At 65.6% G+C, this 43,130-nt stretch carries 43 protein-coding genes, 2 tRNA genes and 1 pseudogene; 33 read left to right on the top strand and 13 right to left on the bottom strand.

Features of this window, described 5'->3' with window-relative positions:
• Both JMJ54_RS18140 and JMJ54_RS18145 read right to left on the bottom strand, forming a co-directional pair.
• On the bottom strand, nucleotides 1-684 hold a 684-nt coding region (locus JMJ54_RS18140; RefSeq protein WP_239000194.1), incomplete at its 3' end, for a carbohydrate-binding protein.
• A 95-nt stretch (nucleotides 685-779) separates the two neighbouring features.
• Nucleotides 780-1,508 carry a pseudouridine synthase gene (locus JMJ54_RS18145; protein ID WP_203539949.1) on the bottom strand — a complete coding sequence of 243 codons (729 nt, stop codon included), beginning with the start codon at nucleotides 1,506-1,508 and terminating at the stop codon, nucleotides 780-782.
• Nucleotides 1,509-1,563: 55 nt separating this feature from the next.
• Between JMJ54_RS18145 and rlmH the strand changes: the two genes are divergently transcribed.
• Entirely contained in the window at nucleotides 1,564-2,034 is a 471-nt protein-coding gene (rlmH, locus tag JMJ54_RS18150) for a 23S rRNA (pseudouridine(1915)-N(3))-methyltransferase RlmH (RefSeq protein ID WP_203539950.1), read from the top strand.
• Between the two features lie 256 nt (nucleotides 2,035-2,290).
• Here rlmH and JMJ54_RS18155 read toward each other — a convergent pair whose 3' ends face one another.
• The gene (locus JMJ54_RS18155; RefSeq protein WP_203539951.1) at nucleotides 2,291-2,665 is read right to left on the bottom strand and encodes a hypothetical protein; all 375 of its coding nucleotides are present in this window, start codon (nucleotides 2,663-2,665) and stop codon (nucleotides 2,291-2,293) included.
• Between the two features lie 286 nt (nucleotides 2,666-2,951).
• Between JMJ54_RS18155 and JMJ54_RS18160 the strand changes: the two genes are divergently transcribed.
• On the top strand, nucleotides 2,952-3,542 hold the full coding sequence (locus JMJ54_RS18160) for a Maf family protein (protein ID WP_203539952.1): 591 nt from the start codon (nucleotides 2,952-2,954) through the stop codon (nucleotides 3,540-3,542).
• A gap of 94 nt (nucleotides 3,543-3,636) precedes the next feature.
• On the opposite strand, the gene JMJ54_RS18165 is transcribed toward JMJ54_RS18160, so the two are convergent.
• Both JMJ54_RS18165 and pncB read right to left on the bottom strand, forming a co-directional pair.
• Nucleotides 3,637-4,401 (bottom strand): pseudouridine synthase, encoded by a 765-nt coding sequence (locus tag JMJ54_RS18165; RefSeq protein ID WP_203539953.1) that lies wholly within the window; start codon nucleotides 4,399-4,401, stop codon nucleotides 3,637-3,639.
• Nucleotides 4,402-4,441: 40 nt separating this feature from the next.
• Nucleotides 4,442-5,641, bottom strand: coding sequence for a nicotinate phosphoribosyltransferase (pncB, locus tag JMJ54_RS18170; RefSeq protein WP_203539954.1), 1,200 nt, complete (start codon nucleotides 5,639-5,641; stop codon nucleotides 4,442-4,444).
• 13 nt (nucleotides 5,642-5,654) lie between these two features.
• On the opposite strand from pncB, the gene JMJ54_RS18175 reads away from it, so the two are divergent.
• From JMJ54_RS18175 to msrA, 12 genes and pseudogenes are all read left to right on the top strand, one after another.
• Nucleotides 5,655-5,882, top strand: coding sequence for a hypothetical protein (locus JMJ54_RS18175; RefSeq protein WP_203539955.1), 228 nt, complete (start codon nucleotides 5,655-5,657; stop codon nucleotides 5,880-5,882).
• A gap of 37 nt (nucleotides 5,883-5,919) precedes the next feature.
• Nucleotides 5,920-8,247: an extracellular solute-binding protein gene (locus tag JMJ54_RS18180; protein WP_203539956.1), complete on the top strand. Its 2,328-nt coding sequence runs from the start codon at nucleotides 5,920-5,922 to the stop codon at nucleotides 8,245-8,247.
• Nucleotides 8,248-8,394: 147 nt separating this feature from the next.
• Nucleotides 8,395-9,237 (top strand): methylated-DNA--[protein]-cysteine S-methyltransferase, encoded by an 843-nt coding sequence (locus JMJ54_RS18185; RefSeq protein ID WP_203539957.1) that lies wholly within the window; start codon nucleotides 8,395-8,397, stop codon nucleotides 9,235-9,237.
• A gap of 152 nt (nucleotides 9,238-9,389) precedes the next feature.
• Nucleotides 9,390-10,091, top strand: coding sequence for an ABC transporter ATP-binding protein (locus JMJ54_RS18190; RefSeq protein WP_203539958.1), 702 nt, complete (start codon nucleotides 9,390-9,392; stop codon nucleotides 10,089-10,091).
• Nucleotides 10,088-10,477 carry a DUF2306 domain-containing protein gene (locus JMJ54_RS18195; RefSeq protein ID WP_203539959.1) on the top strand — a complete coding sequence of 130 codons (390 nt, stop codon included), beginning with the start codon at nucleotides 10,088-10,090 and terminating at the stop codon, nucleotides 10,475-10,477. Before JMJ54_RS18190 ends, JMJ54_RS18195 begins: the two co-directional genes overlap by 4 nt.
• An 18-nt stretch (nucleotides 10,478-10,495) precedes the next feature.
• Nucleotides 10,496-11,890, top strand: a complete 1,395-nt coding sequence (locus JMJ54_RS18200; protein ID WP_203539960.1) for an ABC transporter permease — start codon at nucleotides 10,496-10,498, stop codon at nucleotides 11,888-11,890.
• 144 nt (nucleotides 11,891-12,034) lie between these two features.
• On the top strand, nucleotides 12,035-12,799 hold the full coding sequence (locus JMJ54_RS18205; protein ID WP_203539961.1) for an outer membrane lipoprotein-sorting protein: 765 nt from the start codon (nucleotides 12,035-12,037) through the stop codon (nucleotides 12,797-12,799).
• Nucleotides 12,796-14,040: a hypothetical protein gene (locus JMJ54_RS18210; RefSeq protein ID WP_203539962.1), complete on the top strand. Its 1,245-nt coding sequence runs from the start codon at nucleotides 12,796-12,798 to the stop codon at nucleotides 14,038-14,040. Before JMJ54_RS18205 ends, JMJ54_RS18210 begins: the two co-directional genes overlap by 4 nt.
• A gap of 24 nt (nucleotides 14,041-14,064) precedes the next feature.
• Entirely contained in the window at nucleotides 14,065-15,123 is a 1,059-nt protein-coding gene (locus tag JMJ54_RS18215) for a sensor histidine kinase (protein ID WP_203539963.1), read from the top strand.
• Nucleotides 15,120-15,854 (top strand): LytR/AlgR family response regulator transcription factor, encoded by a 735-nt coding sequence (locus JMJ54_RS18220; protein WP_203539964.1) that lies wholly within the window; start codon nucleotides 15,120-15,122, stop codon nucleotides 15,852-15,854. The genes JMJ54_RS18215 and JMJ54_RS18220 overlap by 4 nt, the downstream gene beginning before the upstream one ends.
• Before the next feature lie 86 nt (nucleotides 15,855-15,940).
• Nucleotides 15,941-16,384: pseudogene (gene msrB, locus JMJ54_RS18225) on the top strand (peptide-methionine (R)-S-oxide reductase MsrB); the annotation flags it as partial.
• Entirely contained in the window at nucleotides 16,384-16,881 is a 498-nt protein-coding gene (gene msrA, locus JMJ54_RS18230) for a peptide-methionine (S)-S-oxide reductase MsrA (RefSeq protein ID WP_203539966.1), read from the top strand. The pseudogene msrB and the gene msrA, both read left to right, overlap by 1 nt.
• A 99-nt stretch (nucleotides 16,882-16,980) precedes the next feature.
• On the opposite strand, the gene JMJ54_RS18235 is transcribed toward msrA, so the two are convergent.
• The 3 genes from JMJ54_RS18235 to JMJ54_RS18245 form a co-directional block, all read right to left on the bottom strand.
• Nucleotides 16,981-17,056, bottom strand: a tRNA-Met gene (locus tag JMJ54_RS18235).
• Nucleotides 17,057-17,195: 139 nt separating this feature from the next.
• The gene (locus JMJ54_RS18240) at nucleotides 17,196-18,680 is read right to left on the bottom strand and encodes an aldehyde dehydrogenase family protein (RefSeq protein WP_203539967.1); all 1,485 of its coding nucleotides are present in this window, start codon (nucleotides 18,678-18,680) and stop codon (nucleotides 17,196-17,198) included.
• Nucleotides 18,681-18,705: 25 nt separating this feature from the next.
• A complete protein-coding gene (locus tag JMJ54_RS18245; protein WP_203539968.1) occupies nucleotides 18,706-19,251 on the bottom strand; it encodes a cupin domain-containing protein in 546 nt (181 codons plus the stop codon).
• Nucleotides 19,252-19,548: 297 nt separating this feature from the next.
• Between JMJ54_RS18245 and JMJ54_RS18250 the strand changes: the two genes are divergently transcribed.
• The 5 genes from JMJ54_RS18250 to JMJ54_RS18270 are packed head-to-tail and all read left to right on the top strand — an operon-like array spanning nucleotide 19,549 to nucleotide 25,744.
• Nucleotides 19,549-20,319, top strand: coding sequence for a gamma-glutamyl-gamma-aminobutyrate hydrolase family protein (locus JMJ54_RS18250; RefSeq protein ID WP_203539987.1), 771 nt, complete (start codon nucleotides 19,549-19,551; stop codon nucleotides 20,317-20,319).
• A complete protein-coding gene (locus JMJ54_RS18255; protein ID WP_203539969.1) occupies nucleotides 20,316-21,644 on the top strand; it encodes a glutamine synthetase family protein in 1,329 nt (442 codons plus the stop codon). Before JMJ54_RS18250 ends, JMJ54_RS18255 begins: the two co-directional genes overlap by 4 nt.
• Before the next feature lie 12 nt (nucleotides 21,645-21,656).
• Nucleotides 21,657-22,934, top strand: a complete 1,278-nt coding sequence (gene gabT / locus JMJ54_RS18260; RefSeq protein WP_203539970.1) for a 4-aminobutyrate--2-oxoglutarate transaminase — start codon at nucleotides 21,657-21,659, stop codon at nucleotides 22,932-22,934.
• A gap of 43 nt (nucleotides 22,935-22,977) precedes the next feature.
• Entirely contained in the window at nucleotides 22,978-24,438 is a 1,461-nt protein-coding gene (locus JMJ54_RS18265; protein WP_239000195.1) for a succinate-semialdehyde dehydrogenase, read from the top strand.
• Nucleotides 24,439-24,454: 16 nt separating this feature from the next.
• Nucleotides 24,455-25,744 carry an NAD(P)/FAD-dependent oxidoreductase gene (locus JMJ54_RS18270; protein WP_203539971.1) on the top strand — a complete coding sequence of 430 codons (1,290 nt, stop codon included), beginning with the start codon at nucleotides 24,455-24,457 and terminating at the stop codon, nucleotides 25,742-25,744.
• 110 nt (nucleotides 25,745-25,854) lie between these two features.
• On the opposite strand, the gene JMJ54_RS18275 is transcribed toward JMJ54_RS18270, so the two are convergent.
• The gene (locus JMJ54_RS18275; RefSeq protein WP_203539972.1) at nucleotides 25,855-26,622 is read right to left on the bottom strand and encodes a DUF2189 domain-containing protein; all 768 of its coding nucleotides are present in this window, start codon (nucleotides 26,620-26,622) and stop codon (nucleotides 25,855-25,857) included.
• 225 nt (nucleotides 26,623-26,847) lie between these two features.
• Between JMJ54_RS18275 and coxB the strand changes: the two genes are divergently transcribed.
• From coxB to JMJ54_RS18300, 6 genes are read left to right on the top strand one after another with little or no spacing between them, the layout of a single operon-like run.
• The gene (gene coxB / locus JMJ54_RS18280) at nucleotides 26,848-27,948 is read left to right on the top strand and encodes a cytochrome c oxidase subunit II (RefSeq protein WP_239000196.1); all 1,101 of its coding nucleotides are present in this window, start codon (nucleotides 26,848-26,850) and stop codon (nucleotides 27,946-27,948) included.
• 28 nt (nucleotides 27,949-27,976) lie between these two features.
• Complete coding sequence (ctaD, locus tag JMJ54_RS18285; protein ID WP_203539973.1) at nucleotides 27,977-29,620, top strand: cytochrome c oxidase subunit I; 1,644 nt, start codon at nucleotides 27,977-27,979, stop codon at nucleotides 29,618-29,620.
• Nucleotides 29,613-29,714, top strand: coding sequence for a cytochrome oxidase small assembly protein (locus JMJ54_RS19315; RefSeq protein WP_239000197.1), 102 nt, complete (start codon nucleotides 29,613-29,615; stop codon nucleotides 29,712-29,714). The genes ctaD and JMJ54_RS19315 overlap by 8 nt, the downstream gene beginning before the upstream one ends.
• Entirely contained in the window at nucleotides 29,711-30,214 is a 504-nt protein-coding gene (locus tag JMJ54_RS18290) for a cytochrome c oxidase assembly protein (protein WP_203539974.1), read from the top strand. Before JMJ54_RS19315 ends, JMJ54_RS18290 begins: the two co-directional genes overlap by 4 nt.
• Nucleotides 30,211-30,396 (top strand): DUF2970 domain-containing protein, encoded by a 186-nt coding sequence (locus tag JMJ54_RS18295; RefSeq protein ID WP_203539975.1) that lies wholly within the window; start codon nucleotides 30,211-30,213, stop codon nucleotides 30,394-30,396. Before JMJ54_RS18290 ends, JMJ54_RS18295 begins: the two co-directional genes overlap by 4 nt.
• Nucleotides 30,393-31,262, top strand: coding sequence for a cytochrome c oxidase subunit 3 (locus JMJ54_RS18300; RefSeq protein WP_203539976.1), 870 nt, complete (start codon nucleotides 30,393-30,395; stop codon nucleotides 31,260-31,262). The genes JMJ54_RS18295 and JMJ54_RS18300 overlap by 4 nt, the downstream gene beginning before the upstream one ends.
• 4 nt (nucleotides 31,263-31,266) lie before the next feature.
• Here JMJ54_RS18300 and JMJ54_RS18305 read toward each other — a convergent pair whose 3' ends face one another.
• The gene (locus JMJ54_RS18305; RefSeq protein ID WP_203539977.1) at nucleotides 31,267-31,464 is read right to left on the bottom strand and encodes a DUF2909 domain-containing protein; all 198 of its coding nucleotides are present in this window, start codon (nucleotides 31,462-31,464) and stop codon (nucleotides 31,267-31,269) included.
• A gap of 22 nt (nucleotides 31,465-31,486) precedes the next feature.
• On the opposite strand from JMJ54_RS18305, the gene JMJ54_RS18310 reads away from it, so the two are divergent.
• The 4 genes from JMJ54_RS18310 to cyoE are packed head-to-tail and all read left to right on the top strand — an operon-like array spanning nucleotide 31,487 to nucleotide 34,521.
• Complete coding sequence (locus tag JMJ54_RS18310; RefSeq protein ID WP_203539978.1) at nucleotides 31,487-32,149, top strand: SURF1 family protein; 663 nt, start codon at nucleotides 31,487-31,489, stop codon at nucleotides 32,147-32,149.
• Nucleotides 32,146-32,658: a hypothetical protein gene (locus tag JMJ54_RS18315; RefSeq protein WP_203539979.1), complete on the top strand. Its 513-nt coding sequence runs from the start codon at nucleotides 32,146-32,148 to the stop codon at nucleotides 32,656-32,658. Before JMJ54_RS18310 ends, JMJ54_RS18315 begins: the two co-directional genes overlap by 4 nt.
• Nucleotides 32,643-33,659, top strand: coding sequence for a COX15/CtaA family protein (locus tag JMJ54_RS18320; protein ID WP_203539980.1), 1,017 nt, complete (start codon nucleotides 32,643-32,645; stop codon nucleotides 33,657-33,659). Before JMJ54_RS18315 ends, JMJ54_RS18320 begins: the two co-directional genes overlap by 16 nt.
• Entirely contained in the window at nucleotides 33,622-34,521 is a 900-nt protein-coding gene (cyoE, locus tag JMJ54_RS18325) for a heme o synthase (RefSeq protein WP_203539981.1), read from the top strand. The genes JMJ54_RS18320 and cyoE overlap by 38 nt, the downstream gene beginning before the upstream one ends.
• Nucleotides 34,522-34,578: 57 nt before the next feature.
• On the opposite strand, the gene JMJ54_RS18330 is transcribed toward cyoE, so the two are convergent.
• Together JMJ54_RS18330 and JMJ54_RS18335 are read right to left on the bottom strand one after the other, a co-directional pair.
• Nucleotides 34,579-35,403, bottom strand: a complete 825-nt coding sequence (locus tag JMJ54_RS18330) for an undecaprenyl-diphosphate phosphatase (RefSeq protein WP_203539982.1) — start codon at nucleotides 35,401-35,403, stop codon at nucleotides 34,579-34,581.
• Nucleotides 35,404-35,696: 293 nt separating this feature from the next.
• A complete protein-coding gene (locus JMJ54_RS18335; RefSeq protein WP_203539983.1) occupies nucleotides 35,697-36,143 on the bottom strand; it encodes a DciA family protein in 447 nt (148 codons plus the stop codon).
• 27 nt (nucleotides 36,144-36,170) lie between these two features.
• Between JMJ54_RS18335 and JMJ54_RS18340 the strand changes: the two genes are divergently transcribed.
• The 3 genes from JMJ54_RS18340 (at nucleotide 36,171) to JMJ54_RS18350 (ending at nucleotide 40,080) form a co-directional block, all read left to right on the top strand.
• A complete protein-coding gene (locus JMJ54_RS18340) occupies nucleotides 36,171-37,055 on the top strand; it encodes a M23 family metallopeptidase (RefSeq protein WP_203539984.1) in 885 nt (294 codons plus the stop codon).
• Nucleotides 37,056-37,204: 149 nt separating this feature from the next.
• Nucleotides 37,205-39,946 carry a preprotein translocase subunit SecA gene (secA, locus tag JMJ54_RS18345; protein ID WP_203539985.1) on the top strand — a complete coding sequence of 914 codons (2,742 nt, stop codon included), beginning with the start codon at nucleotides 37,205-37,207 and terminating at the stop codon, nucleotides 39,944-39,946.
• 58 nt (nucleotides 39,947-40,004) lie between these two features.
• Nucleotides 40,005-40,080: transfer RNA gene (locus tag JMJ54_RS18350), tRNA-Ala, on the top strand.
• A gap of 51 nt (nucleotides 40,081-40,131) precedes the next feature.
• On the opposite strand, the gene JMJ54_RS18355 is transcribed toward JMJ54_RS18350, so the two are convergent.
• Nucleotides 40,132-42,294, bottom strand: coding sequence for a cellulose biosynthesis cyclic di-GMP-binding regulatory protein BcsB (locus JMJ54_RS18355; RefSeq protein ID WP_203539986.1), 2,163 nt, complete (start codon nucleotides 42,292-42,294; stop codon nucleotides 40,132-40,134).
• Nucleotides 42,295-42,658: 364 nt separating this feature from the next.
• Here JMJ54_RS18355 and JMJ54_RS18360 point away from each other — a divergent pair.
• Nucleotides 42,659-43,130, top strand: a 472-nt coding sequence (locus tag JMJ54_RS18360; RefSeq protein WP_239000198.1) for a pyruvate kinase, incomplete at its 3' end; no start/stop codon positions are given.

A 43,130-nucleotide genomic window follows, 5' to 3' on the forward strand; every position in this document is an offset into this window, starting at 1 on the left:
GGTCGGAACCGGGGTAGGTGCCGGGGTCGGGGCAGGCGTCGGTGTCGGAACCGGGGTAGGTGCCGGAGTCGGGGCAGGCGTCGGCGTCGGAACCGGGGTAGGTGCCGGAGTCGGAGCAGGCGTCGGTGCAGGAGTCGGAGTCGGCGTCACGCCGCCTTGCAGTTCCCACGGGCCGTACTGGTCGGCACCCGGAATGTTGTTCTGCGTCCACCACTTGGCCTTGTAGGTCTTGCCGCTGTAACTCACGCACTGACCGGCGGTGTAGACCGCCGTGCTCGACCACGCCGCGCAGCCGCTCGGCGTCGGTGCCGGCGTAGGAGCCGGGGTGGGCGCTGGCGTCGGTACAGGTGTGGGAACGGGCGTCGGCGCAGGAGTCGGCGCAGGAGTCGGCGCCGGCGTTGGTGCCGGTGTCGGCGCTGGCGTGGGGGCTGGCGTGGGGGCCGGCGTCGGTGCCGGGGTCGGGGTGCCGCTGGCGACCTTTGCCCACAGCGTCGGGGTCGAAGCCGGGTTCCAGTTGGCGCCGACGTAGGCGGTGTGGGTCACCAGCGCCTGGTAATCGCTACCGCTGTAAGACACGAACGTGCCGGCGGTGTAAGTCTGGCCTTCCTGCCACGCCGGGTAGGCGGCGTACGCCTGCGCCGTGACGGCGACCGCGAGCGCGGCCGCAATGCGGTGATATTGCATCGTCTCCATCCTCTTATGGGGCGCCGCTCGGACGGCGGCATGCCCGCGAGAATATGACGCGGAATGCAACGGGACGCTCGTCGCTGACAACCGGCCTAGCCGGACCAGATTGTCCGTAAGTTGCCCAGCGATGCTTGTGCAGTGCGGCATTCGTCACTGACGAACAGGCTGCCGGCGCAGGGCGGGCACAGGTAGGCGTGTGCACCGTCATCCCAGTCGAAGCCGAGCAGCGTGGCGTGCAGGTAACCGCGGTCAGCCTCGCTACCGCCATAGCGGGCGTCGCCGAGAATCGGTGCCGAAATGCTCTTCATCGCCACCCGCAACTGGTGGGTCCGGCCGGTGTACGGCTTGAGGGCATACAGCCGCAGCCCCGGCGAGACACTGGCGCTGACGAATCGCGTCCTCGCGAACAACGCGTCCTCGCGGGTCAGCCGCCAGTTGCCGCCACGGCCGGCCGCCATGCCGCCCTTGATCTCGCCCTGCTTCTTGGCCGGTTTGCGGTCGGACAGCGCCAGATACACCTTGTCCATCTCGCGCGCGGCAAAGCGCTCGCCGAACGCGCCGGCCGCATCGCTTGAAGTCGCCAGCACGATCAGCCCCGAGGTGATCGCGTCGAGCCGGTGCACCGGCCACAGTGCCGCGCCGTACAGATCACGAACGCGCTCGACCAGACCGGGAACGTCACCATCGCGGTGAAAGTGCAGACCGGGCGGCTTGTAGGCCACGACGAAATCCGCCACCACATGCAGCACGGCCGGTTGCCACGGGTCGGCCGGGGCAAGCCCGGCGGGCGCCGCCGGAAAGTCGGAAACCTGATTGGGCACCAAGGGGGAACTCGCAACGCGTAAAATCGGCCCATTTTACCGGCGGAACACAGCCATGAAGCTCATCATCATTGCCGTCGGCCACAAGATGCCCGGCTGGATCGAAGACGGATTCGGCGAATACCAGAAACGGCTGCCGCGCGAGTTCGCCCTGCAGCTGATCGAACTCAAGCCCGACAAGCGCGCCGGCAGCAAGACGCCGCAGCAGGTCATGGCCGAAGAGGCCGAGCGCATCCTCGCCGCGATTCCGCAGGGCGCGCGCGTGCTGGCGATGGACGAGCGCGGCGCCAACTGGACGACGATGGCGCTGGCCGAGAAGATGAAGGCCTGGCACGTCGACGGCCGCGATACGGTGTTCATCATCGGCGGCACCGACGGCCTCGACCCCAGCGTCAAGCAGCGCGCCGACCAGCTGCTGCAGCTCTCGGCCATGACGCTGCCGCACGGCATGGTGCGGGTGCTGCTGGCCGAACAGCTGTACCGGGCGTACTCGATCCTGCACAACCACCCCTACCACCGCGAGTGAGCCTGGACGGGTACGCAACTTGTTAGGCAACGCCAAGCGCACGTCGCCCGGCCGCTTTACGCTGCACGGCTGCCCGCGCTCGGCGTTGAAATCGGTTTTCCGGAAGGAAAATGGCAGTAATTCGACAGGGACTGCAGCAATCCGTTTCAATTGCGTAGCAATATGCCGACAGCAATACCGTATCGGTCGAATCAATGCGGCGGGCCGAATGAAATTCGCCCCACCGCCACCGTCATTGCATACCTCGCAATACAGGTCACTCCAGATAATCAATCAGGATTTTCGAGATTTTCCCGTCCAGCCCATTGACGTATTTGGTCGTAACAACGACATTGCCATTGTCGTAATTGGCGCTGCTATTAAAGCTGGGCACGATGACCGCGCCGGAGATGGGGCCCTTGATCAGGATCTTGGACCAGTCGTCGCCCTCGCTGGCCGACGGGCTGTCGTAGACCTTGATCAGAGTCATGCCGGGAATGCCTTCGAGCTTCAGCGAACGTGCTTCGTCATTGCTGAAGCCATGATCGCCGCTCTTGCAATCGATGTTGTAATTTGCGCCGCCATTCAGCGTATTACCCACCTGATCCTGAGTCGCGCCATTGCCTTCCCAAAAGGTGATTTTTCCTGCCATGACCATCTCCTATCAAACCGATTAACAATTGACTGAAAAAGTGGATTACCGGGTAATCCGATATCGATCCCCAGCAAAAATACTCTAGTACACGACCTTGGAAATTCTATCGGTATTGCACAAGAAAATTCTTACGCAATTTTCATGAATGAAACAGATATTCGCCCGACAGCCCCACCAATACTTTCAATGTTTTTTTAAAGTCAAAATCGATATAATTGCCTGCAAATCAGTTTCAGCCGACCGTGAGCCACGCCCCACGGCAGCACCCCCTCACAGGACCAGCATGACCGACCTCTACCTCGCTTCCGGCAGCCCGCGCCGCCGCGAACTCCTCGGCCACACCGGCGTCACGTTCGAGCGCATCAGCGCCGAGATCGACGAAACTCCGCTCGACAACGAACCCCCGCACGATTACGTCCGGCGCCTTGCTGCCGCCAAGGCCGAGGCCGGCTGGGCGGTGATGCTGGCGCAAGGGCTGGCGCCACGGCCGGTGCTCGCGGCCGACACCACGGTCGCACTCGGCAACGTCATCCTCGGCAAGCCGGCGGATGCGGTCGACGCGACGCGGATGCTGAAGCTGCTGTCGGGGACCACGCACGACGTGCTGACCGGCGTCGGCCTGCGTACCAGCGCCGGCGTCGACGTGGTGGTGTCGGCCAGCCGGGTGACCTTCATGGCGCTGAGCGATGCGCAAATCGCCCGGTATGTGGAAAGCGGCGAGCCGATGGACAAGGCCGGCGCCTACGGCATCCAGGGTCTGGGCGGGCTGTTCGTCGCCGATCTGGCCGGCAGCTTCACCGGTGTCGTCGGTCTGCCGCTGCATGACACGGCGCTGCTGCTGGGCCGCCATGGCCTTGGCCATCTGGCCGGCTGAGCCCCCGTCCACGCGGCGCGGACGAAAAAAGGGCGACCCGGTAGGTCGCCCGCAACTCTGCTCAACACAACGTCCCGCTGTGTATCGTCGACGCTTAACGCGCCGGCCGACTCTTGGTTGACACGGTCAGTGCCGCGACTTCGGCGGCACTCAGCATCCGCCACTGACCCTTGGCGGTGTCGCCCAGCTGCAGTGCGCCGATCGCGACGCGCATCAGCCGCAGCGTACCGACGCCGTGCGCTTCGAGCAGCCGGCGGATATGCCGGTTGCGCCCCTCGTCGAGCACGACCTCGAGCCAGGCGTGCTTCTCGCCGGCACGCAATACCTCGACGCGCTTGGCGAGCAGCTTCTCGCCCTTGTCGACGATGCCGGCGCGCATCGCAGCCAGCAGCGCGTCATCGGGCAGCCGGTCGATCTGCACGTGGTAGGTCTTGTCGAGGTGCGACGCCGGATCGGTCAGCCCGGCGGCCCAGCCGGTGTCGTTGCTGAACAGCAGCAGGCCCTCGCTGGCCTTGTCGAGCCGGCCGACCGGGCCGAGCCACGGCAGCGCCGCCCCGTCGAAACACTGGTAGACCGTGTCGCGACCCGCTTCGTCCGCCGCCGTGGTGACGAGGCCGCGCGGCTTGTTCAGCATCAGGTAGACGTGCTGGGTGGCAGCGACCTTCCGGCCGTCGACGCGCAACTCGTCGTCGGCGCGCACGCGCCGTTCCGGATCGGTAACGATCTTGCGGTTGACCGACACCCGCTTCTCGAGCACCAGCGCCTCGGCCTGACTGCGCGAACAGTAGCCAAGCTTGGAGAGCGTGCGGGCAAGGCCGAAGGTCGGCGTGGAAGGCGGCGGTTTGACGGGTCTTGGCATCGGAATTCGGTCAGCGGAGGAACTGGAGCAATAGGCCGGCTCAGCGCTGCAGGCTGAACACGTCGCCCAGATAGTTGAGGAAATTCACGTCCTCGCACATGCCCTTGCCCGGGGTGTCGCTGACCTTGGCGACCGGCTGGCCGTTGCAGTACAGCAGCTTGATGACGATCTGCAGCGGCGTCTGGCCGCAATCGTTGGACAGGTCGGTGCCGATGCCGAAGCTCGTCAGCGCGCGATCGGCAAAGTGCCGGTACAACGCAAAAGCGCGCGGCAGGTCGAGGCCGTCGCTGAACACCAGCTGCTTGGTCCACGGATCGATCTTCATCGCCCGGTAGTGGGCGATCGCCTTCTCGCCCCACGCATAGGGATCGCCCGAGTCGTGACGCAAACCGTCGAACAGCTTGCAGAAGTACAGGTCGAAATCGCGCAGGAAGGCGTCGGTGCCGACGACATCGGTCAGCGCGATGCCGAGGTCGCCGCGATACTCGTGCACCCAGTGTTCGAGCGCATTGCGCTGGAAATCGCGCAAACGCGAACCGAAGGACTGGAAGGCCTGCAGGTATTCGTGCGCCATCGTGCCGATCGGCGTCAGCCCGTAGCGCATCGCCAGCAGCACATTGCTGGTGCCGCGGAAATACGGCTGCGCCTCGCGCGCCAGCGTCGCGACGACTTCCTCGTGCCATGCACGCGAAAAGCGCCGGCGGGTGCCGAAATCGTAAAAGACGAAAGCGGAACGCTGCACCGGCTCGGCGGCGAAGTCGCGCAGCAAGGCGATCTTGGCAGCCAGCCGTTCACGACCGACCGCGAGCGCTGCCGCCTGATCGACGTGGCGGAAATACACCTCGTTGACGATGGCCAGGCAGTAGATCTCGAACAGCATGCAGTGGAGCATCGGCCCCTTGATCTGGATGCGCAGGCCGTCCGGATCGTCGTCGGGGACCGACACCGACACGAACTTGCGCTGCAGCTGGAACAGCCGCAGGAAGTCGATGAAGTCGGACTTGATGAAGCGCAGGCCGCCGAGAAAGGCAAGCTCGTCCTCGGCAAAGCGCAGCGTGCACAGCTGGTCGAGCTGGGCATCGATCTCGGCGATGAAGCGCGACAGCGGCACGTCGGGGAGGTTGCGGCACTTGAATCCGTACTCGGCACGGGCCTCCGGCTGATGGTGGAGGATCTCCTGCATCATGGTGAACTTGTACAGATCGGTATCGAGCAGCGAGACAATCACCGGCGCGGTCATCGGACATCCTGGTTTGGGCCAGCAGGAATTTTATGCCGCCGGGCGCATTACGGCCATGGTCGCGGTGGTGCATGGCCTTGGCTTTGCTGGCTTTATTTCAAGCGTCTTACGAAAAATGCACCATTTCGGCGCTTTTATGCTGCTTGAGTTAGATCAAGGTCACATTCTCGCAACATTGCTTACATCCTTGAGCGCCACGGCAAAACACAGGGTTAGAATGAATCGCATAAGTAAAGATTGATATTCGTCCGGTCCGGGACGAATGGGAGGAAACAACCATGTCGATGTGCCAACGCATTGCCGGCATCGCCAGCGCCATCGGGGTCGCCGGTTTCGGCGCCCTGCTCGGCTATCAGAGTATTGCCGGCGGCGCCCAGCCCGACGGCGTCGCGTGGACGATCGCCGTCGTCGCGCTGGCGCTGCTTGGCGGCAGCACCTTCTGGCTGGCGCGGCGCATGCTCAATCCGATCGCAGGCCTGCGCGACGCGCTCGATGCGCTGAACCGCGACGGCGACCTGTCGGTCCGTGCGCCGGAAGGCGCCGGCGACGCGGGCGAGATTGCCGCAGCGTTCAACCAGTTCGTCACCCGGCAGCAGCACGCGCTGCGTGAAGCCCAGCGCGAAATGGAAGCGCTGGCGATCAGCCTGCACGAGCTGACCGCGCTGACCGGCCAGATGGCCAAGGACACCCGGACGCAATCCGACTTCGCCGCCGCGTCGGCGGCGACGGTCGAAGAGATCACCGTCAGCATCAACCACATTGCCGAGCACGCCAACGATGTCGACACCACCGTGGCCGACACCAGCCGCCAATCGGCCGACAGTGCCCAGGCGGTCGAGCGCGTCACAGAGGAAGTCGGCCACGTGGCCACGGCCATGACCTCGCTCGGCGCGACGATGAACGGCCTGTCGAAGAGTTCGCAGGAAATCGGCAGCATCATCGGCGTGATCCGCGACATCGCCGACCAGACCAACCTGCTGGCGCTGAACGCGGCGATCGAAGCCGCCCGCGCCGGTGAAGCCGGCCGCGGCTTTGCCGTGGTCGCCGACGAAGTGCGCAAGCTCGCCGAGCGCACCGGCCAGGCCACCGTCGAGATCGCCAAGCGCATCGAAACCGTCGGCAAGGAAACCCAGAGCGCCGTCGACAACATGGCCTACACCTCGCAGCGCGTCGGCCAGAGTGTCGAGCGCGCCGGCGAGGCCCGCACGCACATGCTGCAGATCGCCGAACAGATGAACCACGTCGTCGACGTGGTACGCGAAATCGCCGACGCGACGCGCGAACAGTCGTCGGCCACGACGACGATGGCGCAGTCGGCCGAGCAGATCAACAGCATGGCGCAGGCCACCGACTCGGCGCTGCACAACGCCAGCCAGTCGCTGACCGCGCTCGACGAACGTGCGGCCAAGGTGCTCGAGATCGTCGGCCGCTTCCAGCTGGCCGACATCGAAGTCCAGCACGGCTGGATGGCATCGAGCGAAGCCCGCGCGGTGTCCGAAATCAAGGCGCTGCTCAACGCACAGGGCCACCACTGGAAGGACGCCAGCGGCGGCGCCAACCCGACCGAAACGCTGCAGCGCCGCATCAGCCAGGGCGACGCGCCGACCGCGGCGGCCATCGGTGGCGTGAAGATCCAGAACTGGGCGCGCGACGGCGTCTGCGCCGACCTGACCGGCGTCGCCCGCGACGAACGCTGGTCCAGCTCGCTGCCGGCGGTGTTCGACGCAATGATCCAGCACGACGGCCGCTACGTCGCCGTGCCGCTCGGCGTCGCCCGCACCAACATGCTCTGGGTCAACGCCGGCATCGTCAAACGCCTCGGCCTGACCGCGCCGCGCACGTGGAACGACTTCTTCGCGATGGCCGACAAGCTCAAGGCCGCCGGCATCCCGGCACTGGCGCACTCGGAACAGAGCTGGCAGGTCGGCACCGTGTTCGAAGCCGTCGCGCTCGGCACCGGCGGTACGCCGTTTTACCTGTCGGCATTCAGCAAGCTCGACCCGAGCGCACTGACCGGCTCGCAGATGATCACCGCGCTGGAAACGCTGAAGCGCCTCAAGTCCTACATCACGCCGGACTCGGTCGGCCGCGACTGGAACCTTGCCACTGCCGACGTCATGAACGGCCGCGCCGCCATGCAGCTGATGGGCGACTGGGCCAAGAGCGAGTTCACCCAGGGCGGAAAGGTGCAGGGTACCGACTACCTGTGCTGGCCGGCACCGACCAACAGCGGCGACTGGTGCTTTGCCGCCGACACGCTGACGATGTTCAGGCAGACCGACCCGCGCCGCGCCGCCGCGCAGCGCGACTTCGTGTCGCTCTTGATGAGCCGCGAAGGCCAGGAAGCGTTCAACTTCCACAAGGGCAACATCCCGGCGCGCACCGATGTCGATCTCGGCCGCTTCGACGACTACTCGCGCCAGTCGGCACGCGATTTCGCCAGCGCCGCGCAGTCGGGCGTGCTGGTGCCGTCGTGGGCCCACAACATGGCGATGCAGGACAACGTTCGCCTCGGCTTCTTCGACGTGATCGAAGCGTACTGGAAGGACGACCGGATGACCGCCGCCGACGCCGCCCGCCGGCTGGCCGACGCAGCGCGCCGCTGAACAACAAGCAGTTAACAACCCCGCACTGCTTTGAAGCCCGTCTCCGGACGGGTTTTTCTTTGGCCGCGATCCGGCCGCAAGAACCGGGAAGCGCGCAGCACCCGGCCGCGCAATGCTATAAGCGTCGTATCCGCCCCGGAGCCCCCCATGTCCGCCAACGTGTCGTCCGCCATCGAAACCCTGATTGCCGCCGCCTGCCGGCAGATCGATGCTGCCGAAACACCGCCGCCGCTGGCCGAGCTGGCGGCAGTGGCGGGCCTGAGTCCGTGGCACTTCCACCGGCAGTTCAAGGCGCTGACCGGCGTCACGCCGAAGGCCTACGCCGCCGCGCAGCGTACCCGCCGGGTCCAGGCCGCACTGGCGGCCGGGCGTTCGGTCACCGACGCCGTGTTCGACGCCGGCTTCAACGCCACCAGCCGTTTCTACGCCGGTGCAGAAGCCACGCTCGGTATGGCGCCACAGCGGTTTCGCGCTGGCGGCAGCGGCGAGGAAATCCGCTTCGGCATCGGCCAGTGTTCGCTCGGCGCGCTGCTGGTCGCCGCCACGCGCACCGGGCTGTGCCGGATCGAACTCGGCGACGACGCCGACACCCTGCTGCAACGCCTGCAGGACGTGTTTCCGAAAGCCGTGCTGATCGGGGGCGATGCCGAGTTCGAAGGCTGGATGGCGCGCGTCGTCGGCCTGATCGACGCACCGGAAATCGGCGCCAGCCTGCCGCTGGACATCCGCGGCAGCGCGTTCCAGCAGCGTGTGTGGCAGGCGCTGCGGGCGATTCCGCCCGGCGATACCGCCACTTATGCCGAGATCGCCGAGCGCATCGGCCAGCCGGCAGCGGTGCGCGCCGTCGCCAATGCCTGCGGCGCCAACCCGCTCGCGGTGGCGATCCCCTGCCACCGCGTCGTGCGCAGCGACGGTGGCCTCGGCGGCTACCGCTGGGGGCTGGCCCGCAAGGAAGCGTTGCTGGATCGGGAGGCGTTGCAGGCCGGCTGACCAGGATTGCATCCGGCTTCGTGCCTGCGGGCCCGGACAATTCGTCGGCGCCGGCTGCATTTCGTCGCAGCCGGTGACGCCCGGTCACATGACACGGTAATCCCCTCGCCCAGCGTTTAGATTGAAGCCAGTCCACCGCTGCGAGAACCGTGATGAATCCCGTTGTGCTGCATGGCGTCGGCAAGCGCTACCGGCTCGGCCAGGTCGATGTCCCCGCGCTGACCGGCATCGATCTCGAAATCCATCCCAACCGTTTCACCGTGCTGTCCGGGCCATCGGGCAGCGGCAAGACCACGCTGCTGAACCTGATCGGCGGCATCGACCGCCCCGATGGCGGCCGGGTCGTCGTCGACGGCCAGGATCTGGCGCAGCTCGACGACGACGCGCTGTCCGATTTCCGTGCCCGCCGGCTCGGCTTCGTGTTCCAGAACTTCAACCTGCTGCCGGTGCTGACGGCGTTCGAGAACGTCGAGTACCCGCTGCTGCTGACCGGCGCACCGAAGCCCGAGCGCCGCCGCCGGGTCGACGAGCTGCTCGCCGCGGTCGGCCTCGCCGACAAGGCCCACAGCCGGCCGAACCAGCTCTCGGGCGGCCAGCGCCAGCGCGTCGCGATCGCCCGGGCGCTGGCGACGAGTCCGCAACTGGTGCTCGCCGACGAGCCGACCGCCAACCTCGACAGCCACACCGGCGCAGCAATCCTCGCGCTGATGCGGCAGATGCAGCGCGATTACAAGGCCAGCTTCGTGTTCTCGTCGCACGACCCGCAGGTGCTGGCCCAGGCCGACGACGCCGTGCACATCCGCGACGGCGTGATCACCGAGGTCGTTCGCGACCTGAGCCACCGCCTGCCATGAGCGCCATCCTGACTCCGATCGGCGGGCTCCACCTCGCCACCGCCAGCTGGGCGATGCTTGCCGGCGGCGTGCAGCTGGCGCTGCCCAAGGGCGGTGACCGGCACCGCTGGCTCGGACGCAGCTGGGTGCTGGCGATGCTGGTGGTCGCGCTGTCGTCGTTCGGTCTGGGTGCCGCGCCCGGCCGGGTCGTCGGCTTCGGCCCCATCCACCTGTTGTCGCTGTGGGTACTGTGGTGCTTGTGGGCCGCGATCGTCCGGGTCCGCGCCGGCCATATCGCCGCGCACCGCCGCTACGTGATCGGCGCCTACATCGGCACCGTCGTCGCCGGGCTGTTCGCGGTCTTCGGACCGGACCGCTGGCTGCACCACACCCTGTTTGCCCTCTGATTGCCGCCGAGATCCGAAATGAACACATTGCAACTGGCTGCGCGCAACCTGGCCCGCAACCGCCGCCGCTCGATCACCACGCTGTTCGCGATGATCGTCGGTGCCATCGCCATCCTGCTGTTCGGCGGCTATGCCCGCAACATCGACCTCGGCCTGCAGACCGGCTTCGTCCAGCGCAGCGGCCACCTGCAAGTGCAGCACAAAGACTACTTCCTGTTCGGCACCGGCAACCCGGCGGCCTACGGCATCGCCGGCTACGGCCGGCTGATCGCGGCGATCAAGGCCGATCCGCAGCTGGCACCGCTGGTCACCGTGGTAACGCCGACGCTGAGCCTCGGCGGCATTGCCGGCAACTACGCCGCCGGCGTGTCGCGCACGGTGATCGGCAACGGTGTCGTCATCGACGACCAGAACGTGATGCGGCGCTGGAATGACTACGGCTTCGTGCTGACGCCGAAAACGCTCAAGCTCACCGGCACGCCCGAGCAGGCCGCGGTGATCGGCCGCGGCGTCGCCCGCGTGCTGCAGCTGTGCGGGCCGCTCAAGGTGGCCAACTGCCCGTCGCCGCAGCCGGCGAAACAGGACGGCGCCGACGCACCGGCCGACATCACCGCGCTCGCCGCCGACACTGCCGGGGCGTCGGGCGCCGGATCGCCGCGCACGGCCAACCAGGTCGAACTGCTCGCAGCCAACGCCCACGGCGCGCCGAACGTCGCCCGGCTCGACGTCGTCGCTGCCGAGGCGCAGGGCGTGAAGGAACTCGACGACCTGTACGTGCAGCTGCATTTCGGCGCGGCACAGAGGCTGATCTACGGTGCCGACGCACCGAAAGCGACGGCGATCGTCGTGCAACTGAAGCACAGCGCCGATCTGCCGGCCGCACAGCAAAGGCTGACCGCCCTGCTCAAACAAGTTGCACCGGACCAGCCGCTGGCGGTGCTCGATTTCGCGACACTGAACCCGAGCTACGGCCAGATCGTCGGCATGTTCGGCGCGATTTTCGGCTTCATCGCACTGCTGATCGGCGTGATCGTGCTGTTCACCGTCGGCAACACCATGAGCATGGCGGTGATCGAGCGCACCACCGAGATCGGTACCTTGCGCGCCATCGGCCTGCGCCGGGGCGGCGTGCGGCGGCTGTTCGTGCTCGAAGGCCTGCTGCTCGGCCTCGTCGGCAGCGGTCTCGGCGTGCTGGTCGCGCTGGCGCTGGCGTGGCTGATCAACCACGCCGGGCTGACCTGGCTGCCGCCGGGCAACGTCGAACCGGTGCCGCTGACCGTCCGCGTCTGGGGCGAACCGCGGATGATCGTGCTGACCGCGATCGGCCTCAGCCTGATCGCCGCAATCTCGGCATGGTGGCCGGCAAGGCGTGCGGCCAGACTGGAAATCGTCGACGCCCTGCGTCATGTCTGAATTGGCGGCTGCGCCTGCGCATCCCGGCTTCATCCGATGCTCGCAATCCTCATGGACCTCATGTCCATTCCGGTTGCTGCGCTTCGGGTGAAACCGGCCCGCTTTGGCTCGCTCGCCACTTGAACAAACCTCCGGAACCATGCCATGAAGCCGCTACTTGCAGTCGCAACCCTGGTCGTCGCTGCCCTCGCCCACGCCGCCCCCGACGCACAGGCGCTGCTCGCCGCCAGCGATGCGGTGCGCAATCCGGACAAGCCGTTCGGGCTGACGACGACGCTGATCGAGTACCGCAACGGCAAGCAGACCGACACCAGCACGCTGGCCGTGTATTCGAGTGCCGACGCGAACAGCGGCCAGTTCCGCAGCCTGCTGCGCTTCATCGCGCCGAAGCGCGACGCCGACAAGCTGATGCTCAAGAGCGGCAACGACCTGTGGTTCTACGATCCGGCCAGCAAGGCGACGATCCGCATCTCGCCGCAACAGCGGCTGCTCGGTCAGGCGGCCAACGGCGACGTCGTCACCGTCAACCTCGCCGGCGACTACAGCGCCAGCGTCGCCGCCGAGGAGGATGTCGGCGACGGCGACAAGCAGCAGCGCCACGCCTACAAGCTCGAGCTGAAAGCAAAGACGCCCGACGTCACCTATCACCGGATCGAGATGTGGATCGACGCAGCGAACAAGCAACCGGTGAAGGCACGCTTCTACGCCGAGAGCGGCAGCCTGCTCAAGACCGCCTACTACCGCCGCTACCAGCAGCAGCTCGGCGTGAACCGTCCGACCGAAACGGTGATCATCGACGGCCTCGACCCGAACTGGGTGACGGTGATGCGCTTTGCCGACTACGCATGGCGCGACGTGCCGGAAAGCTGGCTGCAGCGCGACTTCCTGCCGAGGTTCAAGCCGCAATGAAGTCCCTGCCGCTGGCCCTGCTGCTGGCCGCCGCCGTCGCGCACGCCGATGGCGGCGATGCCGACGCGCTGGCGCTCGCCGATGCGACCGCCGATGCGCAAACGGCAACGCGGGACTGGCGCTTCCTGACCGAACTTGCCGGCGCCAGCGCGCAATACCGTTTCAACGACCAGCCTGCCGAAGCCCGGCTGTCGCTCGATGGCCGGATCGACCGGCGCTTTCACGACGACTGGCGCTTCGTGTTCGCTGACCGGCTCGACCTGCGCAGCACCGGCGGCCACCAGAGCAGCGTCAACACGCTGAAGGAGCTGTATCTGGGCTGGCAGCCGGACACCGACCTGCTGCTCGACCTCGGCCGGATCAATACCCGCTACGGCGCCGGCTTCGGCTACAACCCGACCGACTTCTTCAAGGTCGGCGCGCTGCGCTCGGTCACGTCGGTCAACCCGGCCAGCCTTCGCGAGAACCGCCTCGGCAGCGTGATGCTGCGCGGCCAGAAGCTGTGGGACGGCGGATCGCTGACGGCGATGTATTCACCGAAGCTCGCCGACAGTCCCAGCGACGACGCGTTCAACCCGGACTGGGGCGCCAGCAATCCGCAGGACCGCTGGCTGCTTGCGGTCAGCCAGTCTTTTGGAAACGATCACGGCGGCAACCTGAACCCGCAACTGCTGCTGTATCACGATGCCGACACCACCCAGCTCGGGCTGAACTGGAGCGTGCTGCTCGGCGACGCCACCATCGTCTACGCCGAATGGGCCGGCGGTCGCCAACCAAGCGTTGCCGGCCGCGCCGCCGGCATCGACGACACCGCCTTCCGCAACGCGGCCAGCACCGGCCTGACATGGACCGCTGCAGCCAAGGTGACGCTGACGCTCGAATACCAGTACGACGGCGCCGCGCTCGACGATGCCGGATGGAGCGCGCTGCGCAGCGGCCCGCTCCCGGCCTATGTGCGCTACCGCCAGCTCGCCGCGCAGCGGCAGGACCTGACCACGCGTCACGCGGCGATGCTGTACGCGCAGTGGCAGGACGCGCTGATCCGGCACGTCGACCTCAGCGGCTTCGTCCGCCAGGACCTGATCGACGACAGCCGGCTGTCGTGGCTGGAAGCGCGCTGGCACGGCGACGATACCGACATCGCGCTGCAATGGCAGTACGATGCCGGCGAGACCCGCAGCAATTACGGCGGCCTGCCGCAGCGGCAGATCTGGCAGGCGCTGCTGAGCCACTATTTCTGAGCCCCCGTTCACGGTCGAAACCGAATGACATCGTTCCGCTTCCGCAGCTGTTCCGCCGACATGCATCCGCAGCCGTTCTGGCACGAGCTCGGGCTGCTGTTCGTCGTCAACCAGGTGATCGCCCTGCTGCTGACGACGATGGGCGGCCCCGGCAGCCTGTTCGACAACGTCGTGATCGCCAATGCGATCGGCGCGTCGATCTGGGCACTGTACGAGCTGGCCGGCGCGTTCGGCCTGCCCAAGGTCCTCAGCCACGTTGTCGCGACGCCGCTCGGGTTGTGGTCCGGCTTCAAGCTGGCGACGCTGTTCGGCGTCCATGACGTCACCGCGCAACTGACTGATCCGCTCGGCAACTGGCGGCTGTTTGCCAGCTGCCTGCTGCTGGCCGGCACGGCAACGCTGGTGATCGTGCTGTACTTCCGCGCCGCGCGGGACCGCGCCGCACTGGCTGCCGAACAGCGCCGCGCCGCCGAACTGCATCAGGCCGAAACCGCCGCGCAGCTGGCGCTGCTGCAGGCGCAGATCGAACCGCACTTCCTGTTCAACACGCTTGCCAACGTCCGCAGCCTGATCGCCGCCGACCCGCCGCTGGCCCAGACGATGCTCGACCACCTGAACGGCTATCTGCGCGCCAGCCTCGGCCGCACGCGCCGGCCGCGGGCCCGGCTGGCCGACGAGCTGCAGATCGTCGAGCCGCTGCTGGCGATCGCCGCGATCCGGCTGCAGGCACGATTGCGCTACCGGATCGACGTGGCCGAAACGCTGCGCGATGCACTGCTGCCGCCACTGCTGCTGCAGCCGCTGGTCGAGAACGCGCTCGAACACGGCATCGAAGCGGCCGTCGACGGTGGCGAGATCGTCGTCAGCGCCCGCAACAACGACGGCCTGCTGACGCTGACCGTCCGCGACACCGGGCTCGGGCTGAACGCCGAAGGCAACGGCGACGGCATCGGTCTGGCCAACGTACGCCAGCGCCTTGCCAGCCTGTACGGCGAGCAGGGCCGGCTGGCGCTGTACCCGAATCCGCCGCGCGGCGTGATCGCCGAACTGACGCTACCGCTGCAAAGGGAGCCGCAGCCATGACGACCGCACTGATCGCCGACGACGAACCGCTGCTCGCCGCCAGTCTGGCCGCGCGGCTCAAGGCGCTGTGGCCGGCACTGGACATCGTCGCCGTCGCCGCCAACGGTGTCGAAGCCGTCGCCGCGCTGAACGCGCACCGGCCCGACCTCGCCTTTCTCGACATCCGCATGCCAGGGCTGACCGGGCTGCAGGTTGCGCAGGCGGCACGGGATACCCGCGTCGTTTTCGTCACCGCTTACGACGAGTACGCCTTGAGCGCGTTCGAACACGCGGCGATCGACTATCTGCTCAAGCCGGTCGACGACGTGCGACTGGCGCAATGCGTGAGCCGGCTGCAACGCCAGACTCAGGCACCGCCCGACCTTCAGGCCGCGCTCGCGGCTTTGAATCCGGCCCCGGCGGCAAGCAGCCTCGCGTGGCTGACCGTCGGCCTCGGCGACACCACCCGGCTGGTGGCGCTCGACGAGGTGCTGTATTTCGAGGCCAGCAACAAGTACACCAACGTCGTCACCGCGACCGAGCGCCACCTGATCCGCACACCGCTGAAGGACCTGCTGCCGCAGCTCGATCCGCAGCGCTTCGCCCAGGTGCACCGGGCGGTCATCGTCAATCTCGGCGCCGTTGCGCGCATCCATCGCGACCTGCTGGGCCGGCAGCAGGTCCATCTGAAACAGTGCGCCGACGTGCTGCCGCTGTCGCGCGGCTTTGCCGGCCGCTTCCGGCAGATGTAACGCTGCGCTGTCATATTCGTCGCGGTCATCCGACTATCGGGTGTTCGTCTTACAATGAGGCGATCGATCGGCGACCACTGGAGAAAGACATGACCGACTACCGCAAGACCCCGGAAGCGCTGGCGCGACTGACGCCGGAGCAATTCCGCGTCACCCAGCAAAGCGGCACCGAGCGGCCGGGCAGTGGCGAGTACCTGCACAACCACGAAGCGGGCATTTACGTCGACGTGGTGTCGGGTGAACCGCTGTTCGCCTCGAGCGACAAGTTCGAATCCGGCTGCGGCTGGCCCAGCTTCACCCGACCGATCGCCAACGTCACCGAACTGCGCGATACCACGCACGGCATGATCCGTACCGAGGTGCGTTCGGCCCACGGCGACAGCCACCTCGGCCACGTGTTCGAGGACGGCCCGCGCGATCGCGGCGGTTTGCGCTACTGCATCAACTCGGCCTCGCTGCGCTTCGTCCCGCGCGAGGACATGGTGGCGCAGGGCTACGGCGACTATCTCGACCAAGTGGAGGACATCTGATGAGCGAACGTGCCATTCTGGCCGGTGGCTGCTTCTGGGGCATGCAGGACCTGATCCGCAAGCTGCCGGGCGTGCTGTCGACGCGGGTCGGCTACAGCGGCGGCGAGGTTGCCAACGCCACCTATCGCAACCACGGCAGCCATGCCGAAGCGATCGAGATCGTCTTCGATCCGGAAAAGATCAGCTATCGCCGGCTGCTCGAATTCTTCTTCCAGATCCACGATCCGAGCACGCCGAACCGGCAAGGCAACGACCGCGGTACGTCGTATCGCTCGGCGATCTTCTACGTCGACGACGCCCAGCGCAGCGAGGCGCTGCGCACGATCGCCGATGTCGACGCCTCGAACCTGTGGCCGGACAAGGTCGTCACCGAAGTCGCGCAGGCCGGCGACTTCTGGGAAGCCGAGCCCGAGCACCAGGACTACCTCGAGCGCTTCCCGAACGGTTACACCTGCCACTTCCCGCGCCCGGACTGGGTGCTGCCAAGGCAGGGCTAGCGGCATCAGGGGCCCATGCTTGGCATGGGCTCCGCGTGTCACCGAACGCGGAAATGCAAAAAGCCCAAGCGTTCGCTTGGGCTTTTTGTCGAGTATTTCTGGTTGCGGGAACAGGACTCGAACCTGTGACCTTCGGGTTATGAGCCCGACGAGCTGCCAACTGCTCCATCCCGCGACAGAGAAGCCAGTATATTTCAGCACTTCGTTGCTGTCAACGGCTTTAGCAAAAAATGTTCCATCGTCCTGATTGGCAACGTCGCCAGCCGGGGCTGCGTCAGTAAGGCATGCAGTGCGCAGGCCACCGTGTTCGTGGCTCAATCATGCAGCTTGATCAGCGTCGACTTGAGTTCGGTGTACTTCTCCAGCGCATGCAGCGATTTGTCTCGACCGTTGCCCGACTGCTTGTAGCCACCGAACGGCAGGTTCTGGTCGCCGCCCTCCTCGTAGCAATTGACCCAGACCGTGCCTGCGCGCAGCCGCCGGGCAGCGAGATGCGCCGTGCTCAGGTCGCGCGTCCAGACCGCCGCCGCCAGTCCGTAGTCGCTGTCGTTGGCGATCGCGATCGCTTCGTCGAGCGTGTCGAACACGATGACCGAACACACCGGGCCGAAGACCTCCTCGCGCGCGATCCGGTGCGCGGGTTCGGCCGCGAAAATCGTCGGCTCGATGAAGTAACCGGTCCCGGCATGCACAGCCTCGCCACCGGCGATCAGCGTCGATTCGCGCCGCGCTGCGGCGATGAAATCCAGCACCCGCCGGTACTGAAGCTCGTCGACGATGGCGCCCATCTGCGTTGCCGGATCGAGCGGGTCTCCGGGTACGTAGCCGCGACTGGCCTCGCGCAAGGCATCGACGAAGGCCGGGTAGATGCTGCGCTGGACGAGCACGCGCGAGCCGGCCGAACACATTTCACCCTGATTGAAGAACACGCCGTCTGCAGCCGCACGCGCCGCCGCGCCGAGATCGGGGTAATCGGCCAGGATGATGTTCGGCGATTTTCCGCCCAGCTCCAGCCAGACCCGTTTCAGGTTGGATTGCGCCGCGCACTGCATGATCTGCCTGCCGGTGGCAGTCGAGCCGGTAAAGCTGATGCAGTCGACATCCGGATGCAGCGCCAGCAGCCGGCCGGCGTCGCCACCGCCGGGAACGACGTTGAAGACGCCGTCGGGCACACCCGCCTGCCGGGCCAGCGCGGCGATGCGGATGGCGGAAAGCGGCGATTTCTCCGACGGCTTGAGGATGACCGAATTGCCGGTGGCCAGCGCCGGAGCGAACTTCCAGCTCGCCATCAGCAAGGGGAAATTCCACGGCACCACCGCCGCAACGACGCCGACCGGCTCGCGCGTGACCAGTCCGAGCAGATTGCCCGCCAGCGGCGGAACCTCGCCCCCGATCTTGTCGATCGCCTCGGCGCACCACTGCACCGCATAGGCCGCAGCGGCGACATCGACACCCAGTGCGTGGCGGACCGGCTTGCCGGTATCCAGACTCTCGAGCAGCGCCAGTTCGTCGGCGTGTTCGCGCAACAGCGCGGCAAAGCGCAGCAGCACCCCCTTGCGCGCGGCCGGCGCCATCCCGGCCCAGCGGCCATCACCGAACGCCCGCCTTGCCGCGGCGACGGCGGCATCGATCTCGGCCTCGCGGCAATCGGCCACCTGCGCCAGCACCTGGCGGGTTGCCGGATTGGCGGTGTCGAAGTGGCGCGCAGCATCGACATGGACACCGTCGATGAAGGCACGGCCCTCGATCTTCAGTGCGGCGGCACGATCCTGCCAGTCGCGATGGGTGAATCCGGTCATGCCGACCTCCGGTCTGGGCAACGATTCAGAAGCTGGGGGGTGAATTGGCACTGATGACTTCGGCCGCTTCGTCACCCGGATTGCGGAAACGGTGCGGCAGGGCACTGGGGAAATAGTAGCCGTCACCGGCTTGCAGCATGTGGATCTGGCCATCGACAGTCAGCTCGACTTCACCGCACACGACGACGCCGCACTCCTGCCCCTGATGCAGCAGCATGCCCGCGCCGGTGTCGGCGCCCGGTTCGTAACGCTCGCGCAGCAGGCTGATCTGGCGGTCGGGCTGGCCCGAACCGATCAGCCGCATCTGTACGCCGGGGCCGCCAAGGTCGGGCTGGTCGGCGCAGCGGTAGACATAACTCGGCGCCGCAGCGGGCAGCTCGAAGGTGAAGAACTCGGCCAGCGACATCGGCAGGCCTTCGAGCACTTTCTTCAGCGAGCTGATCGACGGGCTGACGCGGTTCTGTTCGATCAGCGAGATCGTCGCATTGGTCACGCCGGCGCGCTTGGCCAGCTCGCGTTGCGACAGGCCCTGCCGACCGCGCACCAGTTTGAGGCGCTCGCCCACGTCCATGACGCCTCCGGCATCAAAAATAATCAACACCCAAGTGCAATGCGGCAAGACCGTCACCCGGTTGCCGCCCGACGCGTGGCGGAGCATGTGGCGGTTTCTGGTGCATTGCAGCGATCAGCCGCCACCCCACGCACCTGCATCCCCAGTCTTCATCAAATGATCGCCACCAGACCTTGTCAAATATTTTTTACGTTTCCTAGACTGGAATTGCAGCGTCTCCGCAGCGATCGGTACGGAGACGCCTCCTTGCGATTTCAAATCGAGGCGCGCCGGACGTTGTTGCCGGCCGTACAGATCATGGCCCTGCCCGTCATTGGCATTCCCTGCTGTCGCTGGTGGCTCAACGACACCCAGTTCTTCCACCTCGTCACCGAAAAGTACGTCGAAGCCGCGAAAGGCGCCGGCGGTCTGCCGCTGCTGATTCCGGCACTCGGCGACACGATCGCGGCCGGGGAGATCCTCGCCCATGTCGACGGTCTTTTGCTGACCGGCAGCCCGTCCAACATCGAACCGCACCATTACGGCGGCCAGCCGGTCGAGGGCGATTTCAACGATGCCCGGCGCGACGCGACGACGCTGCCGCTCATCCGTTCGGCCGTCGACGCCGGCGTACCGGTGCTCGGCATCTGTCGCGGCTTCCAGGAAATGAATGTCGCCTTCGGCGGCAGCCTGCATCAGGCCGTTCATGCGCAACCCGGCCTGCTCGACCATCGCGAGCCGAGCGGCAATCTGGACGAGCGTTACGGCCCGGCCCACGAGGTGGCACTGGTCGAGGGCGGCATGCTGCACGCGCTGTTCGGCCGGACCTCGGCCCGCGTCAATTCGCTGCACAAGCAGGGCATCGCCACGCTCGGGAGCGGCCTCGTCGCCGAGGCCCATGCGCCCGACGGCCTGATCGAGGCATTCCGCGTTGCCGACACCCGGGGTTTCGCGCTTGCGGTGCAATGGCACCCGGAGTGGAAATACTGGGAGAACCCGCTGTCGCAGGCCCTGTTCGCCGCCTTCGGCACGGCCTGCACCCAACATGCGCGCGCTTCCAGACACATCGAGCCCCGGAGGCAAGCATGAGCGTACTGAGCGACTGGCTGCGCGAATACCGGATCACCGAGGTCGAATGCATCACGCCGGACTTCACCGGCATCGCCCGCGGCAAGATCGTGCCGCGCGAGAAATTCAGCGAAGACGAAGGCATGCGCCTGCCGCAGGTGGTACTGGTGCAGACGGTGACCGGCGAATACGCCGAGCACATCATCCCGGACACCGATCCGGACATGGTCCTGCTGCCCGACCCGAGCAGCATCCGCCTCGTGCCGTGGGCCAAGGACCCGGTCGCGCAGGTGATCCACGACTGCTATTACCACGACGGCAGCCCCGTCCCGATCTCGCCGCGCCACGTGCTGCGCAACGTGCTCAGGCTCTACGAGGCCCGCGGCTGGGAGCCGGTGGTGGCACCGGAGATGGAGTTCTACATCGTCGACGTCAACCGCGATCCGGACGTGCCGCTGCAGCCGCCGGTCGGCCGCACCGGACGCCCCGAAACCGGCCGCAAGGCGTATTCGATCGATGCGGTCAACGAGTACGACGACCTGTTCGAGGACGTCTACGACTATTGCGATGCCCAGCACCTGCAGATCGACACGCTGATCCACGAAGTCGGTGCCTGCCAGATGGAGATCAACTTCCTGCACGGCAACGCGCTCGATCTGGCCGACCAGGTCTTCCTGTTCAAGCGCACCGTGCGCGAAGCAGCGATCCGCCACAACATGTATGCGACCTTCATGGCCAAGCCGATGGAAAGCGAGCCGGGCTCGGCAATGCACATCCACATGAGCGTCATCGACAAGGCCACCGGCAGGAACGTGTTCTCGGACGACGACGGCCAGCCGAGCACGCTGTTCCACCAGAGCATCGGCGGCATGCAGAAGTACTTCCCCAAACTGATCGCGCTGTTCGCGCCCTACGTGAACAGCTATCGCCGTCTGGTACGGCACACCGCCGCGCCGATCAACGTGCAATGGGGCTTCGACAACCGCACCTGCGGCATCCGCGTGCCGCATTCGGCACCGGCAGCACGACGGATCGAAAACCGGCTGCCCGGCGTCGACTGCAATCCCTACCTCGCGCTCGCCGGCACGCTGGCGGCGGCCTATCTCGGCATCGTCGAACAGCTGGTACCCACCGATCCGCTGACCGGCAATGCCTACGGCCTGCCGTTCGCGTTTCCGCACGGCCTCGACGATGCGATCCAGGTCCTCGGCGACTGCCCCGCTGTTTCGGACGTGCTGGGCGAACCGTTCATCAAGGCCTTCTGCGCGGTCAAACAGGCCGAGTACCACGAGTACGCCCGCGTCATCAGCCCGTGGGAACGCCGCCACCTGCTGTTGCACGTCTGAACCGGAGCCGCCATGGACACGCCCGACTGGAATGCCCGCCGGATCGCCGCCACGCCGCGCGGCGTCGGCATTGCCACGCCGGTGTTCGCGGCGCGCGCGCGCAATGCCGAGCTGTGGGACGTCGACGGCCGACGCTACATCGACTTCGCCGGCGGCATCGGCGTGCTCAATACCGGCCACCTGCATCCGAGGGTAGAAGCAGCGGTTGCCGCACAACTCGCGCGCTTCTCGCACAGCTGCTACCAGGTTGCGCCGTATCCGGGCTATGTCGAGCTGGCCGAGCGCCTCAATGCGCGAGTACCGATCGCTGCGCCGACCAAGACCTTCTTCGTCACCACCGGTGCCGAAGCGGTCGAAAACTGCATCAAGATCGCCCGCGCGCATACCGGCCGCCCCGGCGTGATTGCCTTCGCCGGTGCCTTTCACGGCCGCACGCTGCTGGGGCTGGCGCTGACCGGCAAGGTCGCGCCGTACAAGCTCGGCTTCGGCCCCTACCCGGCCGACGTCTACCACGCGCCGTTTCCGAATCCGCTGCGCGGCATCAGCGTCGACGATGCACTGGCCGGGCTCGCCAGCCTGTTCAAAACCTCGATCGATCCGAACCGGGTCGCAGCGATCATCGTCGAACCGGTGCAGGGCGAAGGCGGCTTCAATCCGGCGCCGGCTGGATTCATGCGCGCGCTCCGGCGCATCTGTGACGAACACGGCATCGTGCTGGTCGCTGACGAAATCCAGACCGGCTTCGGCCGCACCGGCAAGCTGTTCGCGATGGCGCATTACGACGTCGAAGCCGACCTGTTCACGATGGCCAAGTCGCTCGCCGGCGGCTTTCCGCTGGCCGGGGTCTGCGGCCGCGCCGAGATCATGGACGCGCCCGCGCCGGGCGGGCTGGGCGGCACCTACGGCGGCAGCCCGATCGGTATCGCCGCCGCACTGGCAGTGCTCGACGTGATCGACGACGAGCACCTGTGCGAACGCGCCAGCATCATCGGCGAGCGGATCACCGTCCGGCTCGCCGCATTGCGTGACGACGTACCGCAGATCGCCGAGATCCGCGGCATCGGCGCGATGGTCGCCGTCGAGTTCTACGAAAACGGCCAGCCGGCACCGGCTTTCGTCACCGCGCTCAGGGGCCGGGCGCTCGAACTCGGCCTGATCCTGCTGAGCTGCGGCAGCGACGGCAACGTCGTGCGCTTTCTCTGCCCGCTGACGATCGAGGACACCGTGCTCGACGAAGCGCTCGGCATGCTCGAACAGGCAATGCGCGAAACCGCCCGGCACAGCCGTTAGAATCACCCGGCCTAGCCCGGCCCAGATCAGACAGGACCCTAAGATGCTGCAACTGAAAAACCCGGCCCTGCTGCGCCGGCAATGTCCGGTCGCCGGCGAGTGGATCGACGCCGACAGCGGCGAAACCATCGCCGTCACCAACCCGGCTACCGGCGAGACGATCGCCACGGTGCCCAGAATGGGCGCAGCGGAAACCCGCCGGGCCATCGACGCGGCAAAAGCCGAAATGCGCGGCTGGCAACGCCGCACCGCCAAGGAGCGTGCAGCGGTACTGCGCCGCTGGTACGAGCTGCTGCTCGCCAACCAGGACGACCTCGCCGCCATCCTTACCTCCGAGCAGGGCAAACCGCTGGCCGAAGCCCGTGGCGAGATCGCCTACGGCGCGAGCTACATCGAATGGTTTGCCGAGGAGGCCAAGCGCGTCTACGGCGACACGATTCCCGCGCACGGCACCGACAAGCGCATCGTCGTGATCAGGCAGCCCATCGGCGTCACAGCCGCAATCACGCCGTGGAATTTCCCGAACGCGATGATTGCGCGCAAGGCCGGTCCGGCGCTGGCCGCCGGCTGCGCGATGATCGTGAAGCCGGCTTCGCAGACACCGCTTTCGGCACTGGCGCTGGCCGCGCTCGCCTTCGACGCCGGCCTGCCACCGGCGCTGTTCAGCGTCGTCACCGGTGCAGCCAGTGAAATTGGCTCCGAACTCACCGGCAATCCGACGGTCGCCAAGCTGTCGTTCACCGGCTCGACCGAGACCGGCAAGGCCCTGCTGGCGCAATGCGCAGCGACCGTGAAGAAGACATCAATGGAGCTGGGCGGCAACGCGCCTTTCATCGTGTTCGACGACGCCGACCTCGACGCCGCCGTCGACGGTGCCATCGCATCGAAATACCGCAACACCGGGCAGACCTGCGTCTGCGCCAACCGGTTCTACATCCAGACCGGCGTTTACGATGCCTTCGCCGACAAGCTCGCGATCGCCGTCGCCAAACTGAAGGTCGGCAACGGGGTCGAGCCGGGCATAAACCAAGGACCACTGATCGACGAGAAAGCCGTACGCAAGGTCGAGAACCACATCGCCGATGCGCTCGCCAACGGCGGCGAGCTGGTGCTCGGCGGCCGGCGCCACGAGCTGGGCCACGGTTTTTTTGAGCCGACCATCGTCAAGCACGCCAACGCGAGGATGAAGGTCGCGCGCGAGGAAACCTTCGGCCCGCTGGCGGCGCTATTTTGCTTCGAGACCGAGGACGAGCTGATCGCCCTCGCCAACGATACCGAATTCGGCCTTGCCAGCTATTTCTACAGCCGCGACATCGGCCGGGTCTGGCGTGTTGCCGAGGCGCTCGAGTACGGCATGGTCGGCATCAATACCGGGCTGATCTCGTCCGAAGTCGCGCCATTCGGCGGCGTCAAGCAGTCCGGCATCGGGCGCGAAGGCTCCAAATACGGCATCGACGACTATCTCGAGCTGAAATACCTGTGCATCGGCGGCATCGACGGCTAGGCATGGGGAGGACGTTGTGAAACGCGAACCATCCACCGCACACGCACCGTCGTACTACGCCGCCAGCGCCCATCCACAGCCGCTGCGGCCCGCGCTCGATACCGCGCTCGACGTCGACGTCTGCATCATCGGCGCCGGCTACACCGGGCTGTCGGCCGGGCTGCATCTGGCCGAAGCCGGTTTCAGCGTGGCCATCGTCGAGACCGCCCGCGTCGGCTGGGGGGCATCCGGCCGCAATGGCGGCCAGATCGTCAATTCATACTCGCGCGACCTTGATGTCATCGAGAGCCGATATGGCGTCGATACTGCGCGCGCACTCGGCAGCATGGCCTTCGAAGGCGGCCGCATCATCCGCGAGCGCATCGCGCGCTACGGCATCGACTGCGATCTCAAGGATGGCGGCGTATTCGCCGCGATCACGCCGAACCAGTTTGCCCACCTGCAGAAACAGCATGCGCTGTGGCAGCGTTACGGCCACACCCGGCTGCAATTGCTCGATCGCGCCCAAACCCGCGAGGTCGTCGCCAGCGAACGCTACTGCGGTGCGCTGCTCGACCTGAGCGGCGGACACATCCACCCGCTGAATCTGGCGCTGGGCCAAGCTGCCGCCTTCGAATCGCTCGGCGGGCGCATCTTCGAGGATTCGCCGGCAATCCGGGTCGAACGCAGCTTCAGGCCGGTGGTCCACACGGCGCACGGCTCGGTGACGGCCAGCTTCGTCATCGTTGCCGGCAACGCTTACCTTGGCGGGCTGGTACCGGAACTGGCGGCCAGATCCATGCCGTGCGGCACCCAGGTCATCGCGACCGAGCCACTCGGTGCGCTGGCCGATACGCTGTTGCCGCAGGATTACTGCGTCGAGGACTGCAATTACCTGCTCGACTACTTCCGGCTCAGCGCCGACAAACGGCTGCTGTTTGGTGGCGGCGTGATCTACGGCGCGCGCGATCCGGCCCACGTCGAGTCCCTCGTCGTCCCCAAGCTGTTGAAGGTGTTTCCGCAACTGGCCAATGTCCGCATCGACTACGCATGGACCGGCAATTTCCTGCTCACGCTCTCGCGGATGCCGCAGATGGGCCGGATCGATCACAACATCTATTACTCGCAAGGCTGCAGCGGCCACGGCATCACCTTCACCCACCTGGCCGGGCGCCTGCTGGCCGAAGTGCTGCAGGGTCAGGCAACACGTTTCGACGCCTTCGCGAAACTGCCGCACCTGCCTTTTCCGGGGGGACGATTGTTGCGGATTCCGTTCACCGCGCTCGGCGCGTGGTACTACGACTTGCGCGACCGGCTTGGCGTTTAGCCTGCTTTCGATCGGCCGCCCCAAACGCAAAACACCCCCGTTTCCGGGGGCGTTCTCGTCGACGGACAACACACCGCGCCGCCCCTAGGGCAGATCGCCATGCGTTTCCGTTACTCGACCAAGTCCTTGTAGGCAATCCATGTCGCATGCCCCAGCAGCGGGAACAGCACGACGAATCCGACCAGATAGGTCGCAAAACCGATGGCCGTCAGCAGCACGATCAGCGCCGCCCAGACCATCATGGCCGGGATGTTCTCGGCCACGACACGCAGACTGGTCATCATCGCCGTCACGGTATCGACCTCGCGATCGGCCAGCATCGGAATCGACACGGCCGTCAGCGCAAACACCAAGCAGGCAAGCAGGAAACCGCCAACCACCCAGGCAATGGTGAAGCCTGCGTATTCTCCGAGCAGCGCGCCGAAGAAGTTGTGCAGCGAGATCGCTTCACCGCCGTAGAACAGCGCGAACAGGATGGCCGACAGCCGTTCCCACGCCAGCGCAATCATGAACAGCACCACGCCGAAGTAGGCCAGCTGGCTGGCGTTCTTCATCAGGTCGCGGATCGACTGCGCAAACGAAGTCGTCCTGCCGTCCTCGCGCTCGCTGGTGAGCTCGTAAATCCCGGCCGCCCCGAGCGGCGCCAGCAGCAGGAAGCCGGTGATCGATGTCGTGAACAGGTAGGCATACTGCGACGCGAGCGACAGGACCGCCCAGCCAAGCAAGGTAATCAGCAGCCCGTGCGCCAGGCTGGGCAAGGGGTGCGCCGCCAAGTCCTGCCAGCCGCGGGCAATCCACGAAAACGCGCGGAACATCCCGACTTTCCGGGTGTGCGGCAGCGCGAAATGGTCGTCCAGACCATTCAGATGCATATCCATGATGGGCCTCCTTGCTGCTTGATGCAGTTCTCCACGGGTACTTCTCGATGTAGTCATCGGCCAGCGACTACGATAGCCGGACCGATGAATGGTCGCGTTTGAGCCGGTACATACCGCTTGTCTTGCTTGTCTCCGCGTTTTTCTTTGCTACGTTGAAAAGCAAACATCGATACACCGGCAAGCCTCACGGCCTGCAAACGGTGTGGACCCGCCACGGAGATACACATGCGTGCAATGCGCACCCTGGCCGCGCTGGCCTGTTCACTCGCCTTGCGCGGCGTAGCGGCATCGGACAGCCGTATCAGCTTCCAGACCCCACAAACGCTGATCGCACAGGACATCGTCGATCTGCACACCTGGATCATGGTGATCATCATCGTGATCTTCGTCGCGGTCTTCGGCGTGATGTTCTACGCGGTGTTCCGCCATCGGAAATCGCTCGGCCACAAGGCACGCCCCTTCCACGAAAACACCACCGTCGAGGTGTTGTGGACAGTGATTCCGGCGCTGATCCTTGCGGTCATGGCGTGGCCGGCGGCCAAGGTCGTGCTGGCACAGAAGGACAGCCGCGGCGCGACGATCACGATCAAGGCCACCGGCTACCAGTGGTTCTGGGGCTACGACTACGTCGATTACGGCTTCGGCTACAAGAGCAAGCTCGCCACGCCACGCAAACAGATTGACAACGCCCAGGACAAGGATCCGCACTACCTGCTCGAGGTCGACGAGCCGCTGGTGGTGCCGGTCGGCCAGAAAGTCCGCATCCTGACCACCAGCAACGACGTCATTCACTCATGGGCAATGCCGGCCTTCGGCGTCAAGCAGGACGCCATCCCCGGCTTCATCCGCGACACCTGGTTCAAGGCCGAGCGCGAAGGCACGTTCCGCGGCCAGTGTTCGGAGCTCTGCGGTCAGGACCACGGCTTCATGCCCATCGTCGTCAAGGTCGTCAGCGCAGCCAAATTCCAGGATTACGTCTCGCAGAAACAGGCGGCCGCCAAGGCATCCGCCGACGATCCGAACAAGATCTGGGCCATGGCCGACCTCGTTGCGCGCGGCCAGAAAGTTTACGAAGCCAACTGCCAGGCTTGCCATCAGGCGAACGGCATGGGCAGCGGCCCCTTCCCGGCACTGGTGAATTCGAAGATCGCCACCGGCCCGGTACAAGGCCACCTGAGCATCGTCCTTCACGGCAAGAGCGCGATGCCGGCATGGCAGGGGCTGTCGGATACCGAGATCGCTGCGGTGATCACCTACGAACGCAACCACTTCAATCACGTCGGCGACATCCTGCAGCCCAAGGACGTCAAGCTCGCCCGGAAGTAGGCGCACCGTGACCCAGATGGAGAGAGCAATGACCGCCTCGACCGAAACGCTGCATCTGCAGCACGCCGATCACCAGGCACACGCGGATGCCCACGGCTGGCGCCGCTGGCTGTACGCAACCAATCACAAGGACATTGGCACGCTGTACCTGTGGTTTTCATTCAGCATGTTCATGCTCGGCGGCACCATGGCACTCGGCATCCGCGCCGAACTGTTCCAGCCGGGACTGCAGTTCTGGCATCCCGAGTTCTTCAACCAGCTGACCACGCTGCACGGCATCATCATGGTGTTCGGTGCAATCATGCCGGCGTTCACCGGTCTGGCGAACTGGATGCTGCCGCTGATGCTCGGCGCGCCCGACATGGCGTTCGCGCGGATGAACAACTGGAGTTTCTGGCTGCTGCCGCCAGCGGCAGCGCTGCTGGTGATTTCGCTGTTCGTGCCCGGCGGTGCGCCCGCCGGCGGCTGGACGCTGTATCCGCCGCTGTCGATCCAGGCCGGCATGGGCATGGATCTGGCGATCTTCGCCATCCACCTGCTCGGGCTGTCGTCGATCATGGGCTCGATCAACATCGTCACCACGGTGCTGAACATGCGCGCACCGGGCATGACACTGCTGAAGATGCCGATGTTCGCCTGGACATCGCTGGTTACCGCCTACCTGCTGATTGCGGTAGCCCCGGTGCTCGCCGGCGCGGTGACGATGCTGCTGACCGACCGCCACTTCGGCACCCACTTCTTCAAGGCCGCCGGTGGTGGCGATCCGGTCCTGTTCCAGCACATCTTCTGGTTCTTCGGCCACCCCGAGGTCTACATCATGGCGCTGCCCGCATTCGGCATCGTCAGCCAGATCCTGCCGACCTTCGCGCGCAAGCCGCTGTTCGGCTACGTGTCGATGGTCTACGCGGTGTGCTCGATCGCCATCCTGTCGTTCATGGTCTGGGCCCACCACATGTTTGCCGTCGGCCTGCCGGCAACAGCGCAACTGTTCTTCATGTTCATGACCATGCTGATTGCGGTGCCGACCGGCGTGAAGGTGTTCAACTGGATCGCGACAATGTGGCAGGGCGAGATGACGTTCGAAACGCCGATGCTGTTCGCGATCGGCTTCGTCTGCCTGTTCACCGTCGGCGGTTTTTCCGGCCTCGTGTTGTCGATCGCGCCGATCGACATCCAGATGACCGACACCTACTACGTCGTCGCCCACTTCCACTACGTGCTGGTCGCCGGCGCGCTGTTCAGCCTGTTCGGTGCCACCTACTACTGGCTGCCGAAATGGACCGGCCAGATGTACAACGAAAAGCTCGGCAAGCTGCATTTCTGGTGGTCGATGATCTGGTTCAACGTCACCTTCTTCCCGATGCACTTCCTCGGCCTCGCCGGCATGCCGCGGCGCATCCCCGACTATCCGTTGCAGTTCACCGATTTCAACAGCGTCGCCAGCGTTGGCGCTTTCTGTTTCGGCCTCGGCCAGTTGCTCTTCCTCTACAACGTCATCAATACGATCCGCGGTGGCGCAGGTCGTGCGCCGGCACGGCCATGGGAGGGCGCCCATACGCTCGAATGGGAGGTCGCGTCGCCGGCACCGCACCACACTTGGGAAATGCCGCCCGACGAGGCACTGGTGAAAAAAGGCCTGCGTGCACAATTGCTGGATCAGGACCATGAGTAAGAACGTCCGTACCGCCCTCCTGCTTGCCGCACTAGCGCTGGCCTTCTTCGTGGCCGTGATCGTCCGGCAGCTCATGTACGGGTTGCCGGGATGAACGCCGTCGCGCACGGCGCCAACCGTCGCACGGCGATCCGCCTCGGGCTCGTTGCGCTGGCCATGTTCAGCTTCGGCTACGTGCTGGCACCGTTCTACGACGTGCTGTGCCGGGCCATCGGTCTCGACCGGGCACGCCCCGAATTCGCCACGGCGATTCCGACCGCATTGCGGCTCGAGTTTGACACCAACGTCGCCGATGGGCTGCCGGTCACGATCGAAACGCTCGACCGCGTTGTCGCCGCCAAGGCCGGTGGTCTCGTCAAGGCGCGCTTCCGTATCGCGAACACCGGCGACCAGCCACTGACGATTCGCGCGATTCCGAGTTTCGCGCCGGTACGTGCCGCCGGGCTGCTGCAAAAGCTCGAATGCTTCTGTTTCGACGCACTCAAGCTGGCGCCGCACGAAACACGCGACGTCACCGTCGTGCTGCTGGTCGCGAAGGCGCTGCCCGAAGAGCTCGGTGCCGCCACGCTGTCGTATACGTTGCAGCCGGCATGAAAGCGGCGATCAAGGCGGTACTGGCCGGTTTCTTCGGTGTCCGGGGTCGCAAGGGCGCCGAGTCGGCCAAGCTCAAACCGGGTACCGTGATTGCAACGGCGCTGATCGTCGCACTGGTGATGATTTTGTTGATTCTGCTGCTGGTCCGCGTGCTGGTCAGCAGCCAAGGAGGTGGAGGATGAACGTCGAAAACGGGGTGCACGACGCGCACTATTTCGTGCCGGCGCCATCGCGCTGGCCCATCGTCGGATCGCTGGCGCTGTTCCTGATGGCCCTGGGCACAGCGTTCTGGATCAACAGGGTTCCCGGCGGCAACTGGGCCCTGCTGGCAGGAACGCTGGTGCTCGTGTGGATGCTGTTCGGCTGGTTTGGTGACGTCATCCGCGAATCGCAGGCGCACTCCTACGGTCTGCAGGTCGACCATTCGTTCCGCTGGGGAATGAGCTGGTTCATCTTTTCCGAGGTGATGTTCTTTGCCGCCTTCTTCGGCGCACTGTTCTACACCCGGGTGATCTCGGTACCCGAACTCGGATTTTTCTCGGGAACGCACGAGTTGCTGTGGCCCGGCTTCGCCGCCGACTGGCCTGCCGCGACGGCGCCAAAGCTCGATGCGCCGTATCAGGCGATGGCAGCCGTCGGCATTCCGGCCACCAACACCGCCATCCTGCTCACCTCCGGTGTCACGCTCACTTGGGCGCACTGGGGCATGGTCGAGAACCGTCGCACCCAGCTGAAAATCGGCCTGGCGCTGACCGTGCTGCTCGGCGTGATCTTCCTTTGCCTGCAGGCCTACGAGTATCACCATGCATGGGAAAAGATGGGGCTGACGCTCGCGTCGGGCGCCTATGGCGCGACGTTCTACATGCTGACCGGCTTTCACGGCATGCACGTGCTGGTCGGCACGATCATGCTGGCGACGATGCTGGTTCGCGTCCTGCGGGGCCACTTCAGCACCGAGCACCATTTCGGTTTCGAAGCCGCTGCGTGGTACTGGCACTTCGTCGATGTCGTGTGGCTGCTGCTGTTCGTTTTCGTTTACTGGCTGTAGCGCATCAGGCGCCGTTCGGCCGCCACCAGCCGAAGTAGTAACCGATCAGCAGCAGACCAAACAAGCCGATCGACAACGCCACGCGCCATGTCAGCGATCTCACCAGCTTGGGCGAACCCGCCGGGCCTCGAACCAGCTGCAGCATGGCGCGACCGAGCAACAGCACGATGACGAGCAACAGCAAGATGGCGACCAGCTTCATGGATACTCCGGCTTCGGCAACGATGTGTACTGACGTTAGCACACGGCGCTTCCGCGCGGCGCAGGCCATGCTTGGCGGGCTGGTGCTGCTGACGCTGCTGCTTGGTGCGTGGCAGTGCCAGCGAGGAATGGCCAAACTGGCGCTGGCTGCTGCGGCCAGCGACGCCCAGCGCCAAGCTCCGGCAGCGTGGTCCGGCGGCGCTTTGCCTCCCGTGGGGACGCGAATCCTCCCGAAGGGAAACTGGGTACCCGAGCATGCCTTCGTTCTGGCACCACGTTCGCGACAGGGGCAACCCGGTGTCGAAGTCATTACCCCTTACAGGCTGAACGACGGCGAGACCCTGCTGGTCAACCGTGGCTGGCTCGCCGAAGGACGCGCGATGCCTGCGTTGCCGTCAGCCACTCCGACCGTCGAGCTGGCCCCCTGGCCACGCTTCATCACGCTCGGTCCCACCCTGCCTGAAGGCAACCGTTTCCAGCACGTCGACCCCGACGCCTACGCACGCTGGCGTGGCGGTTCCCGTCCGGTCGGTTACGCCTACGCTGTCGCGTCACCGGGGCTGATCGTCGACCTGCCCCGGCCTTACCTCAATGCCGAGCGCCATTTCGCCTACATGGCCAGCTGGTGGGGCATGACGCTGGCCGGTGCGGCGCTGTGTTGGCGTTTTCGCAAGGAGACGAAATGAATCCAGACCGTGGAAACCGCCAGCAACGGGGCCGGCATGTGCTGCTGGCGCTATTCGCACTGAGCGCGTTGCCGATCATTGCAGCCCAGCTTGCCTACGACCACTGGCGCCCCGCCGGCGGCAGGACCTTCGGCGAGCTGATCGCCAAACCCGTCGCCAGCAACGCCGCCCGCTGGCGGCTGGCGGCCGTGGGGGCCGACGGATGTGGCGAGCAGACACAGGCATTGCTTTTCTCTGCCGGCCAGCTGCAAAGGGCCCAGGGCGAAGCGTCGCGACGGCTTGAAACAGCGACGACCGCGCCGTGCCGATCCGCGCTCGTACTCGGCGACCACCCGCTGCTGGCGCAAGCCGGGCTGTATCTGATCGATCCGAACGGCAATGCGGTGCTGCGCTACCGGCCTGATCAGCTCGGCAACGTCGAAGGCCGCAAACGGGCCTTGCAGGAAATCAGCAAGCTGCTCAAACAGAATCGCGGCCTTGGCGGGAGGGAAACATGGCAAAGCACCTGAACCTGACCAGAGTCCTGCTGCTTATCAGCCTGCTGTGGACGCTGGGGCTGATCATGCTCGGCGCCTGGGTCCGGCTGCACGATGCCGGACTCGGTTGCCCTGACTGGCCCGGTTGCTATGGCCGGATCACGCCCCCCGAAGCCGCGCACGAGATCGCCCACGCCGAACGTCATTTCGGTGGTGATGTCAACCCGGGCAAGGGCTGGAAGGAAATGATCCACCGCTACGCTGTGGGCGGCTACGGCCTGCTGCTGCTGCTGACCTGTGCACTGCTCTGGCGCCAGCGCCGCCAGCACGCGCTGCCGGCCTGGCTGGTGCTCGCGCCGCTGGCAGTACTGGTGTTCCAGGCACTGCTCGGCATGTGGACGGTCACGCTGAAGCTGATGCCCGCCGTCGTGACGGCACACCTGCTGGGCGGGATGAGCCTGCTGGCACTGCTTGCGGCGCTGGCGGCGCGCGACACGCTTGCGCCGCTCCAACCGCAACGCGGACTGACCCTGCTCGCAACGACTGCCCTGCTGCTTTGCATCGCGCAAATCGCGCTCGGCGGCTGGGTTTCGAGCAACTATGCCGCGCTGGCCTGCAATGGTTTCCCGGCCTGTCAGGGCGGCTTTGCACCACCACCCGGTCTGGCGGAAGCGCTGCGGCCCGATCGCGCACTGGGCCTTGGTGCCGACGGCCAGCCGCTGTCGATCGATCATCTCGCCGCCATCCACTGGCTGCACCGGCTTGGCGCGTTGCTGCTGAGCCTGGCCATCGTGCTGACGCTGTGGCGCAGCTGGCGGATCGCCCCGCGGCATGCCGCGCTGCTGTTGTCGGCCCTGCTGCTGCAAGTGCTGCTGGGTGTCGCCAACGTCGAGTTCGGCTTGCCGCTACCGCTGGCCGTCGCCCACAACGGCGGCGCAGCACTGCTGTTGATCGTACTGACCACCCTTGTCGTCCGTTGCCGTCAGGAGGCCCGCCATGCTGAGCCGTTCACTCGCCTTTCCTTCTCTCGCTGACTTCTGGCAGCTCGGCAAACCGCGCGTCGTCGCGCTGATCGTTTTCTGCGCGGCCGTCGGCATCCTGCTGGCTGCGCCCTCTCAGGCCGACTGGCCGCGGCTGTTGCTGTCGCTGGCCGGCATCGGCCTGGTGGCCATGGGCGCCGCGGCGGCCAACTGCCTGTTTGAACGGGACCGCGATGCCGTGATGCGGCGCACTTCCGCGCGGCCGCTGGTGCGCGGCAGCCTCGGCCAGCCGGAAGCCGCCGCTTACGCAGTGATGCTGACCGTCAGCGGCCTGTGGCTGCTTCTGCAGTTCGCCAACCCGCTGACCACCGGGCTGACGCTCGCAACCTTCTTCGGTTACGCCATCGTCTACACGCGCTGGCTCAAGCCGGCGACACCGCAAAACATCGTCATCGGAGGTGCTGCCGGCGCCATGCCGCCGGTCCTTGGCTGGGCCGCCGTCAGCGGTACCATTCCGGCCGAAGCCGCCGTGCTGTTCCTGATCATCTATGCCTGGACGCCCCCGCACTTCTGGGCGCTGGCACTGTACCGCCGAGATGATTACGCCCGTGCCGGCCTGCCGATGCTGCCGGTCACGCACGGCGCGGCCTTCACCCGGCTGTCGATCCTGCTGTATGCGCTGGTCCTGTTCGCGGTCGCCCTGCTGCCATTCGTGATCCGGCTGTCGGGCTGGCTTTACCTGCTTGCGGCGTGCTGGCTCGGCGCCGGCTTCGTCATGCGTGCGTGGCGGCTGTATCGCGCCGAAGAGGCGCAAAGCGACGCCCAGGCACGCGGCCTGTTCCGTTTCTCGATCGCCTACCTCACCTGGCTGTTTGGTGCGCTGCTGCTCGACCGGGCGGTGCAGTGGCTCTGGTAAGCGATCCGAAACGAAAAAAAAGCGCCCGTCCGGGCGCTTTTTTCATGTGCGGACGAATCAGACCGTCCAGTCGACAATGCCGGTGTACCACGTCAGCAGCACCAGCAGGCCGAACGCGATCCGGTACCACGCGAACGGGATGAACGTGTGTGTCGAGATGAAGCGAAGCAGGGCGCGGACGGCGATGAAGGCGAACACGAACGACGCGAAAAAGCCCACGGCAAACACGCCGAAATCGGCCATCTCCAGTGCATGGCGATACTTGAGCAGGCTGTAGATCGACGCGGCGCCAAGCGTGGGGATGCCGAGGAAGAACGAGAACTCGGTCGCCGCCTTGCGCGACAGGCCGAGGAAAAGGCCGCCGATGATCGTGGCACCGGAGCGGCTCGTGCCCGGAATCAGCGCCAGACACTGGGCCAGACCGACCAGCAGTGCATCTTTCAGGCTCAGCTCGTCGACCGTCTGCACACGCACAGTATGCTGGCGCTTTTCGGCCCACAGAATGATCAGGCCACCGACGATGAAGGCCGTCGCAACCGGGATCGGCGCGAACAGATGCGCCTTGATCGTCTTGTTCAACAGCAAACCGATGATCGCCGCAGGAATGAAGCCGATCACCACGGCCAGCGCCAGATTGCGTGCCGCACCGGGCCGTACCGCACCGCTCAGGGTTGCGCCGATCTTGGCACGGTATTCCCAGACCACCGCCAGCATTGCGCCGAGCTGGATGAATATCTCGTAGACGTCACGCTTGTCCTTGGACAGGAAATCCAGCAGGTCTCCGGTCAGGATCAGGTGGCCGGTGCTCGAGATCGGCAGGAACTCGGTGATCCCTTCGACGGCGCCCATGATCAGCGATTTGAGCAGCAGAACGATATCCATACGGTGGCAATGCCCTTGTGTGCAGGTCGGCAAGAGCGCGCATTATAGCCACCACTGCTTTAAGGGGGGATGAACGGTTCGCGGCCGCGATGCTTGCCGCCCGTCGGGCTCGCCGCATTTTTTTGTCGCATCGGGAACTAGGCGCCGTCCTGCCGCTCTGATCACCTATGCGATGGACGTCTAGCGACGACGCGCATTTTGCTCATCTCCTCCCTGATATCGGGCGCCGCGACCAAGGCGCCCGTTTTTTTTTGCCCGTCGCCTGCGATCCAACGGTCAGCGACCGGCGGCGCTCAACGCGCCTTGCGCTGATGCTGGTGTGCTACAAGCGTCGCCACGGCATCCCGCAGCGGCCCGGCTTCGAGCGATTCAGCAAGCTGCTCGAAGGCCGAACACGCCGAGTCCGACAGTCGCAAGTCCTTGTTGATTCTGGATTTTTCCTGCTGCAGCGCAACTTGCACCCTCGGGCGGATTGCGCTAGCGTGCCATCCCGCGGCACCGAGTGCGTCGCGAAGCTGCGGCGCCGCCACGCGCAAGCGTGCTGCGGCAGCGGACGAGCGGACACCGATCAGCAGGGTTTCGCTGGGTCCCCAGGCGACCGAGACGCACGACGACGCCAGTTCGGGCGGAACATGGCTCCGAACCGCGTCGAGCAAGTGATTGAGTTCACTGATGCGTGCCGCCAGCCGCAGCAGCTCCCGGTCGTTACCGATAAAGCCCGAGTGGCCGAACAAAGACATAGGCATTCCGGATTAAACAGGGGACATATGAATATTATTCTGGTTTCCAGCCGCTTCGCGAGGGCAATTTCACTCGGCCCGACGGCACTCGCCACGCTGCTTGCCGGCGTGCTCTGCCTGGGGCTGCTCGCGGGCGCCGGAATCACGACGCTCGTCCGCAGCGACCGGATCGAACCCCGCTGGCCGCTGGCCCGACCGGTTCACGCCAACGTCGATGCGCTGGCAGTACGCCTGGGCGAGCTTCAGGCCAAGTTGTCCCGGCTCGACGGTCTGGCCAAGCAGCTGGGCAGCCGCACCGGCATCGACGTCACCCCTTTCCTGTCCGACAAGCCGGCGCCACGCGGCGGCCTGGCCCAGCTCGGCACACCACTCGACGCCGGCGAGCTGTCCCGGCTGCTCGGCGACAGCGACAACCGCGCCGATGCCTACCTCGACCAGTTTTCGCTTGCGCAGCTGCGCCTTGCCGCACCGGCCGGCGACACGCTGCCGACGCGGGCGCCGATGCTGAGCGGCCTGCAGTCGTCGAGCTTCGGCTGGCGCCTCGATCCGTTCACCGGGAGACAGACTTTCCACGAAGGCATCGACTTCGTCGGCCCAATCGGCACGCCCATCCATGCGGCGGCAGCCGGCAAGGTCGCCTACGCGGCAGCCCATTCGCAGTATGGTAATATGGTCGAGCTTGATCACGGCTACGGCCTGACCAGCCGGTACGCCCATGCCAGCCGCCTTCTTGTGCAGCCCGGCGACAGCGTAACGGCCGGGCAAACGATCGCCTTGCTGGGGAGCACCGGCCGCTCCACCGGCCCCCATCTGCACTTCGAGATCCGCTACAAGCAGATCGCACAGAATCCTTTGCGATTTGTCAGCTCATCGCAAGATCTGATCGCAAGTAGTACCGCATCAAGCGACTAGGGATGGATAAACTGCGACATCGTCCCCACAATTGGGCGATGCCTTGAACGACGCCGACGGCGGATGGGGTAACCTGTCCGCCGTTCTCGTAATGAAATCACGCCCGCGTGCGCCACCCGGCTCGCAGCGGGTCAGCTGGTAGCAGGAAAATGATCTCCACATTGTTGAAAAAAGTCTTCGGTAGCCGCAACGACCGCCTGTTGAAACAGTACGGCGTCATCGTCAGGCAGATCAATGCGCTCGAAGCGCAAACGCAGGCGCTGTCGGACGACGCGCTCAAGGCCAAGACCGAGGAATTCAAGCAACGCTACCAGAACGGCGAAAAGCTCGACGCGCTGTTGCCCGAAGCCTTTGCCGTCTGCCGTGAAGGCGCCAAGCGCTCGCTCGGCATGCGCCACTTCGACGTGCAGCTGATCGGCGGCATCACGCTGCATCAGGGCAAGATTTCCGAAATGCGGACCGGCGAAGGCAAGACGCTGGTCGCAACGCTGCCTGCCTACCTGAACGCGATCACCGGTCAGGGCGTGCACGTCATTACCGTCAACGATTACCTGGCGCAGCGCGACGCCGGCATCATGAGCCAGCTGTACAACTTCCTCGGTCTGACCTGCGGGGTCAACCTTGGCCAGATGCCGCACGATGCCAAGCAGCAGGCCTATGCCTGCGACATCACCTACGGCACCAACAACGAATTCGGTTTCGATTACCTGCGCGACAACATGGTGTTCTCGTCGGGCGAGCGCGTGCAGCGCAAGCTGTCCTACGCCATCGTCGACGAAGTCGACTCGATCCTGATCGACGAAGCGCGAACGCCGCTGATCATTTCCGGCCCGGCCGACGACAGCACCGAGCTGTACATGGCAATGAACACCGTGCCGCCGCAACTGGTCAAGCAGGCCAGCGAGGAAGCCGAGGAAGGCGATTACTGGGTCGACGAAAAGGCCAACTCGGTCCTGCTGTCCGAAGCCGGTCACGAACGGGTCGAACAGATCCTCACCGAGATGGGCCTGCTGCCGGAAGGCGACAGCCTGTACGCAGCGCAGCACATCAGCCTGATGCACCACCTGTACGCGGCCCTGCGCGCGCACACCCTGTTCCATCTCGACCAGCATTACGTCGTCCTCGATGGCGAGATCGTCATCGTCGACGAATTCACCGGCCGGCTGATGTCGGGCCGTCGCTGGTCCGAAGGCCTGCACCAGGCCGTCGAAGCCAAGGAAGGCGTCGAAATCCAGCAGGAAAACCAGACGCTGGCAACGATCACGCTGCAGAACTACTTCCGCATGTACGAGAAACTCTCGGGCATGACCGGTACCGCCGACACCGAAGCGTACGAATTCCAGCAGATCTACGGCCTCGAAACCGTCATCATCCCGACCAACAAGCCGATGGTCCGTGACGACCGTCAGGATCAGGTCTACAAGACCGCCGACGAAAAGCACGCGGCGATCATTGCCGACATCAAGGACTGCGTTTCGCGCGGCCAGCCGGCTCTGGTCGGCACGACGTCGATCGAACAGTCCGAACTGCTGTCGGGCATCCTCAAGAAGGACGGCATCGCACACAACGTCCTCAACGCCAAGCAGCATGCCCGTGAAGCCGACATCGTCGCGCAGGCCGGCGCTGCCGGCGTCGTGACGATCGCCACCAACATGGCCGGTCGCGGTACCGACATCGTGCTCGGTGGCAACATCGAGCGCGACATCAAGGACATCGAGCACGACGAATCGCTCGACGATGCCGCCAAGGCCGCGAAGATCGCCGCACTCAAGGCCGACTGGCAAGTCCGCCACGACGCGGTCCTCGCCGCCGGCGGCCTGCACATCATCGGTTCCGAACGCCACGAATCGCGCCGGATCGACAACCAGCTGCGCGGTCGTGCCGGCCGTCAGGGTGACGCGGGTTCGAGCCGCTTCTACCTGTCGCTGGAAGACCCGCTGCTGCGCATTTTCGCCGGCGACCGCGTTGCCATGGTGATGGAACGCCTGAAGCTGCCGGAAGGCGAACCGATCGAGGCCGGCATCGTCTCGCGCGCGATCGAATCGGCGCAGCGCAAGGTCGAAGGCCGCAACTACGACATCCGCAAGCAACTGCTCGAATACGACGACGTGTCGAACGAACAGCGCAAGGCCATCTACGCGCAGCGCAACGAGCTGCTCGAGTCGGAAGACGTATCGGCAACGATCGCCGCGATGCGCACGAGCTTCTTCGATGATCTCGTGGCGCAGTACATCCCGCATCAGGCGATGGAAGAACAGTGGGACATCGTCGGCCTCGAAAAGGCATTGGCCGAGTACAGCCTGCATGCGCCGGTCGGCGAATGGCTCAAGGCCGACAGCACGCTCGACGACGTGGGCGTCAAGGAGCGCGTGCAGGAACTGGCGCGCAGCACCTACGACGCCAAGGTTGCGGAAGCCGGCGGCGACACCTTCCGCCAGTTCGAGCGCTCGGTCCTGCTGCAGCATCTCGACCAGAACTGGCGCGAGCACCTGTCGGGGCTGGATCACCTGCGTCAGGGTATCCATCTGCGCGGCTATGCGCAGAAGAACCCGAAGCAGGAATACAAGCGCGAAGCGTTCGAGCTGTTCTCGGACCTGCTGGCGCGGATCAAGCGCGACGTCGTGCAGATCGTCATGAACGTCGAAGTGCGCAGCCAGGCCGATGTTGACGCCGTTGCACCGCAGGCGCTTCCGGAATCGGCGCTACAGTTCCAGCATGCCGACATCGAAGCCCTGCTCGCCAGCGGCGACGAAGACCAGATCAAGGCCGCGATCGCCGCGATGAGCGCACAAGCCCCGACCGATGTCCGGTATGCCGGCGTCAGCCGCAACGACCCCTGCCCTTGCGGTTCGGGCAAGAAGTTCAAGCAGTGCCATGGTCAGCTCTCCTGACACCGGTATCCGGGCGGCTTGACGCCGCCCGGCGCACGTAGCTAATCTTCCTGCGATTGGGCCGATAGCTCAGCTGGGAGAGCGCCGCGTTCGCAATGCGGAGGTCGTGAGTTCGATCCTCATTCGGTCCACCAAACAAAAAGGCCAGACGACAGTCTGGCCTTTTTGCATTCAGCACTCGGATGCTAGTGCTTGGGTTTCCTGCGGAACAGGCGACGCAGGATGACCAGCAGCACCAGCAGGCCGGCCACGCCGATTGCGATCGGTCCCGGCGCCATCCAGCGCTGCCACCACGCTTGCGTCTGGGCGGCACCGCTTTCTGCCGCTGCACGACTGTCGATCTGCAGGATCAGGCCGGCATCGCCGATTGCCGCGACATCGCCGCGCGTGAGCCGGAACGACTGTTCGGGCTGTGGCGGATGCTGGCCTATCGTGCGATAGACGATACCGAGGTTGTCGCCGACCTTCGCGACCTCGGCCACCGCCAGATGATCAAGGGTAGCCACGTCGAGCACCGGCGATTGGTGCTTGCCGTTGATGATCAGGTGGCCTTCCTTGACCGAAGTCAGGTCCGCGCCGTCGACCGCAACGTCCATCGCCAGGAACGGCGCCGAGAACGTGGGCTTCTGCCCGGTCGGTACCGCCTGAAACTGTGCCTGCTGCGCCGACATGCCGGCGGCACCGGCGACCCGGATCATTTGCTGCAGCCGCACCGGTGCGGCCTCGAGCCAAGTGGCCGGCACGGCAATCTGCTGGCGTGTGCCGAAGCCCGCAGTGACGCCGACAAAGTCGGCGGCCGGCTTGCCCTTGTCCAGCCGCAGATAGCTGCCCGGCAGGATGCTGACAGGGAAACTGATCGGCTGGTCATGGCAGCGCAGCTGCGTCGGCTGACGCAGGAAGCTGACCTTGAGTTCGTTGCGTGCTGCGAGCACATGGCGTGGTATTTCGGCGCGTATCCACTGGGGTTTGCCATCGGGATTGAGCTTCGCCGAGCCGATCAGGAAGTCGTTGAGGAAGATCGACGCGACCGGTGCTTCGCCGGCCACGTTAGGCGCGGCGGTGACGTTGATGCCGACTTCGACCGGCAAACGGTTGTTGCCAGCGACCACGCCGAGATCGAACAGCACGCTGCGGTCGCTTCGGCCAAACACGTCCATGGTGCCTGCCAGCGTACCGAACCGGTTCAGCAGCACCATCGCCTCATCGGCAACCGGCTCCGAAGCCGCCCGCACGTTCAGCGCCTTGCCGACCGCCAGATTCCGCCACTGGGTGGCAAACAGACCGGCCGCCTGCGCGCCGCTGCCCTGCTCGACCACGATGGCCAGATTGCTGCCCAGGCTCGCCAGCCGGATCGACGCGCCTTGCGCCAGCGGCACCGCCTGTTCGCGCCATGCCGCGTAAGGGCCCGCAGCGTCGGGGGCGACGGTCTGGACCTGCTGGCCCAGCGCATCGAAGGCCGCCTTGATCCGGCTGACCAGCGCATCGTCGCGTACGACGACGTCGGCAGCCAGCGGCCCGGCATTGCCCAGCGCCAGAAGAGCCGCCAGTTCGGCGTCGTTGCCCAGCCGGTACGGCTCGCCGTGCTTGGCGAGCGCCGCAAATGCCGGTACCGCGAGCAGCCGCTCCGGCACGACCAGATTGCCCAGATCGAGCGTGTCCCCAATGGCGGGCAGTGCACGGATCTTCACGCGCTTGCCGCTTTGCTCCAGCGCCAGCCCGAGGCGCCATGCGGTATCGAACGCCGGTGACTGCAATTTGTCCTGACTGACCAGCAACGTCGGCGTCAGCGGCAGCGCCGTCCACGCCGTGGCCAGATCGCGCACCTGGCGCGGATCGAAGTTGTAGCTCAGGGTCGAATCCGGCGCGACGCGCAGCACGTTGCCGGGCGCACGCTGGTCGGCACACTCCAGGTCAGACAGAATCGAAGACCAGGCCAGCTCGACCCGCAGGAAGCCGTTGCTTCTCGGCGCGCCGCTGACGGCCAGACGCTGGGTCAGATCACCACGGTCGTCGAGCAGGCGGTTGGAGAGTAGAGGGTCGCCATCCGCACTCAGCAGCAGCGACGAGCGGCCGCCGTTGCCGCGCAAGTAGTTCGCATTGAACTGCAGCGCCGCATTCTGCACCGATACCGATGCCGGTACCGGCAGGTATAGTTCGCGCGTGGTGTCGGCGCTCAGGATCAGCGGCTTGGTGATCCCCAGATCGGCGAGACTGATCCGCCGGCTGACGCTGGGCTCGCTGCGCCAGAGGTTGAACTGGTCCGCGACCGGGCCGGCCTGCACGAAGGCCGGCAGTGACAGCAGGCCGCTCAGGGCCAGAACGGGTAAATCGAGGGGGCGCGCGCGCATGGTTTCTCCGTCAATACCGCCATCGGCCCTGCCCGCCTGATCCCGTTCCCCACACACCGCTGTTTAGACCAAGGTCAGGCCTACGCCGATGCGGCACAGGCTGTTGCTAAGCAAATTAAAAGTTGAGTATGAACTTAACTTACAAAGTAACTCGGTAAAAAACCACACGGGATATCGGTAATTAATCCTTCAATCCGCTTCGTCCAGCGCTGCAAACGGATCGCGAAGCGTTTCAGCCATTTTTTATACCTCGATCAAGGCGCAAGCCCTATGACACTGGTAGCCTTGCGGCAGTCTGGCCGAACGCACGCCCGCCAGAGGCAGTGCTCGACCCGATTGCCCGATGATGACTAGGAGTGATTCCATGCCCCGCGGTACCAAGATCGTCGCCACCCTCGGCCCAGCCTCGACCGACCCGGCCGTCCTCGAACAGCTGATCAAGGCCGGCGTCAACACCGTCCGCCTCAACTTCTCCCACGGCACCGCCCAGGACCACACCGACCGCGCCAACACCGTCCGCGCCATCGCCGACAAGCTCGGGGTCGCCGTTGCCGTGCTCGCCGACCTGCAGGGACCGAAGATCCGCATCGGCAAGTTCGAGAAGAACAAAATCGAGCTGAAGAAGGGCGCCACCTTCATCCTCGACGCCGCCTGCGAGCTCGGCAACGCCGAGCGCGTCGGCCTCGACTACAAGGAACTGCCCAACGACGTCGAACCGGGTGCGATCCTGCTGCTCGGCGACGGCGAGATCCAGCTCGAGGTCAACGAAGTCCGCGGCACCGAGGTCTACACCACGGTGCTGTTCGGCGGGGCACTGTCGAACAACAAGGGCATCA

The sequence above is a fragment of the Jeongeupia naejangsanensis genome (assembly GCF_016865585.1).
GTDB lineage: Bacteria > Pseudomonadota > Gammaproteobacteria > Burkholderiales > Chitinibacteraceae > Jeongeupia > Jeongeupia naejangsanensis.

Excerpts from the sequence above, each read along its gene's own strand:
- JMJ54_RS18180 (WP_203539956.1), top strand. The coding sequence starts at position 5,920 with ATGTCGATGTGCCAACGCATTGCCGGCATCGCCAGCGCCATCGGGGTC.
- JMJ54_RS18160 (WP_203539952.1), top strand. The coding sequence starts at position 2,952 with ATGACCGACCTCTACCTCGCTTCCGGCAGCCCGCGCCGCCGCGAACTC.
- JMJ54_RS18300 (WP_203539976.1), top strand. The coding sequence starts at position 30,393 with ATGAACGTCGAAAACGGGGTGCACGACGCGCACTATTTCGTGCCGGCG.
- JMJ54_RS18250 (WP_203539987.1), top strand. The coding sequence starts at position 19,549 with ATGGCCCTGCCCGTCATTGGCATTCCCTGCTGTCGCTGGTGGCTCAAC.
- JMJ54_RS18290 (WP_203539974.1), top strand. The coding sequence starts at position 29,711 with ATGAACGCCGTCGCGCACGGCGCCAACCGTCGCACGGCGATCCGCCTC.
- JMJ54_RS18185 (WP_203539957.1), top strand. The coding sequence starts at position 8,395 with ATGTCCGCCAACGTGTCGTCCGCCATCGAAACCCTGATTGCCGCCGCC.
- JMJ54_RS18295 (WP_203539975.1), top strand. The coding sequence starts at position 30,211 with ATGAAAGCGGCGATCAAGGCGGTACTGGCCGGTTTCTTCGGTGTCCGG.
- JMJ54_RS18215 (WP_203539963.1), top strand. The coding sequence starts at position 14,065 with ATGACATCGTTCCGCTTCCGCAGCTGTTCCGCCGACATGCATCCGCAG.
- JMJ54_RS18200 (WP_203539960.1), top strand. The coding sequence starts at position 10,496 with ATGAACACATTGCAACTGGCTGCGCGCAACCTGGCCCGCAACCGCCGC.
- JMJ54_RS18340 (WP_203539984.1), top strand. The coding sequence starts at position 36,171 with ATGAATATTATTCTGGTTTCCAGCCGCTTCGCGAGGGCAATTTCACTC.
- JMJ54_RS19315 (WP_239000197.1), top strand. The coding sequence starts at position 29,613 with ATGAGTAAGAACGTCCGTACCGCCCTCCTGCTTGCCGCACTAGCGCTG.
- JMJ54_RS18265 (WP_239000195.1), top strand. The coding sequence starts at position 22,978 with ATGCTGCAACTGAAAAACCCGGCCCTGCTGCGCCGGCAATGTCCGGTC.
- msrA (WP_203539966.1), top strand. The coding sequence starts at position 16,384 with ATGAGCGAACGTGCCATTCTGGCCGGTGGCTGCTTCTGGGGCATGCAG.
- coxB (WP_239000196.1), top strand. The coding sequence starts at position 26,848 with ATGCGTGCAATGCGCACCCTGGCCGCGCTGGCCTGTTCACTCGCCTTG.
- JMJ54_RS18155 (WP_203539951.1), bottom strand. The coding sequence starts at position 2,665 with ATGGCAGGAAAAATCACCTTTTGGGAAGGCAATGGCGCGACTCAGGAT.
- rlmH (WP_203539950.1), top strand. The coding sequence starts at position 1,564 with ATGAAGCTCATCATCATTGCCGTCGGCCACAAGATGCCCGGCTGGATC.
- secA (WP_203539985.1), top strand. The coding sequence starts at position 37,205 with ATGATCTCCACATTGTTGAAAAAAGTCTTCGGTAGCCGCAACGACCGC.
- JMJ54_RS18220 (WP_203539964.1), top strand. The coding sequence starts at position 15,120 with ATGACGACCGCACTGATCGCCGACGACGAACCGCTGCTCGCCGCCAGT.
- JMJ54_RS18315 (WP_203539979.1), top strand. The coding sequence starts at position 32,146 with ATGAATCCAGACCGTGGAAACCGCCAGCAACGGGGCCGGCATGTGCTG.
- JMJ54_RS18320 (WP_203539980.1), top strand. The coding sequence starts at position 32,643 with ATGGCAAAGCACCTGAACCTGACCAGAGTCCTGCTGCTTATCAGCCTG.
- gabT (WP_203539970.1), top strand. The coding sequence starts at position 21,657 with ATGGACACGCCCGACTGGAATGCCCGCCGGATCGCCGCCACGCCGCGC.
- JMJ54_RS18335 (WP_203539983.1), bottom strand. The coding sequence starts at position 36,143 with ATGTCTTTGTTCGGCCACTCGGGCTTTATCGGTAACGACCGGGAGCTG.
- JMJ54_RS18245 (WP_203539968.1), bottom strand. The coding sequence starts at position 19,251 with ATGGACGTGGGCGAGCGCCTCAAACTGGTGCGCGGTCGGCAGGGCCTG.
- JMJ54_RS18210 (WP_203539962.1), top strand. The coding sequence starts at position 12,796 with ATGAAGTCCCTGCCGCTGGCCCTGCTGCTGGCCGCCGCCGTCGCGCAC.
- JMJ54_RS18275 (WP_203539972.1), bottom strand. The coding sequence starts at position 26,622 with ATGGATATGCATCTGAATGGTCTGGACGACCATTTCGCGCTGCCGCAC.
- ctaD (WP_203539973.1), top strand. The coding sequence starts at position 27,977 with ATGACCGCCTCGACCGAAACGCTGCATCTGCAGCACGCCGATCACCAG.
- JMJ54_RS18165 (WP_203539953.1), bottom strand. The coding sequence starts at position 4,401 with ATGCCAAGACCCGTCAAACCGCCGCCTTCCACGCCGACCTTCGGCCTT.
- JMJ54_RS18330 (WP_203539982.1), bottom strand. The coding sequence starts at position 35,403 with ATGGATATCGTTCTGCTGCTCAAATCGCTGATCATGGGCGCCGTCGAA.
- cyoE (WP_203539981.1), top strand. The coding sequence starts at position 33,622 with ATGCTGAGCCGTTCACTCGCCTTTCCTTCTCTCGCTGACTTCTGGCAG.
- JMJ54_RS18240 (WP_203539967.1), bottom strand. The coding sequence starts at position 18,680 with ATGACCGGATTCACCCATCGCGACTGGCAGGATCGTGCCGCCGCACTG.
- JMJ54_RS18205 (WP_203539961.1), top strand. The coding sequence starts at position 12,035 with ATGAAGCCGCTACTTGCAGTCGCAACCCTGGTCGTCGCTGCCCTCGCC.
- JMJ54_RS18255 (WP_203539969.1), top strand. The coding sequence starts at position 20,316 with ATGAGCGTACTGAGCGACTGGCTGCGCGAATACCGGATCACCGAGGTC.
- JMJ54_RS18355 (WP_203539986.1), bottom strand. The coding sequence starts at position 42,294 with ATGCGCGCGCGCCCCCTCGATTTACCCGTTCTGGCCCTGAGCGGCCTG.
- JMJ54_RS18305 (WP_203539977.1), bottom strand. The coding sequence starts at position 31,464 with ATGAAGCTGGTCGCCATCTTGCTGTTGCTCGTCATCGTGCTGTTGCTC.
- pncB (WP_203539954.1), bottom strand. The coding sequence starts at position 5,641 with ATGACCGCGCCGGTGATTGTCTCGCTGCTCGATACCGATCTGTACAAG.
- JMJ54_RS18310 (WP_203539978.1), top strand. The coding sequence starts at position 31,487 with ATGTGTACTGACGTTAGCACACGGCGCTTCCGCGCGGCGCAGGCCATG.
- JMJ54_RS18195 (WP_203539959.1), top strand. The coding sequence starts at position 10,088 with ATGAGCGCCATCCTGACTCCGATCGGCGGGCTCCACCTCGCCACCGCC.
- JMJ54_RS18190 (WP_203539958.1), top strand. The coding sequence starts at position 9,390 with ATGAATCCCGTTGTGCTGCATGGCGTCGGCAAGCGCTACCGGCTCGGC.